The sequence below is a fragment of the Klebsiella sp. CN_Kp113 genome, assembly GCF_040064585.1.
In the GTDB taxonomy this organism is placed as follows: domain Bacteria; phylum Pseudomonadota; class Gammaproteobacteria; order Enterobacterales; family Enterobacteriaceae; genus Klebsiella; species Klebsiella michiganensis.
This window is the reverse complement of the sequence record NZ_JBEAID010000011.1, coordinates 112,438-153,208: the sequence shown is the minus strand read 5'-3', so window position 1 is coordinate 153,208 and position 40,771 is coordinate 112,438. Positions and strand designations below refer to the sequence as shown.

Here is a 40,771-nt window from a genome sequence, read left to right as displayed (position 1 = left end):
TAGCCGCGACCGGGGAGCAGAGCGCAGAGTAGCTGAATTTCCCGGAGGCGATGCTTACGCATCTGTCCGGGTTACCGGCCCGCGGACGGCTGTTAACCTGTAGCCCGGGCAGGCGCTTTGCGCCGCCCCCGGGAGCTGATCGCAGAGTGGCATAATCACCCCTTACCGAGCGGAAACGGGCGATCCTGCACAACCGTTTTCATCACCAGCGTCGACCGCAGGTGCTGCACGCCGGGCATTGCCGAGAGTTTGTCATCATACAGTTTCTGGAACGCCGGGAGATCGCGGGTTACCACGTGCATCAGGTAGTCCGGATCGCCAAACAGGCGCTGCGCCAGCACGATTTGCGGTATCTCTTCCACAGCCTCCTCAAACGCGCTTACCGCTTTCTTATCGCCCTCTTTTAGCGTCGCGAAGACGATCGCCAAAAAGTTAAAGCCCATTTTGGCCGGATCCAGATTAGCCCGATAGCCGGTAATCACGCCTTCTTGCTCCAGCGTCCGCAGCCGTCGATGACAGGGCGAAAGGCTGAGATTCACCCGCTCGGCCAGCTCGGTTATCGACAGCCGTCCGTCAGCCTGTAGCTCAGCAAGAATTTTTCGATCGATGCTATCCATTTGGAAGATTTTCCCTCAGAAGAACGCCTTAAAGCATAACATTGAAAGCTCATTGCGCAATAAACTCGATATTCTTTCCCTCAAATAACCGCCGCTTAACGAGGGAAAATGATGAGAAATTGCCGTCAGCACGCAGAGGTGAGCCGTCCATGGAAATGAGCTTTATCGCCAGCTTTTGGCTGGTCTCCTTTCTGCTGATCATCACGCCGGGCGCTGACTGGGCCTATACCATCAGCGCGGGGATCAACGGACGGCGCGTGATACCCGCCGTCGCCGGACTCATGTCTGGCCACCTGCTGGCCACGCTGATCGTCATCGCCGGAATCGGCGTGTTAATCGCCAATCATCCGCTGGCGCTATCGACGCTCACGCTGCTGGGCGCGGGCTATCTGATGTGGCTGGGGATCGCTATTTTGCGCCATCCGCCGATGCCTGATACCCAGCAGCACAGCGCGGGCAGCTGGAATCGCTGGGCGATTAAGGGGCTATGCATTAGCGGCCTGAATCCAAAAGTCTTTCTTCTGTTTCTGGCCCTCCTGCCGCAGTTTACCGACCCCCAGGGAAGCTGGTCGGTTACGCAGCAAATGCTGATACTCAGCAGTTTACATCTGTTAACCTGCACACTGGTTTACCTGGTCGTTGGATACTGTTCACGCGCTATTTTAACAACCCGCCCTCATGTGGCGTATTTAATTAGTATGCTATCCGGCTCTATTATGATTCTGACCGCCTCCATCCTGATTTACGGAGAGTTGACTTAACCAAATAGCCAGAGTGTGAGAACAGATCTCACACTCAGTGTTATTCGTTGTTCTGCCGAAGCTAAAGCTTATATGTGAATATGCATATGCCAATCTTTGATTATGTACAGCTATTTGATACATGTAACATCTCTACTATCCTTCTCATCCATTACGTAGTTATACGTAATTCCCCCTCTCTCTTAAATGTTGAAATTGGTTTACTTCAGTCAGCTTTTTTAGTTTTGTTTAACATGTGTTGTAGTTTCTCTTTAGTAAAAAAGATATATTATCTTCGCACTGAGTTGGTTCCAGGAAAACCCTCACATCAAACAATTTAACTTATTGATTTTCCAACAATTAATAAATCAAAAAGCAAGCCAACGGCATTTTTGGGATTGAGACTCAAATACATGCCAGCATCATAAAAATGGATATAAACAAACAGCACACCATAACAAATGATACAATTCACCTCGCAAATTGAATACAACAAATAAATCATGAGAAGCATGTGAAGTAGCATAATAAAAGAATATCTATTGTACGTAACTCAAGCGGCTACAACTCTTTTATGCCACCAACTCTTACGCTTACTGGCTGGACGTCATTTTCTGCTCCGAGATATAAATCAGATTCATTATATTCTTATCCGAAATAATATTGATTTCACGCGCAGAAAAAAACCAATCTAAACATTCATGTTCAAGCAATAAAATGGAGTAATAATATATATCCTAAATAATTCGAATTACTGAACAAAGTGAATAAACGTTTTGAATAGCGCTTAGGCTGACCCCGACGGGGTGAAGCTGAAAGGCGAGTCCCCGGGAGTTACTGGAGTCAGTAACGGGGGTGAGCGAAAGCCCGTAAGGGCAAGGTCATCATGGATGACGACGAGTCACTCAGAAGCCAATGCGCAAGCAAGTGGAAGTATGACCGGTATACATTAGTTAAATGACTGTTAGCTGGATGCTAGCCCCATATCGCGTAATAAAAGGGACATTATGAAGAGCAATACAGGCAATACGAAAAGGAATTTCTTAACGCAAAACGAAATTGAGGCACTGTTAGCCGCAGCGAACACAGGAGCTCACGCCACACGTAACTACTGTTTGACGTTGCTGTGCTTTATTCACGGGCTACGCGCCAGTGAGATCTGCCGTCTGCGGGTCTCAGATATCGATCTTCAGTCAAAATGTATCTACGTCCACCGGCTGAAAAGAGGATTCTCGACCTCCCACCCATTAATTAATAAAGAAATTCAGGCATTAAAAAGCTGGCTGACTGTTCGGGAAACCTATCCGCAGGCAGACAGCGAATGGTTATTTTTGTCACGTAAAGGAAATCCTTTATCGCGGCAGCAGTTTTATCATGTTATCTCAGTCGCAGGTGGCAATGCCGGCCTGCCAATTGAAATCCATCCGCATATGCTTCGCCACTCATGTGGTTTTGCTCTGGCCAACATGGGCATTGATACCCGTCTGATTCAGGACTATCTCGGACATCGAAATATTCGCCATACCGTCTGGTATACCGCCAGCAATGCCGGTCGTTTCTATGGTATCTGGGATAGCGCCCGCGATAAAAAAAGGCGAGTTATTTTATAACCCTTCTCTTCGACGCCGATTACGGCGTCGAAATCCTTCCGTACGCAGCGAATAAATCTTTAGCGCCAACACATACCCACTCGTTACTATTAAAATCAAAACAGTCACACACATAACTACATTGCAAAATAATTATGACTTTCCGCACTGATTTGCTGTAATGCAAAATATTTAGGTAAGATATTTCTCAAACCCATCAGATTTAATTATTTTTCCTTTAATTTTAATAACCTGATAGCAGGGGGACTGCGCGTCTCTTGTGATATCAAATAAAAATCGATAAACATTATGGGTGACAAATTTGTCAGCTTGAACTTATCACAGCTTCAGTAACCCGTATTTATATACCCTAAATAAATCGCGTTGCAGGACAACACGGTTAACCGTTTTGCACAGCGCTTGCGCTGGCCGCGTAAGGAGGAGGCCGAGTATTGCCAACGCACAAGCAACTGGAAGTATGACGGGTATATGCGCAGATAATTTTCGGCTTTATTGCGGTGCGTCTGACGCATGCTGATGATTTGTCCCGCGACATCCGCCCACATGCATATATCAGGAGTGATACATTATGAATCGACGTCGTTTTCTTACAGCTAAAGAAGTTCAGGCAATGATGTTAGCTGTACGTCATGGCCCTACCGGCGAACGCGATTATTGCCTTATCTTGCTAGCGTTTCGCCATGGTATGCGCATCAGTGAACTTCTTGATTTGCATTATCGGGATTTTGATCTCAATGAAGGACGCATCAATATCCGTCGGCTGAAGAACGGCTTCTCCACGGTGCATCCCTTGCGTTTTGATGAACGTGACGCGCTTGAATGCTGGAGCCAGATTCGCGCCAGTTGGTATAGGGCAGATAAAAGCGATGCGGTGTTCATCTCGCGCCGCGGCACCCGACTTTCCCGTCAACAGGCTTACCGCATCATTAAAAGCGCAGGTATCGCTGCCGGCACCGCTACGCCTACCCATCCGCATATGTTACGCCATGCCTGTGGTTACGAACTGGCAGAGAGAGGAGCGGATACCCGCCTGATACAGGATTATCTCGGTCATCGTAACATTCGCCACACAGTACGATATACCGCCAGTAACGCTGCTCGATTCGCTGGATTATGGGAGAGAAAAAACTTATTAGCTGAAAATTTATACAATCAATAATTTATGGCTAATTTATTGATTTTTGTCTTTTTTTTGAAAAACGAATGGGTCAATTAGGACCAAACTGTCCGTATGATAAAAAAGTTTTGAAACATTCTGCAACTCAAATATGTTCTTTTTTGGCAAAATAAATATAACCACCTGATTTATAAATAAATTACCCTCCACCATTTATGGTATTCCTCCTCCTGTTTCAGCATATTCACTTTTCCATCGACTCTCATCATCAGCTTGTTTGTTTTCCTTTCCCACCTCACCACATACGATAAAGAACCAAGAAAACAACAAAAAACAGATTAAAAACCCGCTTAAAAAAATGAAAAGCGATAAAACAAGACATTTATTTCAATGAGTCAAAATGGTCCTAACTGTTACATCAGTCAGGTAAAAACTTTGAAGAACCGGCAGTCGGACCATCGGCTAAAAATGGAGTGCCTGGAAGGCATAACGACTGCCAACAACGGTTCGTAATATCGATAATGTTTAAAGGAAAACAACATGAAAATCAAAACACTGGCTATCGTTGCTCTGTCAGCTCTTTCCCTAAGTTCTACCGTTGCTCTGGCCGCAACCACCACCGTAAACGGCGGCACCGTGCATTTTAAAGGGGAAGTGGTCAACGCAGCCTGTGCGGTAGATGCCGGTTCTCTCGATCAAACCGTTATGTTAGGTCAGGTGCGTTCAGCAAAACTGGCTACCGCTGGCAGCACCAGCTCTTCCGTTGGTTTCAATATCCAGCTGGATGAATGTGACACCACCGTTGCAACTAAAGCGTCTGTTGCGTTCTCTGGTACTGCGGTTAATAACACCAATACAAACGTACTGGCACTGCAGAACTCCGCTGCGGGCAGCGCAACCAACGTTGGCGTACAGATCCTCGACAGCACCGGTACCCCGCTGGCACTGGATGGCGCAACCTTCAGCAAGGCGTCTACCCTGAACGACGGCACTAACGTCATTCCGTTCCAGGCTCGCTACTACGCAACCGGTGCAGCCACTGCCGGTATCGCTAACGCTGACGCGACCTTTAAAGTCCAGTACGAATAATCCATTTGTTGGCAAGGAAGCAATTCGGGCCAGGATGGCCCGTTTTTCACTAAACAACTGGAGCGATCACGATGCATAAAATGAGATTAGGTTTGTTCATTTTTCTGCTACCGCCACTCGCCCTGGCGGGTAATCGGTGGAACGTCACTTTACCCGGTGGAAATATGCGTTTTCAGGGAGAAATTATCGCTGAATCCTGCCGGGTAGAAGCCGGGGATAGGCAGATGATCGTCAATATGGGACAGATCTCCAGTAACCGATTTCACTCAGCCGGCGAGGATACCTCCCCTGTGTCTTTCGATATTCATCTGCAGGACTGTAATACCACCGTTAGCCGGCATGTTGGCGTAGCGTTCAGAGGGGTCGCAGACGGTAAGAATCCAGACGTACTTTCGATTGGTGAAGGACCGGGGATTGCTACAGGTATAGGTATCGCGCTATTCGACAAAGATAACAGCCTCATACCGCTCAATCACCCTCCCAGAAGGTGGATGCAAATTTATTCCGGGCCTACCACTCTCCATTTCGTTGCAAAGTATCGGGCCACAGGAAAACAGGTGACTGGAGGCGTCGCAAATGCGCAGGCCTCATTTTCTTTAACCTATCAATAACTGGCCTGCCAACCTACCGAAAAGGGAAATAACGGTGAATACACAAGGAATATATGTGAAAAATAAGCTGAAAATGACACGTGGCCTGCTGGCAGGCATGATGATGACTGTCCTGGCAAGTTTTACTTCCTCCGCTGAAGCGGGCGTGGCTTTAGGGGCAACCCGAGTTATTTATCCAGCTGAACTCAAACAGGTCCAGCTAGCCGTCACTAATAATGACGAGAAAAGCACCTATTTGATTCAGTCATGGATCGAGAATAATGACGGGAGTAAAGATGGTCATTTTGTCATCACCCCACCGTTATTTTCTATGCAGGGGAAAAAAGAAAATACTCTGCGAATTATCGATGCCACTAACAATCAATTACCGCAGGATCGGGAAACGCTTTTCTGGATCAATGTTAAAGCTATTCCTTCAATGGATAAATCAAAGCTTAATGATAATACCCTGCAGTTGGCAATCATCAGCCGTATCAAGCTCTATTATCGCCCGGCAAACCTGGCGCTCTCGCCAGATCAGGCTGCAGAAAAACTAACATTTCGTCGTAATGGAAATGTTCTCACGCTTAGCAATCCAACGCCGTACTACCAGACGGTCACCGAGCTTAATGCTGGAAAACGGGTACTGGAAAATGCGCTGGTGCCGCCTTTAGGAGAGACCTCCGTCAAATTACCGTCCGATTCAGGTAGCGAAATTACCTACCGGACAATTAATGATTATGGCGCGCTGACCCCGAAAATGACGGGTAAAACACAATAACTTAAGGCAATAGTTAACGCTATCGCTTGAAATAAAAAGAACTGACAGCCGGCGATTTTAGACCGGAGGGACTATGTCATATTTGAAATATGGACTTTACCATTTGGGCTCACAATGCATTCGACGCAATAACCTGCGCTCAACACGCATCCTGGCCAGGATTCCCCTTTTTATTTTACTCACCTCACAGGCTTTTTCTGCGCAGGCAGAGTTTTATTTCAATCCACGGTTCCTGTCAGACGATCCTACCGCCGTAGCGGATCTGTCCGGTTTTGAAAATGGACAAGAGATACCGCCGGGAACCTACCGTGTGGATATATATCTCAATGACGGTTATATGACCACCCGCGACGTCACGTTTGATGCCGGAGATAAAGGTAAAGGATTGCTGCCCTGCCTTACCCGCGGGCAGTTGGCCAGCATGGGCCTCAGCACCTCTTCAATCGCAGGGCTGGGGGAACTGCCCGCCGATAGCTGCGTCCCCTTACTTGAGATGATCGAGGATATGACGATCCGTTTCGATGTGGCTCAACAACGTCTTTACCTCACCATTCCTCAGGCATTTATGGGCAACCGCGCCCGCGGTAGCATTCCTCCGGAGCTGTGGGATGATGGTATCAATGCGCTACTGCTGAACTACAACTTCACCGGCAACACCGTGCATAACGATATCGGCGGCAGCAGCAACTACGCGTACCTGAACCTGCAGAGCGGGCTGAATCTGGGCGCCTGGCGCCTGCGCGACAACACCACCTGGAGCTACAGCAGCGGTTCCGCAAACAACGAAAATCAATGGCAGCACATTAACACCTGGCTGGAGCGAGACGTTACGCCATTACGCTCGCGCCTGACCCTTGGCGACAGCTACACCAACGGCGATATCTTTGACGGCATCAACTTCCGCGGCGTGCAGTTAGCTTCCGACGATAATATGCTGCCGGACAGCCAGAAGGGTTTCGCCCCGGTCATTCACGGGATTGCCCGCGGCACGGCCCAGGTATCGGTCAAACAGAACGGCTATGAGATCTACCAGAGCACGGTACCGCCCGGCCCGTTTACCATCAACGATCTCTATGCGGCCGGTAATAGCGGCGATCTACAGGTCACCATCAAAGAGGCCGACGGCAGCAGTCAGGTGTTCACCGTCCCTTACTCTTCCGTTCCGGTGCTCCAGCGCGAAGGCTACTCCCGCTATACGGTCACCGCCGGCGAGTACCGCAGCGGCAACAATCAGCAGGAGAAACCTAAATTCTTCCAGGGCACGTTGCAGCAAGGACTCCCGGCGGGCTGGACGCTGTACGGCGGCACCCAGCTGGCGGACCGCTACCACGCCTTTAACCTCGGCGTGGGGAAAAACATGGGGGAGCTGGGGGCGCTGTCGCTGGATGTCACCCAGGCCAATGCCACCCTGCCCGATGACAGCGATCACCAGGGTCAGTCGGTCCGCTTCCTCTATAACAAGTCGCTGACGGATACCGGCACCAATATTCAGCTGGTGGGTTACCGCTACTCCACGCACGGCTACTTCAGCTTCGCCGATACCACCTACAGCCGGATGAGCGGCTACAACGTCGCGACCCAGGACGGGGTGATTGAAGTGAAGCCGACGTTCACCGACTACTACAACCTCGCTTACAACAAGCGCGGCAAAATACAGGCCAGCATCACCCAGCAGCTGGGGCGTACTGCGACTCTTTACCTGAACGGCAGTCATCAGACCTACTGGGGCACCGGCAAGGCCGATCAGCAGCTCCAGGCGGGGCTGAACACCGCCGTCAATGATATCAACTGGACGCTCAGCTACAGCCTGACCAAAAACGCCTGGCAGCAGGGGCGCGACCAGATGCTGGCAGTCAACGTCAATATTCCGTTCAGCCACTGGCTGCGTTCCGACAGCAAATCGGCCTGGCGGCACGCCAGCGCCAGTAGCAGCATGTCAAACGATCTGCATGGTCGGATGAGCACTCTGGCGGGCCTGCACGGCACGCTGCTGGAGGACAACAACCTGAGCTACAGCATGCAGACCGGCTACGCCGGCGGCGGTGAGGGCAACAACGGCGGCACCGGCTACGCGGCGCTGAACTACCGCGGCGGCTACGGCAACGCCAACGTCGGCTACAGCCGCAGCGACGGTATCAAACAGCTGTACTACGGCCTGAGCGGCGGCGTGCTGGCTCACGCCGACGGCGTCACCCTGAGCCAGCCGATGAACGACACGGTGGTGCTGATCAAAGCCCCCGGCGCAGACAACGTCAAAGTGGAAAACCAGACCGGGGTTCAGACCGACTGGCGCGGCTACGCCGTGCTGCCCTACGCCACCGAATACCGGGAAAACCGGGTGGCGCTGGACACCAACAGCCTGGCCGATAACGTCGACCTGGACGATGCGGTTGTCAGCGTCGTCCCGACCCACGGCGCGATTGCCCGTGCGGAGTTTAAAGCCCACGTCGGGCTCAAGCTGCTGATGTCGCTCATCTATAACGGAAAGCCGGTTCCCTTCGGCGCGCTGGTCACCCCGGCCGGTAGCCAGGGCAGCAGCATCGTCGCCGATAACGGCCAGGTCTATCTAAGCGGGATGCCGCTGGCTGGCAAAGTCCTGGCGAAATGGGGCGAAGGTCCGAACGCCAGCTGCGAGGCTGACTACAGCCTGCCGCCCGAAAGTAAGAACCAGGCATTGAGCCAGCTGTCGGCAGTCTGCCGTTAAGGAAGTCATGATGATGAGAATACCTTTTTATCTGCTGAGCGCCGTCCTGTCGCTGGTGATTACCAACGCCAGCGCGGCGGACAGCACCATCACCATCAGCGGCTACGTTCGCGATAACGCCTGCGCCGTGGCGGGTGAGTCGAAAGATTTTACCGTCGATCTGATGGATAACGCCACGAAGCAGCTGCATAGGGTTGGAGCCACAACGCCTTTGGTGCCGTTTCGCATTGTGCTGTCGCCCTGCGGCAGCGCGGTCACCTTGGTGAAGGTCGGCTTTGTTGGCGTTGCCGACAGCATCAATACCGACCTGTTACAGCTCGATCGCGGCACTTCAGCGGCGGCGGGGATGGGCGTGCAGATCCTTGACGCGCAGCAGACGGCGCTGCCGCTTAATGCCGCGTCGTCTGCAATCCCGTGGACTATTCTGGCCCCCAGCCGGACCAACACGCTGAACTTTTACGCCCGGCTGATGACCACCCGGGTGCCGGTCACCGCCGGGCACGTTAGTGCTACCGCGACATTCACGCTCGAATTCCAGTAAACGGAGGCTCTGATGAAATGGATTCATGCCGGGTGGCTTCTGGCAATCACGCTGACCGCATTTTCCCCGGTGCTGCAGGCCACCGACATTACTATTACCGTTAACGGCAAAGTGGTGGCCAAACCCTGTACCGTTTCCACCACTAACGCCAGCGTCGATCTGGGGGAACTCTATACCTTCAGCCTGGTATCAGCAGGTTCCGCGTCGGCCTGGCACAGTACCGAGCTCGATTTAAGCAACTGCCCGGTCGGCACCTCGCGGGTCACCGCCAGCTTCAGCGGCTCGGCGGACGCCACGGGTTACTACAGAAACCAGGGTACCGCCCGCAATATCCAGCTTGAGCTACAGGATGAAGGCGGAAACACGCTGAACACCGGTGCGAGAAAAGAGGTGCAGGTGGATGATTCAACGCAATCAACCCGGTTTCCTCTCAAGGTCAGGGCGCTGACGGTCAACGGAGGCGCGACTCAAGGAACGATCCAGGCGGTGATTTACGTCACCTATACCTACGCCTGAATCAGGAGAAATAAATGAATTATCAAAATCAGACCACGTCAAAGATTGGGAAGCTGATATACAAGATTTTTTGTATTTTATCATTAGTAGCAGGTTACTCTACGGCTGCTCACGCCTTTACCTGCTATGACGCTACGGGCGTGACCCTGGACAGCTTATACGGCGATCAGTCCACAAACGTCTATGTTAATTTACAGCCGTCCCTGGGGGTTGGCCAAAACCTCGTCGTGGACTTATCTCAATCCATATTTTGTAAGAATGACACTCCAGAAGACCGTAACGATTTTACAAGCATACTGCTGGGCTCATCCTACAGCGGCCTGCTTGCTAACTTTACCGGATCGCTGAAGTACTATGGCTCAAGCTATAACTTCCCGCTGACTTCGAGTACGGCAAGCTACAATTTGCGCTCAGGTAATTTTGTTCCCTGGAATGCGATGCTTTATCTTACTCCAGTCTCTGCCGCTTCCGGAGTTGTCATCAAGTCGGGCTCATTAATCGCCAGGTTGGTTATGCTTCATGTCGGTACCAACGTTCATAATGATACCCGCGAGTATCAGGCACGTTTTACATGGAATATCTATGCGAATAATGACGTCATTGTGCCTACCGGCGGCTGTGATGTCTCATCCCGCAGCGTCACGGTTAATCTTCCCAACTACCCCGCCTCAACGGCGATTCCATTGACGGTACACTGCGCGAAAAATCAGGCGCTGGGTTATTACCTCTCTGGCACCACCGCGGACGCAGCCAATTCCGTTTTTACCAATACCGCGTCATCTTCGGCGGCTCAAGGTATCGGCATTCAGCTAACCCGAAATAGCAGCGTTATTTCAGCCAATAAAGAGGTTTCTTTAGGAACGGTAGGCACCTCACCGGTCAATCTCGGGCTGATCGCTAATTATGCCCGAACCAGCGGCCAGGTTACCGCCGGCAACGTTCAATCGATTATTGGGGTGACATTTGTTTATCAGTAATTTCTTGCTGCAACAGCCCCGGCTGCCGATGGCTTATAACCTTTCCCCGGCCATATGGCTGGTAACGATTTAGCTTACAGAAGACGCTACAATACGCGGCCGCCAGCTCTCGACTCAAATTGTTGCGCCAGCATGCTGGCGCATTTATTCAGGCGCGAATATCGTCGTACTCGCGAGTATTATCAAATTCATGTTTAGCAAACGGGCATAGCGGTATAATTTTACGCTGCTCGCCGCGCATTTTTTCCACCACTTTCGCCACCAGCTTTTTCCCCACCCCCTGACCTTTCAGGCTGGGGTCGACGTCGGTGTGTTCAATAATGCTGAGGTGCTCGCCCGTGGGTACAAAAACAATTTCCGCCACCTGCTTCCCGTCGGCGTCATTGACGTAAAACTTGTTATGACCTTCCAGTATTTCCATCATTTCCTCGCTTATTTTTGGCGATACTTTAGTGCGCCGCTCGGGCAGGTATCAATAACCTTAACCACCGTGGCCACGTCCACTTCATCCGGGACGATCCACGGTTTGCGTTTCAGGTTGAAAAGCTTCGCGCTACCGCGCACGCAGTTACCCGAGTGCTGACAGATATCGGTGTTAAAGTAGACATCGATTTTCTCGCCGGTATAGGCGCGATAGCCCGCTTCCAGTAGTTCTTTATCCATGACATTGCCTCAGTTCTGACTATTTTTTTAGCTTTGGCTCTAAGCATAGCCCTGCCAACAACCGCTGACTATCGGCGACGGGCGAAATTTATATTCCAGCGGCCTCACGCCATTAATGCAGAATGAATGATTTTCTATGCACTCGTTATCCAAAGAAAATGTTCTGTTTATCGATGAAATACAGACGCTTCGGTTATATCTATCTTTTATTTCCCCGGTAGGGAGATTACACTCATTTCACCTTAACCCGAGCACTCAGGTATTCAGTCTTGAATCGCATTGTAAAGCTGCCGCGCCCTACGCTCTTATTCTTGCTATTTACGCTCTCCGGCTGCTCATTATCCCCGGCGATTCCGGTATTAGGCGCCGCATTCCCGGGCTGGTTTTTCTGCTTAACAGGCGCCGCGCTGTTACTTATTCCCTGCCATATCCTGATTGTGCGTAAAGGATGGCAGTCGCGATTTTCTCCGCTGGTCTTCAGCTATCTGGCGCTGATGTTCCTGTTCGCCACGATTCTGTGGTTCCTGCTCTTCGTAAACTAGATACCTATGACCTCATCCCGCTCAAGCGTTATCCGCAAAAAATGGCCCCTGCTGGCGCTCGTTCTCGCCGCTATCGTGGCGCTGATTCTGGTTATCTGGCAGCTGCAAACCTCGCCGGAAACCAACGATGCCTATGTCTATGCCGACACCATCGACGTGGTGCCGGAAGTGAGCGGGCGGATCGTCGAGATGCCGATTCGCGACAATCAGCGGGTAAAAAAAGGCGACCTGCTGTTCCGCATCGACCCGCGCCCCTACCAGGCGATGCTTGATGATGCCAAAGCGCGGCTGACCACGCTTGATGCGCAGATTATGCTGACTCAGCGCACGATCAAAGCGCAGGAGTACAACGCGCAGTCGGTCAGCGCCGCCGTTGAACGCGCTAAAGCGCTGGTTAAGCAAACCACCTCTTCACGCATTCGCCTTGAGCCGCTGGTACCGCAGGGGTTTGCCTCCCAGGAGGATCTTGATCAGGCGCGAACGGCAGAAAAAGCGGCGCGCGCCGAGCTGGAAGCCACCCTGCTGCAGGCCAAACAGGCTTCCGCCGCCGTGACCGGCGTCGATGCCATGGTGGCGCAGCGGGCGGGCATCCTCGCGCAAATTGCGCTGGCCGAGCTGCACCTCGAATTTACCGAAGTCCGCGCGCCGTTTAACGGCGTGGTGGTGGCGCTGAAAACCACGATCGGCCAGTACGCCTCGGCCCTGAAGCCGGTCTTTACCCTGCTTGATGACGACCACTGGTACGTGGTGGCGAACTTCCGCGAAACCGATTTAAAAAACGTGCGGCCCGGCGTTCCGGCCAGAATCACCGTGATGACCAACCACAGTCGCGCCTTCGAGGGCGTAGTCGACTCGGTCGGCACCGGCGTTCTGCCCGACGGCGGCAGCGTGATTGAAGGCCTGCCGGTGATCCAGAAGAGTATCAACTGGGTCCACGTCTCCCAGCGCTTCCCGGTCAAAATCGCCGTTAAAGACCCCGACCCGAACCTGTTTCGTATGGGCGCCTCCGCCAGCGCCGTTCTGCAGCCGCAATAAGGAGACGGCATGCAGAGCTTGTGGCCCTTTCTGACCCGGGAACTCCGCGATGCGCCGGGGCGGGCGAACTACACCCTGCGCCTGACGCTCAGCTGCGCGGTGCTGATTGTGCTGTTTATGACGCTGCATATTCCCTTCCTCGCCGTCGCGCTGATCGTGGTGTTTTACGTCAGCCAGCCGAACGTCCTGATGATCAAACTGGTGAGCGTGGTTTTCGTGGTGACCGTCAGCGTCGCGCTGGGCGGCGTGCTGCTGATTATAAATGGACCTATGACTATCCGCTGATCCGTCTGGTCGCCTCGGTGATCCTGTTCTTCTGCGCCATTTACCTGATGCGGGTGCTCGGCAAGCTCGGGCTGGCGTTTTTCGTGGTGGCGCTGGCGGTCATCTACGCCCAGACCTTCCCGTCGATGACCAGCCAGAGCGAAATTCTGGTGCGCCTGCTGCTGTGGCTATGGGTGGCGATCAACACCGCGATTCTGGTGACCCTGCTGGTCAACGCCTGTTTCCAGCAGGCCTTTCCCGGCTATCAGTTTAAAGCCCGGCTGGTGGTGATGCTCCGCCAGACGGCGCGGCTCCTGAGCCAGCCGGACGATGGCACGCCACCGCCCACCGTTACCGAGATTGCCGGGCAGTTTAACCAACTGCGGTCCCTGTATCAGCAGGCCGCGCGCGCCACGCCGGAGATTGCCGCCAGCCCGCAGGCCTGGCTGTCGCTGATGGCCGCCGCGCTGAGCTGCTCTCATTTGACGGCGCTGCTCCAGCCGGGCGACGACCATCCCGATGCGCGACGGCAGATAGCCAGCCAGCTTAACGCGCTGGCGGATAATCTGCCCGCGGCGGCGGAGGTCCAGCCGCTGATTGTCCCGCGCAACGGCGCCAACAGCGCCATTTTGCAGGAAATCGCCGAGGTTCTGGCGCGGCTGGCGCGCGGCGAAACCATCCCGCTGCCGCAGGGCGAAGTGGAAAAAGCGCCGCTGCTTTTGCCGGACGCGTGGTCCAATCCGGCCTATCTGCACTTTGCCCTGAAAACGCTGCTGGCGACGCTGCTGTGCTACGTTTTTTACACCGCCGCCGACTGGCAGGGCATCCACACCATCATGCTGAGCTGCGTGATCGTCGCCCAGCCGGGCCTGGGCGCCACCATGCAGAAAACGTGGCTACGCATTGGCGGCGCGCTGCTGGCCACGCTGATTGCGCTGCTTCTGATCGTCTTTGTGCAGCCCTGGACCGATTCGCTGAGCGGCCTGCTGGCGATGACCCTACCGGTCTTCGCGCTGGCGGCGTGGATTGCGGCGGGGTCGGAGCGCATCGCCTACGCCGGCATTCAGATAGGCTTTACCTTCGCGCTGGCATTCCTGAGCTGGTTTGGCCCGCTCAGCAACCTTACCGAGCTGCGCGACCGGGTTATCGGCATCCTGCTCGGCGTACTGGTTTCCTCCATTGTTCATCTCTATTTATGGCCCGATAGCGAAGCGCCGCAGCTGAAAGCGCGTCTGGCCCAGCTTTATCGCCAGCTGGCGCAAACCCTCGCCGCCCGCGACGATGAGGTTCAGCAGGTACCGCTGTTTGCCGCGCTGACCGAGAGCGAAACCTTAATCAACCGGGTGGCCGCCGAGCCGCTGGGAACCTATGCGCACCCGTGGCCGGAAGCCAAAAGCTGGCCGGCGCGGGCAACCTTTCGTCAGGCAGAGGAGATCCTGCGCCTCAGCGAAGGCTATCGCCTCTACGCCGCGCCGGAAGATACCTTTTTAGCCCGCTGCGCCCGGCGGCTTGAAGCCTACGCCAGCGATATCGATGCGCAGCAAAATACCGTTGAGCGCGTTCAGGCGCAGCAGCCGGATCCGGCGAATCCGTTCGGCGCGCCGCTGGTCAATGCGCTGGCCGCGCTGCCCACGTGGCCGCTTGCGTCTTCCGTTATTCCGCGACAGGCAACCCGATCATGACGAAAACCACTCCTCTTCCGCGCGTCTGGCGCTCCCTGGCGCTTGCCTTCGCCCTCACGCAATTAGCCGGCTGCGCGTTAATTCAGGACGATCCCGGCCAGGTACCGCTGGTCAACCCGCAGCAGGCCGAGCTGGCGCAGGTGATCCACCTGGCGAACAGCGGCTGGCCGACGGCGCGGTGGTGGGAAGGCTATCAGGATCCCCAGCTCAATATGCTGGTTAATCGCGCGCTGCAGAACTCCCCCACCATGCAGGCGGCGCGGCTGCGTATTTCGCAATCGCAGTCCACGGTTGAGCTGGCGCAGTCGGCAATGGGCGTTCAGGCCACCGCCGTGGCGGCGCAAAACCGCCTGCGGGTAACCAATAAACAGTTTACCTGGCCCTACTCCTTCTCCCTGCCGGTGGATAAAAACGGCCCCTGGTACACGCTGAATACGGTCGGCGTCGGAGCGACGCTGAATATCGATTTATGGGGCGCCGACCGCGCCCGCGTCGCCGCCGCGATTGGCGAAAAGAACGCCCGCCAGGCGGAGACCGCCGGTATCGAGCTGGATCTCGCCAGCAGCGTGGCTCAGCTCTATTTCGCGATGCAGGCAACTTTTCAGAAAATCGAATTACTCAACCAGCTGGAGGCTATCGCCCGCCTCTCGGTGCAGGCGCACGAGCATCGTACCGCGCGCGGCGTCGAGGATAGCGTCGATGTCGCCAATGCCCAGGAGGAGCTGCTGGCGGCGCAGCAGCAGGTGATTACGGCGCAGGGGACGCTGACGCAGTACCGGGAAACCCTGCGGGCGCTGATCGGCGCCGATGCGCATAGCATGCCGGAGATTCACCCCGTGGCGCTGCCGACGCTGCAGGAAACGCTCCCGGACTCGCTCTCGTTTGAGCTGCTGGCCCGCCGCCCTGACCTGCAGGCGCTGCGCGGCTACGTTAGCGCTTCCATGAGCCAGGTGGACGCGGCAAAAGCGGCCTTTTACCCGCACTTTGATATCAAGGCCTTCTGGGGCTACAACGCGCTGAGCGTCGGCGATCTGTTTAAGTCCTCATTCCAGCAGATCAATATACTGCCGGGGCTCTATTTACCGCTGTTTGACGGCGGGCGCTTAAACGCCAACCTGAAATCGACGCGTACGGCGAGCAATATTTTGATTAAGCAGTACAACCAGGCGGTGCTGGACGCGGTGCGCGACGTGGCGATTAGCTCGAGCCAGCTGAACGATTTGAACCAGCAGGCCGCCCTGCAGCAGCAGAAAGTGACGGCGGCGATGGTGACCACCCGCAGCGCTAGCGCGCACCATCAGCGCGGGCTGGTCAGCTACTATGCGGCGCAGGAGGCGCGTCGCCCGGCCATCGCGCAGCAGCTTTTGCTGCTGGATATCCAGGCCCAGCGGCTCAGTACCGATATCACCTTGATTAAAGCGCTGGGCGGCGATTATCGCGGCCCGGCGCTGAGCGAGAACGCCCCATCGCGCTAGCTTAACAGGCGCCATTCGCGCGCCTGGTTTACCGCCTGGATGCGCCCCTTCACCTGCAGCTTTTCATACAGCTGCTTAAGGTGCCATTTGACGGTTTCCGCCGAAATGCCCAGCTCGCGCGCCACGCCCTTGTTGGAATGGCCGCTGGCAATTAAACGCAGGGTCTGCTGCTCCCGTTCAGTCAGCCGCAGCGCGGGCGGCTGCGGACGCGCCGTATCAATCACGATACCGGCGGCGGCGAAGCGGGACAGCAAAGCGACGATATCGGCGGTCAGCGCATCATCCGCCGCGCCGCGCTTGTGCATCTCCGCCAGCAGCGCAGCCATCTCTTCCCTCCCCTCCAGCAGGCTGCGCCACAGCCCCTGACGCAGCGCGCGCGCAAGCGCCGGTCGGCAGACAGCCATCGCCTGCTCCCGCTCGCCGGCACGCCAGAGGGCAAGCGCCTGTTTGAGCCGCAAACGCACGGCGAATAGCCACTCGCCGCTGGTTTCCCGCACGCCGGCCAGCGTATCCAACAGCCGGGCGGCGGCCTGAGGTTCGCCGGCGGCGATAAGGAGACGGCTCTGGCTGAGCGCGATATATCCGCCGGCAGCCTCCGTCTGGCTAAGGGTCTGCAGGCGAAGCAGCAGCGCGTCGGCGGCCAGTTTGTCGCCCGCGTGAAGGGCAACGGCAATCCGCTCCGCCAGCAGCGGAGCCTGCGCCCGCAGCCAGCCGCGCTGGGCCGCCAGCCCTTCGGCATGCAGTAATAGTGATTCGGCTTCCGCCAGTCTCCCCATTTCACGGGCCTGACGGGCCAGGATGATATAGCCGCGGCTAAGGCCGTCGGGCGGACAGAAGTTGTCGATGGTCTCCAGACGCGGAACCAGCAGGCTTTGCGCCTGCTCGCCCTTCCCTTGCTCCCAGGCTATCTCGGCGAGAATGGGCGCCAGGGTAGCGCCGCTGCTGGCGTTCTCGCCGGTATGCTGCTCCGCATAGCGCAGCGCCCCCGCGGCCTGACGTTCCGCTTCGGCGAGATTCCCCTGGCGCAAATAGCTCTGCGCCATGACAAAGGCCCGGTAGACCGTCACGAACAGGTTGCGGTTAGCAACGCTGACGCCGGATACCCGCTGCTGCACCTCCAGCGCCTGCTGCGGCCGGGAGTCCGCCAGATGGCAGTAGCTGAGGATGTTGCACACCAGGCCATCAACCCAGATATCGCCGCAGGGCACCTCGCGCAGCAGCGGTTCGACAATAGCGATACTGCGGGCAATATTGTCGGCAAAGGCTTCGCAGATCGCGCGAACGACCCGCAGCTTCACCCACGAGCTGTGGGCCAGCGCCCCGCCATGCGCCGCCGATTGCGTCTCAATGGCGTCGAGCAGCTGGCGAGCGTCGCTAAACCGGAAGCGGTGGGCTAACGCCCAGGCCAGATTAAGCTGAAGCTCGATGCGCGACGGGTCGAGATTGGCTGGCAGGTAGCGTATCCACTGCACCAGGGTATCGATATCCCCCTCCTCCGCCAGAGACTGCGCGCCCGCTTCCGCATCCCTGGCCGCCGATTTTCCGGCGGCCAGCGCATGGCGTATCGCCTCGGCCCACAGCTGCTGCGAGGCGAACCAGGCGCTGGCGCGATCGTGCAGCTGGCGAATATCAATATCCCCGCCGTGGCGCAGGCGATGCAGCAGCGCGTCGCGCATCAGCGGGTGATAGCGAAACCAGCGGCCGCTTTCGTCCAGAGCGGAAAGAAACAGATTGTGCTGCGCTATCCACCTCAGCATCTCGCCGCCGTTATGGCGGCCGCAGACGGCATCGCACAGATCCGGATGCAGGCGATTAAGCACGGAGGTATGCAGCAGGAAGTCGAATACTTCGGGCGGCAGCGGCGCGAAAATCACTTCATCCAGATAGCGGGAGATTGACCGCGAGCCGGCGCCGAAGCCCATCGCCGTAGACGCGTCCGGGGAGAGCGCGGCCATTTTCATTCCCGCGACCCACCCTTGTGTGAGCGCGATAAGCCGGGGGATCGCCTGCGGATCCAGCCCCGACGCGCCAGCGAAATAAGCGCGGGCTTCGCTGGGGTTAAAGCGCAGCTCCGGATCATAGACCTCCAGCAGCTGGTCCTGCATATGCAGACGGCTCAGGGCTAAAGGCGGCTGACTACGGCTACCGATGAGCAGATGCAGCGCCGGCGGCGCATGGTGCAGCAGCCAGCTCATTCCCTGATGAATCGCCGGGTCGCTGATGCACTGATAGTCGTCGAGGATCAGGTACAGCGGGTGCGGGCACTGATTAAGCTGATTAACGAGCTCAGCAAAGAACAGGGGGAGCTCGGCCGGAAGCTCGCCTTGTAACAGATGCAGAAACGACGGGCTCCACCCCTGCCACAGCGGCCGCAGCGCCTCCTGTAGATAGCGCATAAACAGCAGCGGCGCGTTGTCGTCCTCTTCAAGGCTCAGCCAAGCCAGCGCATCCCCTTGTCGAAGGCGGTGCCGGTACCACTGCGCCAGTAGGGTGGTTTTGCCAAACCCGGCGGGCGCGCGCAGCAGGGTTAAACGGCGGGAAACGGCGCCGTCGAGGCGCTGCAGCAGGCGCTCCCGCGACAGCAGGCTTTCCGGCGTACGGGGCGGCGTAAAGCGCGTGGAAATAAGCGGCAGCGTCCCGGTGAAACGTAAAGGTTCCTGATGAACAAACGCTGTCAGTGAATCATCCGCCGAGGGTAAAAAAGCCATACCGCGATTACTCCTTAAATCCAGTCCGTACGCTCATTATCCCCCCCATCAGGGGGGTAGGCCACGCTTATTGCGCCCGATAGAGTAGTGCCATTCGCCGCAGCGGCTACGACGACATCGGCCGCGGGCCTCCCTGGTTTATTAATCAGTACAAGGTGAGTACAGACATGGCTATCGAAAATAAAGTTGCGCTGGTGACCGGCGCCGGTCAGGGCATTGGTCGCGGTATCGCGTTGCGTCTGGCTAAAGACGGCGCGTCGGTGATGCTGGTCGACGTGAACCCGGAAGGGATTGCCGCCGTCGCCGCCGAAGTGGAAGCGCTGGGGCGTAAAGCGGTCACCTTCGTCGCTAACATCGCCGACCGCGCGCAGGTATACGCCGCCATTGATGAAGCGGAAAAACAGCTGGGCGGCTTTGATATTATCGTGAACAACGCCGGGATCGCCCAGGTTCAGGCGCTGGCCGATGTGACGCCTGAAGAAGTGGACCGCATCATGCGCATCAACGTTCAGGGTACCCTGTGGGGCATTCAGGCGGCGGCGAAAAAATTCATCGATCGTCAGCAGAAAGGGAAAATCATCAACGCCTGCTCTATCGCCGGTCATGATGGTTTCGCGCTGCTGGGCGTCTATTCCGCCACCAAATTTGCCGTACGCGCCCTGACGCAGGCAGCGGCGAAAGAGTACGCCAGCCGCGGCATCACGGTAAACGCCTACTGTCCGGGGATTGTGGGAACCGGAATGTGGACCGAGATCGATAAGCGCTTCGCCGACATTACCGGTGCGCCGGTGGGCGAAACCTATAAAAAATACGTGGAAGGCATCGCCCTTGGCCGCGCCGAAACGCCGGACGATGTGGCAAGCCTGGTATCTTATCTGGCAGGCCCGGACTCCGATTATGTTACCGGTCAGTCGATTCTGATCGATGGCGGTATTGTTTACCGTTAAGGGATAAACCCGGCGCAGAACGCGCCGGGTTTTTGCGGGATTACGCGTTAGCCGCGGGCTCCTGCGGCTTGTCGCTGCGGGTGTTTTCCAGCATCCGGCGAACCGGAACAATCAGCAGGCACAGCACCGCGGCGCAGATCAGCAGCGCAATGGAGCAGCGTGCGAACAGGTCAGGCAGCATATCCAGCTGATCGGCCTTAACGTGCCCGCCAATCAGGCCCGCCGCCAGGTTACCCAGGGCGCTGGCGCAGAACCACAGCCCCATCATCTGGCCGCGCATTCTTTCCGGCGCCAGCAGGGTCATGGTCGCCAGGCCAATCGGGCTAAGGCACAGCTCCCCCAGCGTCAGCATCAGAATACTGCCCACCAGCCACATCGGCGAAACGCCCGCGCCGTTGTTGCTCAGGACGTTTTGCGCCGCCAGCATCATCAGACCAAAGCCCGCCGCCGCGCATAAAATACCGATAACAAACTTAGTGATGCTGCTCGGACGGACATTTTTGCGCGCCAGCGCAGGCCATGCCCAGCTGAATACCGGCGCCAGCAAAATAATAAACAGGGCGTTGATCGACTGGAACCACACCGCCGGGATCTCGAAGGAGCCGAGCATACGGTTGGTATAGTCGTTAGCGAACAGGTTAAACGAGGTCGGTTTCTGCTCAAACGCTGACCAGAAAAAGGCGGCGGAGATGAGCAGGATAAAGCATACCAGCAGGCGGGCGCGCTCTTTGCGGCTCAGTCCGGCGAAGACGAACAGGTAGATAAAATAGAGCACCACCGACGCCGCAATCACGTAGACCAGCACGCTGGCGACCGCCACCGGGTTAATCACGATAACGCCCTGGGCAATCAACGCGATGATAACCGCCACGCCGACCGTCAGCGCCAGCAGCCATGCGCCGACGCCGTTTCGTTTCACTACCGGGCTGTTCCAGGTGGAGTCGAGGCCGACTTCGCTGTCGTAGCGTTTCATCGCCGGAACGGCAAAGACGCGGAAGATAATCAGCGCGACCAGCATCCCGATGCCGCCAATGCCGAAGCCCCAGTGCCAGCCGTGAGATTTAATCAGCCAGCCGGAGATCAGCGGGGCGATAAACGACCCCATGTTGATGCCCATATAGAACAGCGAGAAGCCGCCGTCGCGGCGCGCATCGCCTTTCTTGTACAGCGTACCGACCATCACCGAAATACAGGTTTTGAACAGGCCGGAACCGAGCACGATAAACATCAGGCCGATAAAGAACAGGCTATCCCCCATCACCGCCGACAGCGCGATGGAGAGATGGCCGAGGGCGATCAGAATCGAGCCGTACCAGACCGCCTTTTGTTGCCCGAGCCAGTTATCCGCCAGCCAGCCGCCGGGCAGCGCGGCAAGATACATGGTCCCGGCAAAGATCCCGACAATGGCCGACGCGTTCTCGCGCGCCAGCCCCATCCCGCCGTCATAGACGGTGGCCGCCATAAACAGGATCAGTAATGGTCGAATACCGTAAAACGAGAACCGTTCCCACATTTCGGTGAAAAACAGCGAACCGAGGGGGTAAGGATGACCAAAAAAGGTCCGAGTTTCATTTTTATTAACAGAGGAATGCATAACTTCTCCCAAAGATGTCCGCAGCGCTTTAACGCAGCGGAAAGCGTGTTGGCCTTTTATACACAAGGCCAATCATTCACATTTAATGTGACGTAATTTAACCATTTGATAACCTAATAATGGTCCTGTCTAGTCCCTTCCCCCAACTTTTTAGATGAAAAGTCGACAAACGTCTACTTTTACAGATTTAAAGTTGGCGAGAGAGGAAATGTGATTGACAGAGGCATTCATGACAAAAATAATACTTTTTCATTTATTTACAAGGAGTTAAGAAATCACCCTGGCAACTTCATCCCGCCAGAAAACCCGGGCGATAAAAGGGGTAAAAGCGGGAAAAAACAGCATTAATGGGGGCTTTATTGAGTAATGCCGTTTAATGACATTCTCATCGACTCAAACCAGGAGGAACTCGCGGCAGGGAATATTCCAACCTGCAGCCGGAAGAACGATCGAAGCGAGCATCCCGGCTCATTGGCCCATTGACGGAGAGGAGATATTACAGATAGCGGATCAAAAAGACGATAAGCTCCTCAATCAGCTGTGGCTTCATGACTCTAAAAATATACTTAAACTTTTTATGGGATATTTTTACAATGCGCCATTTCGCTTTTGATGCCGTCAGCCGCAGGGTGAGCCTGACTTTCAGCGACAGGCTTTCTTCAGATACAATAATCCGCACTTTATTTCTTGCGTAGTCATATTTGAAACTAATATCAAAAAAGAAACCATCGTTTGCCACGGTGATTTTTTTAGCATCACCAAAAGAACCCTTGGTAACTTTATTATCAGGATTTGCTTTTAGATGTGACAATATTGAGACATATAAGCACACGAATTTTATTTTAAACTCACGCCGCTGTCGCTTTATCTCCTCCTTTTCCTTCCTTAATCTTTCCAGGCTATTTGTCATCGAACTCATTTATTGTTCCTGCCATATGATTTATATCCTATATAATCACCAGCGAGGTTTTTAAGACAGGATAGCATCACGATAATTCTCCATGCGAATAATCAGACAACGCCTCAGAATATTATTTCTGTAGCGTTCGGTAGTATCCGCTCATTATGGCTCGCATAATGACAATATATAAAATATGGTTTTTATTGCCATAACGCGATTCTGACATAAAGATTGAAATAAAATCCACTTTTTATTTCATTGGACATGTTTTTCAGAAGTTTCGCGTTACATTTTAAATGTCCGCGCGCTAAGAATTATATTAGCTACGCGCATAATGTATTGAAAACTTTTAAAAAGGGAGAGAACCAGTAACCGTTTGTTCGTTGACGGATAAGCCGATGCTCCCGATGGCATACAGAAACGTTTAGGGGCTATACCCTTCAGGGGGTATCTTTCCTGTACGCCACTATCAACGACGCTTTAATCCAGCGCGCTTTAATTGCGCTATATTCGGGAGAAGCCGTCACTTTCTCCAGCGCCGGATTGATACGCGGCGCAATACCGAGCCCTTTACCGTAGTACTCCGGATCGGTGCGCCTCTGCCGGAACAGAACGCTAGAGGTGCGCCTCTTCATCCAGGGAGATCACCTGAATGCCGGCATTACGATACGCCTGAACGTCATCGGGCAGACGATCGACCACCACGGTATCAATCCGATCCGCGGCGGTAAACTGGGCAAGCGAGGTATTATTCAGCTTGCTATAGTCGCAGACGATAATCACCTGGCTGGCGTGTTCAACCATGCCGCGTTTCGTTTCTGCCAGCATGATATCGGCCACGCAGGCGCCGTGTTTCAGCGACAGCGAATTGGCGCCCATAAACGCTTTATCGACGTTCAGGGTATCAAGAATGGAGCGTCCGTTGATCGCCACCACGCAGTGGTACCCCTTCTTCACGATCCCGCCCAGCAGAATGGTTTGAATCGAGGGGCTGGCTTCCAGCTCGCGGGCGATTTGGTAATCGTTGGTGACCACCGTGACGTTTTGTCGGTCGCGAATATTGCGCGCGATATGCAGGGTCGTCGTGCCGGTATCCAGCACGATAATGTCGCCATCCTCAACCAGCGCCGCTGCGCGCTGGCCGATCCGCTCTTTCGCGCTGAGGTTGACAATTTCACGCGCGTCCGACGCCTGTTCAAAGCTCGCCCGCGTGCGAAGGACGGCGCCGCCGTGGGTACGGGTCAGCAGTCCCTCCTCTTCCAACTGGCGGAGATCGGCACGAATGGTGGCGCCAGATACATTAAAGACGTCACACATCTCAGAAACAGCCACTTTGCGTTTTTCCCTGAGAATACTGAGCAACTTCTCCTGTCTTTCTTCTGCAAACATTCTGCCTCTCTCTTATTTACGGCACGTTACGCGCGACGCGGCGCTGGCTTACCGTTGCTTATCAGTCGGGTCCTGCGCTCAGGGCATCCAGCCTGTCGTATAAGGCGGCGGATTGCCGGTAGAGCGTATCAAAAAGCTCGCTGCAGGCGTGGTAATAATCCCGCAGACGGGGATCCGGCGAAATCAGCTTACCGAACTGCACCGTCTGCCTCACGCCGCTGGCAAAATCCGCGTACAGCCCCGCGCCAACCCCGGCGATAATACCGCATCCGGTGACGCCATTCTCCTGGTTGCGCGTAGATAATATCGGAAGATTGTACGCCGCGGCTTTGATTTCAAGCCACAGCGGGCTGCGCGCGCCGCCGCCGGAAGCGATCATTTGTTGCGGATATTGCCCGCACGCCTGCAGCTGGCGCAGATTGCGCCAGGACGCAAAGGCCACCCCTTCCAGGACCGCGCGGAATAAATGACCGCGGCGATGCTTGCGCTGCAGGCCGAAGAACTGCGCCCGCGAGTTCGTGTGTTCGGCCAGGCGCTCTCCCGTCAGATAGGGAAGAAAGAGCAGCCCTTCCGCACCGGCCGGCACCGCCGCCGCTTCCTGCAAAAGCTGCGGGTGGGTAATCTGGTTATCGGCAAGCGCCAGCCGCGCCCAGCGGACGGCATCGCCGCCGGCGTCGAGAATCGTAAATCCGCCCCAGGCCGCGTTAGCCAGATGAAGGTTATTGACCAGCGGGTGGCGTAACGGCCGCGGCGACACCACGGTGATCAGCGTCGACGTGCCGGTGGAGTCGGACGCCATCCCCGGCTCATATACTCCCGAGCCCAGCAGAGAGGCCGCCATGTCCGACGTACCGGCAACCACCGGGATCCCTGGAGGCAGGCCCGTCAGGCCGGCGGCGCGTGGGGTTACCTGGCCGATAATGTCGCTGGAAAGTTTGAGGTCCGGTAGCTGATCGACCCGCAGGCCAAACGTTTCGCAGGCTTGCGAAGACCAGGCGCGGGTTTCGCTGTCCATCAGGAAATAGCAGGACGCCTCGCTATAGTCGGTCGCCAGGGCGCCGGTCAGCATGAAATTAATATAGTCCTTCGGCATTAACACTTTGGCGAGCTGCGGCCAGCGCTCCGGATGATGTTCACGCCACCAGGCTAATTTGAAAGCGGGCCACGCCGCCGCGGGTGGATTATTTAAATGCGCCAGCCACTTTTCCCGCCCTTCGCGCGCGGTAAAAGCTTCCACCTGCGGCTGGCTGCGCTTGTCATTCCACAGCAGCGCCCTGTCCTCCACCAGCTCGCCGCGATCGTCCAGCAGGACGGTGCCGTGCATCTGCCCGCAGGCGCCAATAACCGCAATCTGCGCAGCCGTTTCAGGATAGCGGTAAAGCACCTCGCGTATACAGTCGCAGGCGGCCTGCCACCATAAAGACGGGGCCTGTTCTGACCAACCCGCACGCGACGTGGTCTGTTCATACTCTCTTTGCGCAAAGCCGACCATCGTGCCGTCAACGCGCAAAAGAGCGGCGCGGGTACTGCCAGTGCCAACATCAATCGTGAGTATTTTATCTTTCATCACTGACTCCGGTGACGTCTTAAGGCGGGCCATCAGGCCCGCGGTCTCTCAGTTTAATCGGCGTTCAGCTCGGGAAAGCGTTCCGGGTGCTGCTCCAGTTCAGCCAGCACCTTTGTGACCGCGCCATGGCTCATGCCAAAGCGGCGGACGCCAAGCTGGTACAGGGCGCGCACCGTTGCCAGATCGCGAATCCCCCCGGCGCCTTTGATATCGATTCGGCCTTTAAGCTGGTCGGCAATAATGCTGACTTTTTCCACCGTCGCGCCGGTCGGCGCCCAGCCGGTGGAGGTTTTGACCCACTTCATCCCCACCTCTACGGCGATATCGCACACGCGGCGAATCTGCTCCTCATTGAGATAGTGCGTTTCGAGGATCACCTTCGCCGGTACCGGCGCGGCGGCCTCCACCACGCGGCGCAAATCTTCGCGCACATAGTCATAATCGCCGGATAACACTTTGCCGATATTCACCACCATATCCACTTCGCGGGCGCCATCGGCAATCAGCTGCCGCACTTCCTGAACCTTGGTGTCAGTCGCATGCCCGCCGCCGGGAAAGCCGACCGGCCCGCCAATCATCACCTCTCCCGTCCCCTGCTGCGGCAGCAACGTACTGAGAAAACGCGTCCAGCAGGGCAGAACGTGGACGGAAATAATGTTGTATCGGGTTGCCAGCTCGGCGCAGGCGCGAACGTCCGCTTCGGTACTGGTGGCCTGGACTGCGCTCAGGTCGACTAAACGTGCAAAACGACGGGTTGTTTCATTCATGGTTTTATCCTGCTCTTTGTTTTTAGTTGCTTTCATTTAATGCTCTTAATCGGCTTAAATCCATTTAAAAACGCATCAAATGAAAATAACGTGATCAAATTAGCATTTTTTTATTTTCATTTGCTTTTAATTAGCAGACGGGAAATGAGCGATGCCCTTGATGAACGGGCGTAAACGGGCATAAACGGGCGCAAAGGCAATATTGCATTTATTTTTGTTTGTTTTTGTTTATGCCTGAATAACGGGCGAGAGAGCGAAACCGCTGCCGGATATGACGCCAAAATGCGTACGCTGTCACATTGGCCGGCGACAAAACGGTCGCCTTCGCCGGATATTCCGGAGGTCTCAACGCCCTGCGCAAGGGAAAGGTAATCTGATTATGTACTTCAGGAGAGAGCTATGTTGCCGCTGGAACGTCATCGTTTGATTGTTGAACTGCTGGGCCAACGCGGCGTGATGCGGGTGAATGAGATTGCGCAAGCGACTCGGGTCTCCAGGGAAACGATTCGCCGCGATCTGAGCGAGCTGGAACGGAAAGGGATTTTAAATCGGAGCCATGGCGGAGCGCTGGCGGCGGAGAACCCGCTGCCGGCGATCCGAGCGGCGTCGCCCGCCCTGCCGGTCGAAGATAGCCAGGGAAGCTTTCAGCAGAGAACGCTGCTGCACAGCGAAGGAAAAATGCGCGTTGCCCGCAAAGCGCTGCAATGTCTCCAGCCGGGACAGACCATTGTCCTGGACGGCAGCAGCACCAGCTGGTTTTTGGCCCGGCAGATGCCGGAGATGGCGCTAACGGTTATCACGCCTTCTATCCGCATTTTGCAAACGCTGATGAGCAGACGCTCGTTGCATCTCGTGGGACTAGGGGGCGATTTTTCCCCGACCGAGGAGGCGTTCTTCGGTGAAACCGCCTCACGAACGCTGCGCGAGTACGCCGTCGATACGCTCTTTTTCTCCTGCCAGGGGCTGGAGCGCGATAGCGGTTTATATGCGGGTACGGAAGCCCACGCCGCCCTGTTGAAACAGATGATGCTGGCCGCCCGTCAGACCGTGGCATTGGTCGACGGCAGCAAGCTGGGGCGAACAGGCGTCGCGCGGATCGGCGGATTGGGCGAGCTGGACTGTTTAATCACCGAAAAGTTTGTCGATCCGCTGCTGGAAAAAGAGATGACCTGGCATAACGTCGGGCTACAGATCGCCTGAGTACGCCGTCATGACGTGACGGTGACTACGCGCATTGTCGAAACGCTGCTTCCCGCGGCAGGGCCAGACTTTGCCTGAAATCAGCCACTACCGGAATAAAAGAGGCCTTATGCGTTATTACCTTTCTCCCTCGCTCATGTGTATGGACATGATGAAGCTGGCGGAACAGCTGCACTTTTTAAACGGCAAAGCCGACAGGCTGCACGTCGACGTGATGGACGGGCACTATGTGAAAAACCTGGCGCTATCGGCCAGCTTTGTGGCGCAGATTCGGCCCTATACGTCGCTTCCCATTGATGTCCACCTGATGGTCGAAGAGCCCGACCCGTTTATCCCGGCGCTGATAGAAGCCGGAGCAGACGCCATTTCCCTGCATCCGGAAACCATCTGCCGCGAAGCTTTTCGGGTCATCAATATGCTTCGCCAGGTGGGGAAAGAGGTGGGGATGGTGCTTAATCCCGCCACGCCGGTTGAGAGCATCCAGCACTATCTGCATCTGCTCGATAAGGTCACGGTGATGACCGTCGATCCGGGCTATGCCGGTCAGCCGTTTATTCCCGAAATGACCGCCAAAATCGCGCAGCTTCATCAGTTAAAAGAGAGCCGCAGCCTCAACTTCTTGCTGGAAGTCGACGGCTCATGTAACCGCAACACCTACCGTGAGCTGCTGGGAGCCGGGGCGCAGGTATTGGTGATGGGCAGCAGCGGTTTATTCCGCCCGGATATGCCGCTCGAGCAGGCCTGGGAAAAAATGTCCCGGGATCTGTCCGCCGCGCTGCACTCCCCCGAGCACGTATAAAGGAGCGAATGATGTCAGGAAAAGTCTGTGTTTTTGGTTCATTCAATTTCGACATGGTGGCCAGAGTGGAGCGCTTTCCGGTGCCGGGCGAGTCGTTAGTGGCCTGCGGGAGCATGACCAGCGCCGGCGGAAAAGGGGCGAACCAGGCCACCGCCGCGCTAAAAGCGGGGGCGAATGTCCACTATATCGGCAAGATTAGCAATGATACCTTCGGCCATTTTGCCCGTCGTCATCTGAAGAGCGTGGGGTTTAACGCCGTGACGCTGCTGGTCGCCGAAGACGTCCCCACCGGCAATGCGCTGATTTATGTGGCCGGCAACGATGCCGAAAACATGATTGCCGTCGACCCCGGCGCGAATATGACGGTGACCGATGATGAAATCGCCGGCTGCATTCCCGCTATCGGCTGCGCGGATGTGGTGCTGGTTCAGCTGGAGAATAATCTTTCCGCCATTGAACAGGTCGTTGACGCTGCGAAAGCAGCCGGGGCCTTCGTGGTGCTCAATCCCGCCCCCTGGCAGCCCGTTGAGCACGCCTTTCTAAGCAAAGTGGATTTGCTCACGCCGAACGCCACGGAGGCCGGGTTAATGACCGGGCGCCGGGTTGACTCTCTGGCGGCCGCGGCCGAGGCCGCCGATGCGCTGCATGCCCAGGGCGCGCGCAACGTCATTATCACCCTCGGCGCAAAGGGCGCACTGCTGAGCGAGCAGGGCGTGAAATCCCCTGTTCCGTGCTTTCCTTCTCATCCCCGCGATACCACCGGCGCGGGCGATGCCTTTAACGGCGCGCTGGCGGCGCGTCTGGCCTGCGGCGAGCCGCTGCATAGCGCGGCCCGATTTGCGGCGGCCTACGCCGCCGTCAGCGTCGAAAAGCAGGGCGCATCATCTTTACCGGATTACCAGGAGGCACGAGAACGGCTTTTACGTGCCGCCTCTGATTATGAAATGGCTTAAACCCTACTGTATAAAAACCATTAAGAGGATAGCTCAATGAGTACGCTAATCACGGATAAGGTCGATAAAGCGGCGGTCCACAATGAAAAACTGGACACCAGCGCGTATTTACCGCACACCCCCTGGCTGCAATTTTTACTGGTCTGTTGCCTGTTTGCGCTCTGGGGGATGGCGGGCAACCTGAATGATATTTTGATCGCCCAGTTTAAAAAGGGCTTCGATTTAACGGATACCCAGACGGCGCTGGTGCAGTCGATTTTTTTCCTCGGCTACTTCTTTGTCGCCCTGCCTGCGGCGGCGCTGATTAAGCGTTATTCCTATAAAGCGGCGATTGTTATTGGGCTGTGCCTGTACGCCCTCGGCTGTTTCCTGTTCGTCCCGGCCGCGCAGATCATGACCTACGGTGCGTTCCTCGCCTGCCTGGGGGTGATCGCCTGCGGACTCTCTTTTCTGGAAACCTCGGCAAACACCTACTCCAGCCTGCTGGGCCCGATCCACTCTTCCACCCAGCGCATTAACTTTTCGCAGATCTTCAACTCGCTGGGCGTGATTTCCGGCGTGCTGATTGGCCAGGTGATGGTCTTTGGCGAAAACGATCCGAGCCATGAACAGCTGCTGGCGATGCCCGCCGCCGCCGCGGACGCCGCGCGCCATCAGATGGTCGGCCAGGTGGTCGGACCCTATCTGATTATCGGCTCCGTGCTGGTGGTGCTGGCGCTGGTGTTCGTGTTTATTAAATTCCCGTCGTGCAAGGGCACGCCCTCTCAGCAGCAGCAGCTCCCGACGGAAAGCATGGGGCCTACGCTGAAACGCCTGTTTGCCATCCCGCGCTTTCGCCTCGGGATCCTGTCGCAGTTTTTGTACGTCGGCGCCCAGGTTGGCGTATGGAGCTTCACGATTCGCTTTGTGCAGCTCGTGCAGCAGGGCACCAGCGAGCACTCCGCAACCTACTGGCTGCTGGCTTCTCTGGTGATTTACGCCGTGGGTAAAACCGTGGCCACCTGGTTGATGAACCGCCTGAATCCGGCGCTGCTGCTCGGTACCTTTGCCCTGGCCGCCACCGCCCTTTTACTGGTTGCCGTATTCAGCAGTTCAATGCTGGCGGTCTATGCGCTCATTCTGGTCAGCTTCTGTATGGCGCCATGCTGGCCGACAAACTTTGGTCTGGTCATCAAAGGGATGGGGAAAGATACCCAGACCGCAGGCTCGATCGTGGTGATGTCGATTATCGGCGGGGCCGTTATTCCGCTGGTAATGGGCATTATCTCGGATATGAACGGCGGCAATATGCAAATCGCTTTTATCGCCCCACTTGTGTGCTTTGTGTATGTCGCTTTCTACGGTTTCTGGTGCGTGCGTAAGGGGGTATAACATGCGCGAACTGATCAACACGATTGCTCATATTGGCTATCAGGTCAGCGACTTAACACGTTCGCTAGCCTTCTATGAACCGCTGGGCTTTCAGCGCCAGCAGCGGTTTAGCAAACCGTCGCCGCAGGGCGCTATTGAAGTCGCGTTTCTTGAAATGGCGGGCGCCGTCCTCGAGCTGTACCAGCTTCCCGAAGGAACGCCTTTTGACGCCCCTCGCTGCGGTATCGATCATCTGGCGCTGGAAGTCAGCGATCTGGATGCGGTGCAGCAGCGGCTGGCGGCGCTCGGTTATCCGCTTGATGAAGGGCCGATAGAAGAAGACAACGTGCGCTTCCTGCTTATTCGCGGCCCCGATGGCGAACGGCTCGAGTTTGATGCCTTTAAACGCTAAACGGCCGGGCTGATCCCCTTCTCCCTTTTAGGCCCGGTTAACACGGGTCTAAAAGTGGGCTTCCTCAGGCTTTACAAAAGCCTGCCTGCTTCCAGATTTTCGCCCCCCCCACCTGACCTCTCCTGCCTATTGTGCAATGTTACAAAATTGCTTCTGTTTTGTTGATTTTCTATTGTGAGCCATTCGGCAATTTCCTCTCCTGAATTTCCCCAGACTACTTCCAGTCAATACGCAATATCAGGAGAGACAAATGAGCAGCACCTCCGCCGACTTCCAGAATCTGTACCAGGCCCTGAGCCACAGCGCCGCCCGCAGCCCGGATGCCCTGGCGCTGGCGTTTGAGGATCGGCGCTATCTGTACCGCGATTTTCACCTGCGGGTACAGCGAGCGATGGCGCAGCTTGACCAGGTCTGGTCGCTGCGCAAAGGCGATCGAATCCTGCTGGCCTGGGGGAATCATCCCGCTTTTTGCGAAGTCCTTTTTGCCGCGCTTGGTCTGGGCATCGAAGTGGTGCCTTTCAGCACGAAGCTTAAGCAGGCCGAAAGCGAGGAGCTGGTGGGCCATATCGCCCCGCGGGTCGTGCTGTTCGATGCGACCGTGCAGGACTGGCTGAAAAACACCCCCGACGCGCGCGCGGTTTCGCTCAGCGAATGGCAGGCGCTCCCCCTTCCCGAACCGCTGACCCGCCAGCCGGTCCCGGTTAACCGCGACGATACGGCGGTGATGATGTTCACCTCCGGTACCACCGGAGAGCCTAAAGGGGCGATTATCACGCACAATAACCTGCTCTGCGCGATTGACGCCTATACGCAAAAACTGAATCTCACCGCCGCGGATAGCACCATTCTGGCGGTACCTATCTATCACATCACCGGCCTGTCGGCGCTGCTGGCGCTGTTTATTAGCCTCGGCGCGAGCATCTGGCTGCAGCACCGGTTCAACGCCCCGCAGGTGATCGGCACCCTGCGCGAACAGAACATTACCTTTCTGCACGGCTCGCCAACCATCTTTATCCTTCTCTGCCAGGCGGCACGCGAGCAGAGCGCCAGTCATCCTGGCGATTTCCCCGCGTTACGCACGATTGCCTGCGGCGCGGGCCATCTGAGCGATGGACTGATCAACGAGTTAAAAACCCTGTTCCCGCATACGGCGATTCAGCCGATCTACGGGCTCACCGAAACGACCTCACCCGCGACGATTTTTCCGGGCGACGTCTGGGGCAGCGATAAATGCGGCAGTTCGGGCCAGGCGATCCCCGGCCTCGCCATTACGATCCGCAACGATCGCCAGCAGCTCCTCCCCGCCGGGCAAATCGGGCATATCTGGCTAAAAGGCGACGTGGTGATCCGCGAGTACTGGCAGCACAGCGAACGACGCCCGAGCTGCGATGCGCAGGGCTGGTTTTGTACCGGCGACCTGGGCTATCTCGACGATGAAGGCTGGTTGTACATAAAAGACCGCAGCAAGGACATGATCAATCGCGGCGGAGAGAAGATTTACTCGCTGGAGCTGGAAAACATTCTCTCTACCTATCGGGGAGTGCGGGAAGTTGCCGTCATCCCGACCCCCAGCCCGATCTATGGCGAAGAGCCGGTGGCGTTTATCGTGCCGGACGGCCAGCACCACCTGACCAGCGAAGAGATCCTCGGCTGGCTGAAGGTCAAAATCGCCCGCTTTAAGCTGCCGGCGCGCATTATTTTCACCCGCGTTTTACCGCGCACCCATAACGGAAAAGTGAGCAAACAACAGCTCAAAACGCGCCTCGCGGAATCCATCATCACGCTATCAACGGAGGATAAAAAGTGAGCAGAAAATTTATCAACGCCCATCAAGCGGCTCAGTGGGTCGCCAGCGGCGACACCGTCTGTACCGTCGGGATGACGCTAATCGGCGCGGCGGAGTCCATTTTAAGCGCTATCGAAGCGCGCTTTCTGACCGCGGGCGAACCGCGCGACCTGACGCTGCTGCATGCCGCCGGGCAAAGCGATCGCCAGCGCGGCATCCAGCACTTCGCCCACCCGGGTATGGTAACGCGGCTTATCGGCTCGCACTGGGGCCTGGCGCCGCGCTGGATGGCGATGATCAACAACAACGAAGTGGAAGCCTGGTGCCTGCCGCAGGGGCAGATCGTCCATCTCTATAGCGCGATGGCCGCCGGGCTTACCGGGCGGCTTTCCCCCGTCGGGCTCGGTACCTTTGTCGATCCGCGCATGGAAGGCGGGCGGATGAACGCCCGCACCCGCGAACGGCCCGATCTGATCGAGCACGTGACGTTTCGCGGCGACGAATATCTGTTCTACCCGGCCATTCCTCTGGACGTGGTCATTGTGCGCGGCACCCATGCTGATGAAGAGGGCAACCTCACGACCGATGAAGAGGTGATGAAGCTGGAAGTTCTGCACGCGGTTCTCGCCGCCAGACGCTATGGGGCGAAGGTGCTGGCGCAGGTGAAATATCGCGTGGCGAAAGGCTCGCTGCATCCGAAAAGCATCACCGTTCCCGGCAACCTAATCGACGCCATTGTGGTATGCGAAGAGCCACAGACGGATCACCGCCAGACCTCCAGCTGGGACTTCGATCCGGCGCTGTGCGGCGATATCCAGCTTCCCGCCGCGCAGAACGCGCCGCTGCCGCTCGACCTGCGCAAGCTTATCGGGCGGATTGCCTGCCGCTATCTGACGCCCGGCTGCGTCATCAATCTCGGCACCGGCATTCCCAACGACGTTATTGGCGCCATCATTCACGAAGAACGGCTCGGCGAGCAGGTCACCATCACCGTGGAGTCGGGGATCTACGGCGGGCAGCAGGCGGGCGGCGTTGATTTCGGCATCGGTCGTAACCTGAGCGCGATGATAAGCCACCAGGATCAAATGCTCTATTACAACGGCGCGGGGGTCGATATCACCTTTATGGGTGCCGGCGAGATGGACCCGCACGGCCACGTCAACGCCACGCGGCTCGGCGCATCCTGCCCCGGCGCGGGCGGTTTTATCGATATCACCCAGAATGCCCGCCACGTCGTGTTCTGCTCCTCTTTTACCGCCAAAGGGCTGGAGATCGCCTGTGAACAAGGGGCTCTGCATATCCGCCGCGAAGGCGAGGTACGCAAATTCGTCGCCGGGGTGAATCAGGTTTCCTACAACGGCGAGCTGGCCCGCGCCAAAGGACAAACCATGCATTACGTCACCGAACGGGCGGTTTTCGAACTGCGCCCGGAGGGGCCGGTGCTGACGGAAATCGCCCCCGGTATCGATCTTGAGCGCGACATCCTGGCGCATATGGATTTTCGTCCGGCGATCGCCGCGGATCTTCAGGTTATGGACAGCCGCTTGTTCACCCCGCAGCCCTGCGGCCTCGCGGAACATCTGTCCCGGAATTCATCCTCTGACTCATAAGGAAATTAGCTATGAAACTTGCCAGTAAAACCGCCATTGTCACCGGCGCCGCGCGCGGTATCGGCTTTGGCATTGCCCAGGTGCTTGCGCGGGAAGGCGCGCGCGTGATCATCGCCGATCGCGACGCGCACGGCGAAGCCGCCGCCGCGTCCCTGCGCGAATCGGGCGCACAGGCGCTGTTTATCAGCTGCAATATCGGTGAAAAAGCGCAGGTCGAAGCGCTGTTTTCCCAGGCCGAAGAGGCGTTTGGCCCGGTGGATATTGTAGTGAATAACGCCGGAATCAACCGCGACGCCATGCTGCACAAACTCTCCGAAGCGGACTGGGACACGGTGATCGATGTCAATCTGAAGGGCACTTTTCTCTGTATGCAGCAGGCCGCCATCCGCATGCGCGAGCGCGGCGCAGGCCGCATTATCAATATCGCTTCCGCCAGCTGGCTTGGCAACGTCGGACAAACCAACTATTCGGCGTCAAAAGCCGGCGTGGTGGGGATGACCAAAACCGCCTGCCGCGAACTGGCGAAAAAAGGCGTCACGGTTAACGCCATCTGCCCGGGCTTTATCGATACCGATATGACGCGCGGCGTCCCGGAAAACGTCTGGCAAATCATGATTAACAAGATCCCTGCGGGCTACGCCGGGGAGGCGAAAGACGTTGGCGAGTGCGTGGCGTTTCTGGCGTCCGACGGCGCGCGCTATATCAACGGGGAAGTCATTAACGTCGGCGGCGGCATGGTGCTGTAAGGAGAAAAACGATGACACAGGCTAATGATATTGTGGTTGTCAGCGGCGTCCGTACCGCTATTGGCACGTTTAACGGCAGTCTTAAGCATACCCACCAGCACGATCTCGGGGCAGCGGTTATTCGCGAAGCGATCGCCCGCGCCGGGCTTGCGCCACAGGATATCGATGAAACGATCGTCGGCAACGTCGGGCAAATCGCCGAAAGCGGTTTTATCGCCCGCATCTGCCAGCTGCGGGCGGGGATCCCGCAGGAGAGCACCGCGTATTCGGTTAACCGCCAGTGCGGCTCCGGGCTTCAGGCCCTGGCGGACGGCATGATGCAGCTGCAAAGCGGCCAGGCCGAGGTGGTCGTCGCCTGCGGAACGGAAAATATGACCCAGTTGCCCTACTACCTGCGCAAAGCGCGCGATGGCTATCGCATGGGCCACGGCGAGCTGGAAGATGGACTGATCTCCATCCTTACCTGGCCAGAAGGGCCTTATCACAACGGCATCACGGCGGAAAACGTCGCGCAACGCTTCGGTATTACCCGTGAAGCGATGGACGATTTCGCCTGGTCGAGCCAGCAGAAGGCGCTGAAGGCGATCGCTGAGGATCGCTTCCGCGAGCAGATTCTGGCCCTTGAGGTGCCGGACGGCAAAAAAGCGACCCGCCTGTTCTCGACCGATGAACACCCGCGCGACACCCCGCGCGAAAAGCTCGCCGCGCTGCGTCCGGCATTTAAAGCCGACGGCGTGGTGACGGCGGCCAACTCCTCCGGCATTAACGACGGCGCGGCCGCGCTGGTGATGATGACCCGCCAGCAGGCGGAACAGCGCGGCTTAACTCCGCGCATGCGGATTCGCGGCTGGGCGGTCGCCGGCTGCGGCGCGGAGATTATGGGGTTTGGCCCCTCTCCCGCTACCCGACGCCTGATGGACCGTCTCAATATGGATGTTCACGCCATCGATTTAATTGAACTCAATGAGGCCTTCGCCGCCCAGGCGCTGGCGGTGATGAACGATCTGCGTCTCGATCCAGCCCGCGTTAACGTCAACGGCGGCGCGATCGCCCTCGGCCACCCGGTGGGCGCCAGCGGTGCGATCCTGCCGGTCAAACTGATGTATGAAATGGCGCGCAGCGGCGCGCGCACCGGTCTGGTCACCATGTGCATCGGCGGCGGCCAGGGGATTTCTATGCTGTTCGAGCGCGAAGGCGCTTAGGAAAAGACGGCCCGAAGTGGGGCTTCGGGCCGGGCGTCGTTCGGGTCAGCACCCGGCGACAACCTGTGAGCTGACGAACGGGATCGTCTCGATCCCGGCAAGGCTTCTGACCACGAATACGGGGAAATAATAACCATGTCCGCAATAAATGAAAAGGCGGTAAACGGGACGCAGCTACAGCGCACCCATAAAAAGATCTACCGCCATTTGATGCCGCTGCTTATCGTGGCGTACATCATCAGCTTTATTGATCGTACCAATATTGGCATGGCGAAAGCGACCATGTCGGTGGATATCGGCCTTTCCGCAACCGCATTCGGCCTCGGGGCCGGGTTGTTTTTTCTCACCTACGCGGTGCTGGAGATCCCCAGCAACCTGTTTTTAACCCGGATTGGCGCGCGGCGCTGGATCGCCCGCATCATGATCACCTGGGGGATCATCTCCTGCGGTATGGCGTTTGTCACCGGGCCTACGTCCTTTTACGTGATGCGCCTTTTGCTCGGCGCCGCCGAAGCGGGGCTCTATCCGGGCATTATTTACTACCTGACCCTCTGGTTTGGCCGCGAAGAGCGCGCCAAAGCCACCGGTCTGTTCCTGCTGGGGGTCTGCCTGGCCAACATTATCGGCGCGCCGCTGGGCGGATTGTTATTAAGCCTTGATGGAATGTCCGGCTGGCACGGCTGGCAGTGGATGTTCTTTATCGAAGGGCTGCCCGCGATAGCGCTGGCGTTCGTCGTCTGGCGCAGACTGCCGGATAAACCGGCCGACGCCCGCTGGCTGGACAGCAACGACGTGCAGGCAATCAACGCGGTACTGGAGAAAGAAGCCGAGGAGACGCGCCATACGCCGAGCCGTTTTTCCCTGAAAACAGCGCTCACCACCCGCGTATTTTTGTTGCTGGTGCTGATTTACTTTACTCACCAGTTTTCGGTTTACGGCCTGAGTTATTTCCTGCCGGGGATCATCGGTAGCTGGGGCCAGCTTACCCCGCTGCAGATCGGTCTGCTGACCGCCATCCCGTGGATCGCAGCCGCCGCTGGCGGGATCCTGCTGCCGCGCTTCGCCCGGACGGAGCAGCGTTCGCGCAGCATGCTGATGGCCGGATATCTGGTCATGGCGACCGGCATGGCGATTGGCGCAATTGCCGGTCACGGCGTGGCGCTGCTTGGCTTCTCGCTGGCCGCCTTCATGTTCTTCGCCATGCAATCCATCATCTTTAACTGGCTCCCCTCGATCATGAGCGGGCATATGCTGGCGGGCAGCTTCGGCCTGCTTAACTGCCTCGGGCTGTGCGGCGGCTTTCTCGGGCCGTTTATTCTCGGCGCGTTTGAGGACCGCACTGGCGCGGCAACGTCCGGCTTATGGTTCGCCGTCGCGCTACTGATCGTCGGCGCGCTGGTGTCTGTGTTCATCAAAAGTTCGTCATCCCCCGGCAGTGCATCGGCAAAACAGGCCGACGGTGAAAAAGCGTAATCAGGAGGTTCTTATGCGCATCGAAGTCTTACTGGATTTAAAAACTCGACTCGGCGAAAGCCCGGTCTGGGATGTCGAACAGCAGCGTCTTTGGTGGGTGGACAGCCTCGACGGGCGCCTGTTCGCCTGTAACGCGCAGGGCGGCGCGATTAAGAGCTGGGACGTGCGGCAGAAAATTGGCTCTTTCGCCCTGCGCCAGAACGGCGAAGGCGCGGTGGTGGCGCTACAGAATGGCGTGCATCTGCTCGACTTCGCCAGCGGCGAGCTGACGCTACTGCACCATCCGGAAGCGGACCGGCCCTTTAACCGGCTCAACGACGGCAAAGTCGATCGTCAGGGACGTTTTCTGTTCGGATCGATGGATATGCGTGAAGAGGAGCCGAGCGGCGCGCTATATCGCCTGGACGCCGATCTGTCACTGCACGTGCTGAAGAAAAATATCATCGTCTCTAACGCCCCCTGCTGGAGCCCCTCCGGCGAGACGTTCTATTTTGCCGATACCTGGACGGGCGAAATCTGCGCCTGGGACTACAACACTGCGACCGGCGATCTCTCCGGAGAACGAGTCTTTTGCCGTGTCGATCGCAGCGAAGGCGGCGCGGCGGATGGCGCCACCGTGGACAGCGAAGGCTACCTGTGGAACGCGCTGGTCTACGCGGGCAAGCTGGTGCGCTACACGCCGGAGGGCAAGGTCGATCGCATCATTGAGATGCCGGTGAAAAAAGTGACCAGCGTAATGTTCGGCGGCGAAAACCTCGACGTGCTGTACGTCACCTCAATGGCGCAGCCGCCCCTCCCGCGCTTCCCGGAAGATAATCAGCTGCGCGGCAGCCTGTTCGCCCTATACGACCTGGGCGTGACCGGCGTAGCGGAACGGCGTTTTGCCGGCTAAGCCAACCTCCGGCTCGCCGCGATAACAATAATACCCGGCGAACTGACTCTGACCCTGACACCAAGCGGCGCGCATCATGCTGTCGCGACGCCGCGGAGTAAACACGACTATGACAACAATCAATCACACACCTGCCGGCGAACAAGGTGGAAAAAAGCGGCTGATACATCGTTTCTCCTGGGTTTCGCTGCTGGTTTGCTGGCTAATCTGGGTGCTTAACGCCTACGATCGCGAGATGATCCTGCGCCTTGGCCCGGTCATCTCTAAAGAGTTTTCGCTCTCGCCGGAACAGTGGGGCAACGTCGTCGCCCTGATTATGGTTGCCCTTGCGGTGCTGGATATCCCCGGCTCCATCTGGAGCGATCGCTACGGTTCAGGCTGGAAGCGAGCGCGCTTTCAGGTACCGCTGGTGCTGGGCTATACCGCCCTCTCTTTTCTTTCCGGAATTAAAGCGATCAGCCACGGGCTGACGGCCTTTGTGCTGCTGCGCGTTGGCGTCAACCTCGGGGCCGGCTGGGGCGAGCCCGTCGGCGTCAGCAACACCGCAGAGTGGTGGCCGAAAGAGAAACGCGGCTTCGCGCTGGGGGTGCATCATACCGGCTATCCGATTGGCGCGCTGCTGAGCGGCGTGGTGGCAAGTCTGGTGCTTTCCGCATTTGGCGAAGGCAGCTGGCGCTACTGCTTCCTGCTGGCGCTGATCGTCGCCATCCCGCTGATGATTTTCTGGGCGAAATATTCCACCGCCGATCGCATCAACACGCTTTATCAGCATATCGATAGCCAGGGGATGACGCGCCCGGCGACCCAGGAAAGCAGCCATGTTGCCAAAGGCGAAGGGATGAAGACCTTTTTACGCACCCTGCGCAACCGCAATATTTCGCTAACGGCGGGCAATACCCTACTGACGCAAATTGTCTATATGGGCATTAACGTTGTGCTGCCGCCGTATCTTTATCACGTCTCCGGCCTGTCGCTGGCGGCATCCGCCGGGCTAAGTATTATCTTCACGCTTACCGGTACCCTGGGCCAGATAATTTGGCCCTGGCTGTCCGATAGCTTTGGCCGTAAACGTACTCTGATCGTCTGCGGTCTGTGGATGAGTATCGGCATTGCGCTGTTCTATTTCGCCACCAATATGCCGCGCCTTATCGCCATTCAGCTATTTTTTGGCCTGGTGGCCAACGCCGTGTGGCCTATCTACTACGCCATGGCTTCGGACTCCGCCGAAGAACGCGCCACCTCTACCGCCAACGGCATTATCACCACGGCGATGTTTATCGGCGGCGGCATTTCGCCATTGCTTATGGGCTGGCTCATCCAGTTCGGTGGGGGGTGGGAAAATCCGGCGGGTTATATCTACGCCTTCTTTACCATGGCGGGATGCGCGCTGCTGGGGATGTTATTGCAGCTTATGACCACCGATAAAACGCCGCGCAAAGCGCATTAACGCAGGAGAACGCATGAAGATTGTTATCGCGCTGGATTCGTTTAAGGGTAGCTGTAGCGCGCAGGCCGCTTGCGCAGCGGTAGCA

36 protein-coding genes and 2 pseudogenes (1 of these 38 cut by a window edge) are annotated in these 40,771 nt (G+C 57.0%); 28 read left to right on the top strand and 10 right to left on the bottom strand.

Annotation, left to right across the window (positions count from 1 at the left end; all coding sequences use genetic code 11):
- Positions 1–155 precede the first annotated feature (155 nt).
- Positions 156–617 carry an Lrp/AsnC family transcriptional regulator gene (locus tag ABLV30_RS05800; RefSeq protein ID WP_014226704.1) on the bottom strand — a complete coding sequence of 154 codons (462 nt, stop codon included), beginning with the start codon at positions 615–617 and terminating at the stop codon, positions 156–158.
- Between the two features lie 149 nt (positions 618–766).
- On the opposite strand from ABLV30_RS05800, the gene ABLV30_RS05795 reads away from it, so the two are divergent.
- From ABLV30_RS05795 to ABLV30_RS05750, 10 genes are all read left to right on the top strand, one after another.
- Positions 767–1,378 (top strand): LysE family translocator, encoded by a 612-nt coding sequence (locus ABLV30_RS05795; RefSeq protein ID WP_025106051.1) that lies wholly within the window; start codon positions 767–769, stop codon positions 1,376–1,378.
- A gap of 986 nt (positions 1,379–2,364) precedes the next feature.
- Positions 2,365–2,967: a tyrosine-type DNA invertase gene (locus ABLV30_RS05790; RefSeq protein ID WP_025106050.1), complete on the top strand. Its 603-nt coding sequence runs from the start codon at positions 2,365–2,367 to the stop codon at positions 2,965–2,967.
- A 568-nt stretch (positions 2,968–3,535) separates the two neighbouring features.
- The gene (locus ABLV30_RS05785) at positions 3,536–4,126 is read left to right on the top strand and encodes a tyrosine-type DNA invertase (RefSeq protein WP_025106049.1); all 591 of its coding nucleotides are present in this window, start codon (positions 3,536–3,538) and stop codon (positions 4,124–4,126) included.
- A gap of 498 nt (positions 4,127–4,624) precedes the next feature.
- Complete coding sequence (gene fimA / locus ABLV30_RS05780) at positions 4,625–5,173, top strand: type 1 fimbrial major subunit FimA (protein ID WP_025106048.1); 549 nt, start codon at positions 4,625–4,627, stop codon at positions 5,171–5,173.
- A 71-nt stretch (positions 5,174–5,244) separates the two neighbouring features.
- Complete coding sequence (locus ABLV30_RS05775; protein ID WP_025106047.1) at positions 5,245–5,784, top strand: fimbrial protein; 540 nt, start codon at positions 5,245–5,247, stop codon at positions 5,782–5,784.
- 73 nt (positions 5,785–5,857) lie between these two features.
- Entirely contained in the window at positions 5,858–6,544 is a 687-nt protein-coding gene (locus ABLV30_RS05770; protein ID WP_029946879.1) for a fimbria/pilus periplasmic chaperone, read from the top strand.
- A 73-nt stretch (positions 6,545–6,617) separates the two neighbouring features.
- On the top strand, positions 6,618–9,248 hold the full coding sequence (locus ABLV30_RS05765) for a fimbrial biogenesis usher protein (protein ID WP_265802145.1): 2,631 nt from the start codon (positions 6,618–6,620) through the stop codon (positions 9,246–9,248).
- A gap of 10 nt (positions 9,249–9,258) precedes the next feature.
- Entirely contained in the window at positions 9,259–9,789 is a 531-nt protein-coding gene (locus ABLV30_RS05760; RefSeq protein ID WP_348865568.1) for a fimbrial protein, read from the top strand.
- A gap of 12 nt (positions 9,790–9,801) precedes the next feature.
- Complete coding sequence (locus ABLV30_RS05755) at positions 9,802–10,305, top strand: fimbrial protein (RefSeq protein WP_048260352.1); 504 nt, start codon at positions 9,802–9,804, stop codon at positions 10,303–10,305.
- Positions 10,306–10,319: 14 nt separating this feature from the next.
- Positions 10,320–11,282, top strand: a complete 963-nt coding sequence (locus ABLV30_RS05750; RefSeq protein ID WP_048260354.1) for a fimbrial protein — start codon at positions 10,320–10,322, stop codon at positions 11,280–11,282.
- A 148-nt stretch (positions 11,283–11,430) separates the two neighbouring features.
- Here the strand turns inward: ABLV30_RS05750 and ABLV30_RS05745 are convergent, their stop codons facing one another.
- Both ABLV30_RS05745 and yjdI read right to left on the bottom strand, forming a co-directional pair.
- A complete protein-coding gene (locus tag ABLV30_RS05745) occupies positions 11,431–11,703 on the bottom strand; it encodes a GNAT family N-acetyltransferase (protein WP_014226706.1) in 273 nt (90 codons plus the stop codon).
- Positions 11,704–11,714: 11 nt separating this feature from the next.
- On the bottom strand, positions 11,715–11,945 hold the full coding sequence (gene yjdI, locus ABLV30_RS05740) for a 4Fe-4S mono-cluster protein YjdI (RefSeq protein WP_004134525.1): 231 nt from the start codon (positions 11,943–11,945) through the stop codon (positions 11,715–11,717).
- A 269-nt stretch (positions 11,946–12,214) separates the two neighbouring features.
- Here yjdI and ABLV30_RS05735 point away from each other — a divergent pair, with 269 nt between their 5' ends.
- The 4 genes and pseudogenes from ABLV30_RS05735 to ABLV30_RS05720 all read left to right on the top strand — a co-directional run bounded on the left by ABLV30_RS05735 (position 12,215) and on the right by ABLV30_RS05720 (position 16,943).
- Positions 12,215–12,487 carry a YtcA family lipoprotein gene (locus ABLV30_RS05735; protein ID WP_014226707.1) on the top strand — a complete coding sequence of 91 codons (273 nt, stop codon included), beginning with the start codon at positions 12,215–12,217 and terminating at the stop codon, positions 12,485–12,487.
- A 6-nt stretch (positions 12,488–12,493) separates the two neighbouring features.
- Positions 12,494–13,522, top strand: a complete 1,029-nt coding sequence (mdtN, locus tag ABLV30_RS05730; RefSeq protein ID WP_014226708.1) for a multidrug transporter subunit MdtN — start codon at positions 12,494–12,496, stop codon at positions 13,520–13,522.
- A gap of 9 nt (positions 13,523–13,531) precedes the next feature.
- Positions 13,532–15,468: pseudogene (locus ABLV30_RS05725) on the top strand (FUSC family protein).
- The gene (locus tag ABLV30_RS05720) at positions 15,465–16,943 is read left to right on the top strand and encodes an MdtP family multidrug efflux transporter outer membrane subunit (protein ID WP_049078728.1); all 1,479 of its coding nucleotides are present in this window, start codon (positions 15,465–15,467) and stop codon (positions 16,941–16,943) included. The pseudogene ABLV30_RS05725 and the gene ABLV30_RS05720 overlap by 4 nt, the downstream one beginning before the upstream one ends.
- Here the strand turns inward: ABLV30_RS05720 and ABLV30_RS05715 are convergent.
- Positions 16,940–19,651: a LuxR C-terminal-related transcriptional regulator gene (locus ABLV30_RS05715; RefSeq protein WP_265802143.1), complete on the bottom strand. Its 2,712-nt coding sequence runs from the start codon at positions 19,649–19,651 to the stop codon at positions 16,940–16,942. The genes ABLV30_RS05720 and ABLV30_RS05715 overlap by 4 nt on opposite strands.
- Positions 19,652–19,818: 167 nt before the next feature.
- Between ABLV30_RS05715 and ABLV30_RS05710 the strand changes: the two genes are divergently transcribed.
- Positions 19,819–20,598, top strand: a complete 780-nt coding sequence (locus ABLV30_RS05710; RefSeq protein ID WP_186006789.1) for an acetoin reductase — start codon at positions 19,819–19,821, stop codon at positions 20,596–20,598.
- 40 nt (positions 20,599–20,638) lie between these two features.
- Here ABLV30_RS05710 and ABLV30_RS05705 read toward each other — a convergent pair whose 3' ends face one another.
- From ABLV30_RS05705 to deoC, 6 genes and pseudogenes are all read right to left on the bottom strand, one after another.
- Entirely contained in the window at positions 20,639–22,192 is a 1,554-nt protein-coding gene (locus ABLV30_RS05705) for a peptide MFS transporter (protein WP_004124798.1), read from the bottom strand.
- 496 nt (positions 22,193–22,688) lie between these two features.
- Positions 22,689–23,111, bottom strand: a complete 423-nt coding sequence (locus tag ABLV30_RS05700) for a hypothetical protein (RefSeq protein WP_009654947.1) — start codon at positions 23,109–23,111, stop codon at positions 22,689–22,691.
- Between the two features lie 422 nt (positions 23,112–23,533).
- Positions 23,534–23,695 (bottom strand): annotated as a pseudogene (locus ABLV30_RS05695) (hypothetical protein); the annotation flags it as partial.
- Positions 23,696–23,708: 13 nt separating this feature from the next.
- Positions 23,709–24,482 (bottom strand): DeoR/GlpR family DNA-binding transcription regulator, encoded by a 774-nt coding sequence (locus tag ABLV30_RS05690; RefSeq protein WP_009654966.1) that lies wholly within the window; start codon positions 24,480–24,482, stop codon positions 23,709–23,711.
- A 61-nt stretch (positions 24,483–24,543) separates the two neighbouring features.
- Entirely contained in the window at positions 24,544–26,049 is a 1,506-nt protein-coding gene (locus ABLV30_RS05685; RefSeq protein ID WP_025106036.1) for an FGGY-family carbohydrate kinase, read from the bottom strand.
- Between the two features lie 53 nt (positions 26,050–26,102).
- Complete coding sequence (gene deoC / locus ABLV30_RS05680; protein WP_046876706.1) at positions 26,103–26,852, bottom strand: deoxyribose-phosphate aldolase; 750 nt, start codon at positions 26,850–26,852, stop codon at positions 26,103–26,105.
- Between the two features lie 363 nt (positions 26,853–27,215).
- On the opposite strand from deoC, the gene ABLV30_RS05675 reads away from it, so the two are divergent.
- The 13 genes from ABLV30_RS05675 to ABLV30_RS05615 all read left to right on the top strand — a co-directional run.
- Entirely contained in the window at positions 27,216–28,016 is an 801-nt protein-coding gene (locus tag ABLV30_RS05675) for a DeoR/GlpR family DNA-binding transcription regulator (RefSeq protein ID WP_025106034.1), read from the top strand.
- Between the two features lie 109 nt (positions 28,017–28,125).
- The gene (gene alsE, locus ABLV30_RS05670; protein ID WP_265802141.1) at positions 28,126–28,815 is read left to right on the top strand and encodes a D-allulose 6-phosphate 3-epimerase; all 690 of its coding nucleotides are present in this window, start codon (positions 28,126–28,128) and stop codon (positions 28,813–28,815) included.
- 11 nt (positions 28,816–28,826) lie between these two features.
- Positions 28,827–29,768: a ribokinase gene (locus ABLV30_RS05665; protein ID WP_265802147.1), complete on the top strand. Its 942-nt coding sequence runs from the start codon at positions 28,827–28,829 to the stop codon at positions 29,766–29,768.
- Positions 29,769–29,804: 36 nt separating this feature from the next.
- Positions 29,805–31,139, top strand: coding sequence for an L-fucose:H+ symporter permease (gene fucP / locus ABLV30_RS05660; protein WP_265802140.1), 1,335 nt, complete (start codon positions 29,805–29,807; stop codon positions 31,137–31,139).
- A 1-nt stretch (position 31,140) separates the two neighbouring features.
- Positions 31,141–31,530, top strand: coding sequence for a VOC family protein (locus tag ABLV30_RS05655; protein WP_265802139.1), 390 nt, complete (start codon positions 31,141–31,143; stop codon positions 31,528–31,530).
- Positions 31,531–31,780: 250 nt separating this feature from the next.
- The gene (locus tag ABLV30_RS05650) at positions 31,781–33,337 is read left to right on the top strand and encodes a class I adenylate-forming enzyme family protein (protein ID WP_064404203.1); all 1,557 of its coding nucleotides are present in this window, start codon (positions 31,781–31,783) and stop codon (positions 33,335–33,337) included.
- Positions 33,334–34,926 carry a CoA-transferase gene (locus ABLV30_RS05645; protein ID WP_265802138.1) on the top strand — a complete coding sequence of 531 codons (1,593 nt, stop codon included), beginning with the start codon at positions 33,334–33,336 and terminating at the stop codon, positions 34,924–34,926. Before ABLV30_RS05650 ends, ABLV30_RS05645 begins: the two co-directional genes overlap by 4 nt.
- 11 nt (positions 34,927–34,937) lie before the next feature.
- Positions 34,938–35,672 carry a 3-oxoacyl-ACP reductase FabG gene (gene fabG, locus ABLV30_RS05640; RefSeq protein ID WP_032720110.1) on the top strand — a complete coding sequence of 245 codons (735 nt, stop codon included), beginning with the start codon at positions 34,938–34,940 and terminating at the stop codon, positions 35,670–35,672.
- A gap of 11 nt (positions 35,673–35,683) precedes the next feature.
- The gene (locus ABLV30_RS05635; RefSeq protein WP_049070448.1) at positions 35,684–36,874 is read left to right on the top strand and encodes a thiolase family protein; all 1,191 of its coding nucleotides are present in this window, start codon (positions 35,684–35,686) and stop codon (positions 36,872–36,874) included.
- Between the two features lie 135 nt (positions 36,875–37,009).
- The gene (locus ABLV30_RS05630) at positions 37,010–38,347 is read left to right on the top strand and encodes an MFS transporter (RefSeq protein WP_025106028.1); all 1,338 of its coding nucleotides are present in this window, start codon (positions 37,010–37,012) and stop codon (positions 38,345–38,347) included.
- A 13-nt stretch (positions 38,348–38,360) separates the two neighbouring features.
- Positions 38,361–39,239 (top strand): SMP-30/gluconolactonase/LRE family protein, encoded by an 879-nt coding sequence (locus ABLV30_RS05625; protein ID WP_025106027.1) that lies wholly within the window; start codon positions 38,361–38,363, stop codon positions 39,237–39,239.
- 76 nt (positions 39,240–39,315) lie between these two features.
- Positions 39,316–40,686 (top strand): MFS transporter, encoded by a 1,371-nt coding sequence (locus tag ABLV30_RS05620; RefSeq protein WP_004105439.1) that lies wholly within the window; start codon positions 39,316–39,318, stop codon positions 40,684–40,686.
- Positions 40,687–40,699: 13 nt separating this feature from the next.
- A protein-coding gene (locus ABLV30_RS05615) for a glycerate kinase (RefSeq protein WP_032751158.1) crosses the window boundary here: on the top strand, positions 40,700–40,771 show its 5' end (the start). Its footprint extends 1,104 nt past the window's final position; the window shows 72 of its 1,176 coding nt (coding positions 1–72); its start codon is at positions 40,700–40,702; its stop codon lies off the right edge, out of view.

Coding starts and splice junctions, on each gene's coding strand:
- ABLV30_RS05800 (WP_014226704.1), bottom strand. CDS start 617: ATGGATAGCATCGATCGAAAAATTCTTGCTGAGCTACAGGCTGACGGA.
- ABLV30_RS05795 (WP_025106051.1), top strand. CDS start 767: ATGGAAATGAGCTTTATCGCCAGCTTTTGGCTGGTCTCCTTTCTGCTG.
- ABLV30_RS05790 (WP_025106050.1), top strand. CDS start 2,365: ATGAAGAGCAATACAGGCAATACGAAAAGGAATTTCTTAACGCAAAAC.
- ABLV30_RS05785 (WP_025106049.1), top strand. CDS start 3,536: ATGAATCGACGTCGTTTTCTTACAGCTAAAGAAGTTCAGGCAATGATG.
- fimA (WP_025106048.1), top strand. CDS start 4,625: ATGAAAATCAAAACACTGGCTATCGTTGCTCTGTCAGCTCTTTCCCTA.
- ABLV30_RS05775 (WP_025106047.1), top strand. CDS start 5,245: ATGCATAAAATGAGATTAGGTTTGTTCATTTTTCTGCTACCGCCACTC.
- ABLV30_RS05770 (WP_029946879.1), top strand. CDS start 5,858: ATGACACGTGGCCTGCTGGCAGGCATGATGATGACTGTCCTGGCAAGT.
- ABLV30_RS05765 (WP_265802145.1), top strand. CDS start 6,618: ATGTCATATTTGAAATATGGACTTTACCATTTGGGCTCACAATGCATT.
- ABLV30_RS05760 (WP_348865568.1), top strand. CDS start 9,259: ATGATGAGAATACCTTTTTATCTGCTGAGCGCCGTCCTGTCGCTGGTG.
- ABLV30_RS05755 (WP_048260352.1), top strand. CDS start 9,802: ATGAAATGGATTCATGCCGGGTGGCTTCTGGCAATCACGCTGACCGCA.
- ABLV30_RS05750 (WP_048260354.1), top strand. CDS start 10,320: ATGAATTATCAAAATCAGACCACGTCAAAGATTGGGAAGCTGATATAC.
- ABLV30_RS05745 (WP_014226706.1), bottom strand. CDS start 11,703: ATGGAAATACTGGAAGGTCATAACAAGTTTTACGTCAATGACGCCGAC.
- yjdI (WP_004134525.1), bottom strand. CDS start 11,945: ATGGATAAAGAACTACTGGAAGCGGGCTATCGCGCCTATACCGGCGAG.
- mdtN (WP_014226708.1), top strand. CDS start 12,494: ATGACCTCATCCCGCTCAAGCGTTATCCGCAAAAAATGGCCCCTGCTG.
- ABLV30_RS05720 (WP_049078728.1), top strand. CDS start 15,465: ATGACGAAAACCACTCCTCTTCCGCGCGTCTGGCGCTCCCTGGCGCTT.
- ABLV30_RS05715 (WP_265802143.1), bottom strand. CDS start 19,651: ATGGCTTTTTTACCCTCGGCGGATGATTCACTGACAGCGTTTGTTCAT.
- ABLV30_RS05710 (WP_186006789.1), top strand. CDS start 19,819: ATGGCTATCGAAAATAAAGTTGCGCTGGTGACCGGCGCCGGTCAGGGC.
- ABLV30_RS05705 (WP_004124798.1), bottom strand. CDS start 22,192: ATGCATTCCTCTGTTAATAAAAATGAAACTCGGACCTTTTTTGGTCAT.
- ABLV30_RS05700 (WP_009654947.1), bottom strand. CDS start 23,111: ATGAGTTCGATGACAAATAGCCTGGAAAGATTAAGGAAGGAAAAGGAG.
- ABLV30_RS05690 (WP_009654966.1), bottom strand. CDS start 24,482: ATGTTTGCAGAAGAAAGACAGGAGAAGTTGCTCAGTATTCTCAGGGAA.
- ABLV30_RS05685 (WP_025106036.1), bottom strand. CDS start 26,049: ATGAAAGATAAAATACTCACGATTGATGTTGGCACTGGCAGTACCCGC.
- deoC (WP_046876706.1), bottom strand. CDS start 26,852: ATGAAAGCAACTAAAAACAAAGAGCAGGATAAAACCATGAATGAAACA.
- ABLV30_RS05675 (WP_025106034.1), top strand. CDS start 27,216: ATGTTGCCGCTGGAACGTCATCGTTTGATTGTTGAACTGCTGGGCCAA.
- alsE (WP_265802141.1), top strand. CDS start 28,126: ATGCGTTATTACCTTTCTCCCTCGCTCATGTGTATGGACATGATGAAG.
- ABLV30_RS05665 (WP_265802147.1), top strand. CDS start 28,827: ATGTCAGGAAAAGTCTGTGTTTTTGGTTCATTCAATTTCGACATGGTG.
- fucP (WP_265802140.1), top strand. CDS start 29,805: ATGAGTACGCTAATCACGGATAAGGTCGATAAAGCGGCGGTCCACAAT.
- ABLV30_RS05655 (WP_265802139.1), top strand. CDS start 31,141: ATGCGCGAACTGATCAACACGATTGCTCATATTGGCTATCAGGTCAGC.
- ABLV30_RS05650 (WP_064404203.1), top strand. CDS start 31,781: ATGAGCAGCACCTCCGCCGACTTCCAGAATCTGTACCAGGCCCTGAGC.
- fabG (WP_032720110.1), top strand. CDS start 34,938: ATGAAACTTGCCAGTAAAACCGCCATTGTCACCGGCGCCGCGCGCGGT.
- ABLV30_RS05635 (WP_049070448.1), top strand. CDS start 35,684: ATGACACAGGCTAATGATATTGTGGTTGTCAGCGGCGTCCGTACCGCT.
- ABLV30_RS05630 (WP_025106028.1), top strand. CDS start 37,010: ATGTCCGCAATAAATGAAAAGGCGGTAAACGGGACGCAGCTACAGCGC.
- ABLV30_RS05625 (WP_025106027.1), top strand. CDS start 38,361: ATGCGCATCGAAGTCTTACTGGATTTAAAAACTCGACTCGGCGAAAGC.
- ABLV30_RS05620 (WP_004105439.1), top strand. CDS start 39,316: ATGCTGTCGCGACGCCGCGGAGTAAACACGACTATGACAACAATCAAT.